50 protein-coding genes, 2 tRNA genes and 3 rRNA genes (2 of these 55 only partly in view) are annotated in these 56795 nt (G+C 62.3%); 33 read left to right on the top strand and 22 right to left on the bottom strand.

All coding sequences use genetic code 11. The annotated features are described in order from the left end of the window. The 9 genes from DSC91_RS08690 to rrf form a co-directional block, all read left to right on the top strand. Positions 1-219 carry the final stretch of a phosphonate utilization associated transcriptional regulator gene (locus tag DSC91_RS08690; RefSeq protein WP_115779754.1) on the top strand. It extends 516 nt beyond the left edge of the window, so only the last 219 of its 735 coding nucleotides appear in the window; its start codon lies off the left edge, out of view; it ends in the stop codon at positions 217-219. A 57-nt stretch (positions 220-276) separates the two neighbouring features. Continuing rightward, on the top strand, positions 277-1542 hold the full coding sequence (phnA, locus tag DSC91_RS08685) for a phosphonoacetate hydrolase (RefSeq protein ID WP_115777747.1): 1266 nt from the start codon (positions 277-279) through the stop codon (positions 1540-1542). Beyond that, the gene (phnY, locus tag DSC91_RS08680; protein ID WP_115777746.1) at positions 1539-2990 is read left to right on the top strand and encodes a phosphonoacetaldehyde dehydrogenase; all 1452 of its coding nucleotides are present in this window, start codon (positions 1539-1541) and stop codon (positions 2988-2990) included. Before phnA ends, phnY begins: the two co-directional genes overlap by 4 nt. A gap of 4 nt (positions 2991-2994) precedes the next feature. Continuing rightward, on the top strand, positions 2995-3555 hold the full coding sequence (locus DSC91_RS08675; RefSeq protein WP_115777745.1) for a phosphonate degradation HD-domain oxygenase: 561 nt from the start codon (positions 2995-2997) through the stop codon (positions 3553-3555). Positions 3556-4117: 562 nt separating this feature from the next. Then, a 16S ribosomal RNA gene (locus tag DSC91_RS08670) occupies positions 4118-5648 on the top strand. Positions 5649-5725: 77 nt separating this feature from the next. Beyond that, positions 5726-5802, top strand: a tRNA-Ile gene (locus DSC91_RS08665). A 67-nt stretch (positions 5803-5869) separates the two neighbouring features. Then, positions 5870-5945 (top strand) — tRNA-Ala (locus DSC91_RS08660). Between the two features lie 325 nt (positions 5946-6270). Then, positions 6271-9149 (top strand): 23S ribosomal RNA (locus tag DSC91_RS08655). Positions 9150-9356: 207 nt separating this feature from the next. After that, a 5S ribosomal RNA gene (gene rrf, locus DSC91_RS08650) occupies positions 9357-9469 on the top strand. The 16S, 23S and 5S rRNA genes sit together here with 2 tRNA genes alongside, the layout of an rRNA operon. Positions 9470-9688: 219 nt before the next feature. Here rrf and DSC91_RS08645 read toward each other — a convergent pair. After that, positions 9689-10690 (bottom strand): LysR family transcriptional regulator, encoded by a 1002-nt coding sequence (locus DSC91_RS08645; protein WP_115777744.1) that lies wholly within the window; start codon positions 10688-10690, stop codon positions 9689-9691. Positions 10691-10889: 199 nt separating this feature from the next. On the opposite strand from DSC91_RS08645, the gene DSC91_RS08640 reads away from it, so the two are divergent. The 3 genes from DSC91_RS08640 (at position 10890) to DSC91_RS08630 (ending at position 15152) form a co-directional block, all read left to right on the top strand. Further along, complete coding sequence (locus tag DSC91_RS08640) at positions 10890-13055, top strand: FUSC family protein (protein WP_115777743.1); 2166 nt, start codon at positions 10890-10892, stop codon at positions 13053-13055. 183 nt (positions 13056-13238) lie between these two features. After that, positions 13239-13454 (top strand): hypothetical protein, encoded by a 216-nt coding sequence (locus tag DSC91_RS37380; protein WP_162831346.1) that lies wholly within the window; start codon positions 13239-13241, stop codon positions 13452-13454. Positions 13455-13646: 192 nt separating this feature from the next. Next, positions 13647-15152 carry an acetyl-CoA hydrolase/transferase family protein gene (locus DSC91_RS08630; RefSeq protein WP_115777741.1) on the top strand — a complete coding sequence of 502 codons (1506 nt, stop codon included), beginning with the start codon at positions 13647-13649 and terminating at the stop codon, positions 15150-15152. 74 nt (positions 15153-15226) lie between these two features. Here the strand turns inward: DSC91_RS08630 and DSC91_RS08625 are convergent, their stop codons facing one another. Both DSC91_RS08625 and DSC91_RS08620 read right to left on the bottom strand, forming a co-directional pair. Continuing rightward, the gene (locus tag DSC91_RS08625) at positions 15227-15481 is read right to left on the bottom strand and encodes a GlsB/YeaQ/YmgE family stress response membrane protein (protein WP_115777740.1); all 255 of its coding nucleotides are present in this window, start codon (positions 15479-15481) and stop codon (positions 15227-15229) included. 162 nt (positions 15482-15643) lie between these two features. Then, complete coding sequence (locus DSC91_RS08620) at positions 15644-16351, bottom strand: MgtC/SapB family protein (RefSeq protein WP_115777739.1); 708 nt, start codon at positions 16349-16351, stop codon at positions 15644-15646. A 659-nt stretch (positions 16352-17010) separates the two neighbouring features. On the opposite strand from DSC91_RS08620, the gene DSC91_RS08615 reads away from it, so the two are divergent. Next, complete coding sequence (locus tag DSC91_RS08615; RefSeq protein ID WP_115777738.1) at positions 17011-17535, top strand: hypothetical protein; 525 nt, start codon at positions 17011-17013, stop codon at positions 17533-17535. Positions 17536-17657: 122 nt separating this feature from the next. On the opposite strand, the gene DSC91_RS08610 is transcribed toward DSC91_RS08615, so the two are convergent. Then, a complete protein-coding gene (locus tag DSC91_RS08610; protein WP_115777737.1) occupies positions 17658-18821 on the bottom strand; it encodes a metallophosphoesterase in 1164 nt (387 codons plus the stop codon). 367 nt (positions 18822-19188) lie between these two features. Between DSC91_RS08610 and DSC91_RS08605 the strand changes: the two genes are divergently transcribed. Beyond that, on the top strand, positions 19189-19518 hold the full coding sequence (locus DSC91_RS08605) for a hypothetical protein (protein WP_115777736.1): 330 nt from the start codon (positions 19189-19191) through the stop codon (positions 19516-19518). Positions 19519-19541: 23 nt separating this feature from the next. Here the strand turns inward: DSC91_RS08605 and DSC91_RS08600 are convergent, their stop codons facing one another. Continuing rightward, positions 19542-20126 carry a malonic semialdehyde reductase gene (locus DSC91_RS08600; RefSeq protein ID WP_115777735.1) on the bottom strand — a complete coding sequence of 195 codons (585 nt, stop codon included), beginning with the start codon at positions 20124-20126 and terminating at the stop codon, positions 19542-19544. Positions 20127-20270: 144 nt separating this feature from the next. Between DSC91_RS08600 and DSC91_RS08595 the strand changes: the two genes are divergently transcribed. The 5 genes from DSC91_RS08595 to yjfF all read left to right on the top strand — a co-directional run bounded on the left by DSC91_RS08595 (position 20271) and on the right by yjfF (position 26255). Beyond that, positions 20271-20870, top strand: coding sequence for an alpha-ketoglutarate-dependent dioxygenase AlkB family protein (locus DSC91_RS08595; RefSeq protein ID WP_115777734.1), 600 nt, complete (start codon positions 20271-20273; stop codon positions 20868-20870). Positions 20871-21323: 453 nt separating this feature from the next. Then, a complete protein-coding gene (locus DSC91_RS08585; RefSeq protein ID WP_097396964.1) occupies positions 21324-22310 on the top strand; it encodes an ABC transporter substrate-binding protein in 987 nt (328 codons plus the stop codon). 209 nt (positions 22311-22519) lie between these two features. Next, positions 22520-24130, top strand: coding sequence for a sugar ABC transporter ATP-binding protein (locus DSC91_RS08580; protein WP_115777732.1), 1611 nt, complete (start codon positions 22520-22522; stop codon positions 24128-24130). Next, positions 24127-25158: an ABC transporter permease gene (locus DSC91_RS08575; protein WP_115777731.1), complete on the top strand. Its 1032-nt coding sequence runs from the start codon at positions 24127-24129 to the stop codon at positions 25156-25158. The genes DSC91_RS08580 and DSC91_RS08575 overlap by 4 nt, the downstream gene beginning before the upstream one ends. After that, on the top strand, positions 25155-26255 hold the full coding sequence (yjfF, locus tag DSC91_RS08570) for a galactofuranose ABC transporter, permease protein YjfF (RefSeq protein WP_115777730.1): 1101 nt from the start codon (positions 25155-25157) through the stop codon (positions 26253-26255). Before DSC91_RS08575 ends, yjfF begins: the two co-directional genes overlap by 4 nt. A gap of 22 nt (positions 26256-26277) precedes the next feature. Here yjfF and DSC91_RS08565 read toward each other — a convergent pair whose 3' ends face one another. After that, the gene (locus tag DSC91_RS08565; RefSeq protein ID WP_175171987.1) at positions 26278-27579 is read right to left on the bottom strand and encodes an MFS transporter; all 1302 of its coding nucleotides are present in this window, start codon (positions 27577-27579) and stop codon (positions 26278-26280) included. A 76-nt stretch (positions 27580-27655) separates the two neighbouring features. Beyond that, positions 27656-28435, bottom strand: a complete 780-nt coding sequence (locus DSC91_RS08560; protein WP_115777729.1) for a putative hydro-lyase — start codon at positions 28433-28435, stop codon at positions 27656-27658. Between the two features lie 174 nt (positions 28436-28609). Here DSC91_RS08560 and DSC91_RS08555 point away from each other — a divergent pair, with 174 nt between their 5' ends. The 3 genes from DSC91_RS08555 to DSC91_RS08545 all read left to right on the top strand — a co-directional run bounded on the left by DSC91_RS08555 (position 28610) and on the right by DSC91_RS08545 (position 30236). After that, the gene (locus tag DSC91_RS08555) at positions 28610-29548 is read left to right on the top strand and encodes a LysR family transcriptional regulator (protein ID WP_115777728.1); all 939 of its coding nucleotides are present in this window, start codon (positions 28610-28612) and stop codon (positions 29546-29548) included. Positions 29549-29673: 125 nt separating this feature from the next. Then, on the top strand, positions 29674-29922 hold the full coding sequence (locus DSC91_RS08550; RefSeq protein WP_115777727.1) for an AbrB/MazE/SpoVT family DNA-binding domain-containing protein: 249 nt from the start codon (positions 29674-29676) through the stop codon (positions 29920-29922). Then, positions 29916-30236 carry a type II toxin-antitoxin system PemK/MazF family toxin gene (locus DSC91_RS08545; RefSeq protein WP_115777726.1) on the top strand — a complete coding sequence of 107 codons (321 nt, stop codon included), beginning with the start codon at positions 29916-29918 and terminating at the stop codon, positions 30234-30236. Before DSC91_RS08550 ends, DSC91_RS08545 begins: the two co-directional genes overlap by 7 nt. A 43-nt stretch (positions 30237-30279) precedes the next feature. On the opposite strand, the gene mdcH is transcribed toward DSC91_RS08545, so the two are convergent. From mdcH to DSC91_RS08505, 8 genes are read right to left on the bottom strand one after another with little or no spacing between them, the layout of a single operon-like run. Continuing rightward, the gene (mdcH, locus tag DSC91_RS08540) at positions 30280-31218 is read right to left on the bottom strand and encodes a malonate decarboxylase subunit epsilon (protein WP_115777725.1); all 939 of its coding nucleotides are present in this window, start codon (positions 31216-31218) and stop codon (positions 30280-30282) included. Further along, the gene (locus DSC91_RS08535; RefSeq protein ID WP_115777724.1) at positions 31218-31910 is read right to left on the bottom strand and encodes a malonate decarboxylase holo-ACP synthase; all 693 of its coding nucleotides are present in this window, start codon (positions 31908-31910) and stop codon (positions 31218-31220) included. The genes mdcH and DSC91_RS08535 overlap by 1 nt, the downstream gene beginning before the upstream one ends. Further along, positions 31910-32725, bottom strand: coding sequence for a biotin-independent malonate decarboxylase subunit gamma (gene mdcE, locus DSC91_RS08530; RefSeq protein WP_115777723.1), 816 nt, complete (start codon positions 32723-32725; stop codon positions 31910-31912). Before mdcE ends, DSC91_RS08535 begins: the two co-directional genes overlap by 1 nt. Continuing rightward, positions 32722-33606, bottom strand: a complete 885-nt coding sequence (locus DSC91_RS08525; protein ID WP_115777722.1) for a biotin-independent malonate decarboxylase subunit beta — start codon at positions 33604-33606, stop codon at positions 32722-32724. Before DSC91_RS08525 ends, mdcE begins: the two co-directional genes overlap by 4 nt. Next, entirely contained in the window at positions 33603-33917 is a 315-nt protein-coding gene (locus tag DSC91_RS08520) for a malonate decarboxylase subunit delta (RefSeq protein ID WP_115777721.1), read from the bottom strand. The genes DSC91_RS08525 and DSC91_RS08520 overlap by 4 nt, the downstream gene beginning before the upstream one ends. Further along, on the bottom strand, positions 33905-35002 hold the full coding sequence (locus DSC91_RS08515; protein ID WP_229758306.1) for a triphosphoribosyl-dephospho-CoA synthase: 1098 nt from the start codon (positions 35000-35002) through the stop codon (positions 33905-33907). The genes DSC91_RS08520 and DSC91_RS08515 overlap by 13 nt, the downstream gene beginning before the upstream one ends. A gap of 2 nt (positions 35003-35004) precedes the next feature. Then, positions 35005-36675, bottom strand: a complete 1671-nt coding sequence (mdcA, locus tag DSC91_RS08510) for a malonate decarboxylase subunit alpha (protein ID WP_115777720.1) — start codon at positions 36673-36675, stop codon at positions 35005-35007. A gap of 8 nt (positions 36676-36683) precedes the next feature. After that, positions 36684-37457 (bottom strand): GntR family transcriptional regulator, encoded by a 774-nt coding sequence (locus DSC91_RS08505; RefSeq protein ID WP_115777719.1) that lies wholly within the window; start codon positions 37455-37457, stop codon positions 36684-36686. A gap of 196 nt (positions 37458-37653) precedes the next feature. Between DSC91_RS08505 and DSC91_RS08500 the strand changes: the two genes are divergently transcribed. The 3 genes from DSC91_RS08500 to DSC91_RS08490 all read left to right on the top strand — a co-directional run bounded on the left by DSC91_RS08500 (position 37654) and on the right by DSC91_RS08490 (position 39780). Continuing rightward, entirely contained in the window at positions 37654-38952 is a 1299-nt protein-coding gene (locus DSC91_RS08500; protein WP_175171994.1) for an MFS transporter, read from the top strand. Positions 38953-39224: 272 nt separating this feature from the next. Further along, positions 39225-39521 carry a type II toxin-antitoxin system Phd/YefM family antitoxin gene (locus DSC91_RS08495; RefSeq protein WP_115777717.1) on the top strand — a complete coding sequence of 99 codons (297 nt, stop codon included), beginning with the start codon at positions 39225-39227 and terminating at the stop codon, positions 39519-39521. A gap of 7 nt (positions 39522-39528) precedes the next feature. After that, positions 39529-39780 (top strand): Txe/YoeB family addiction module toxin, encoded by a 252-nt coding sequence (locus DSC91_RS08490; RefSeq protein ID WP_115777716.1) that lies wholly within the window; start codon positions 39529-39531, stop codon positions 39778-39780. A 28-nt stretch (positions 39781-39808) separates the two neighbouring features. Here the strand turns inward: DSC91_RS08490 and DSC91_RS08485 are convergent, their stop codons facing one another. After that, positions 39809-40729, bottom strand: a complete 921-nt coding sequence (locus DSC91_RS08485) for a DMT family transporter (RefSeq protein ID WP_115777715.1) — start codon at positions 40727-40729, stop codon at positions 39809-39811. 114 nt (positions 40730-40843) lie between these two features. On the opposite strand from DSC91_RS08485, the gene DSC91_RS08480 reads away from it, so the two are divergent. Further along, positions 40844-41719 (top strand): LysR substrate-binding domain-containing protein, encoded by an 876-nt coding sequence (locus tag DSC91_RS08480; RefSeq protein WP_115777714.1) that lies wholly within the window; start codon positions 40844-40846, stop codon positions 41717-41719. Between the two features lie 9 nt (positions 41720-41728). Here DSC91_RS08480 and DSC91_RS08475 read toward each other — a convergent pair whose 3' ends face one another. From DSC91_RS08475 to DSC91_RS08450, 6 genes are all read right to left on the bottom strand, one after another. Beyond that, positions 41729-42787, bottom strand: a complete 1059-nt coding sequence (locus DSC91_RS08475; RefSeq protein WP_115777713.1) for an ABC transporter ATP-binding protein — start codon at positions 42785-42787, stop codon at positions 41729-41731. A gap of 37 nt (positions 42788-42824) precedes the next feature. Further along, entirely contained in the window at positions 42825-44429 is a 1605-nt protein-coding gene (locus DSC91_RS08470; protein WP_115777712.1) for an ABC transporter permease, read from the bottom strand. Beyond that, on the bottom strand, positions 44430-45461 hold the full coding sequence (locus DSC91_RS08465) for an iron ABC transporter substrate-binding protein (RefSeq protein ID WP_115777711.1): 1032 nt from the start codon (positions 45459-45461) through the stop codon (positions 44430-44432). It abuts the gene before it with no gap. Between the two features lie 103 nt (positions 45462-45564). Next, positions 45565-46953, bottom strand: a complete 1389-nt coding sequence (locus DSC91_RS08460; RefSeq protein WP_115777710.1) for a Dyp-type peroxidase — start codon at positions 46951-46953, stop codon at positions 45565-45567. 84 nt (positions 46954-47037) lie between these two features. Beyond that, positions 47038-48189, bottom strand: coding sequence for an NHL repeat-containing protein (locus DSC91_RS08455; RefSeq protein WP_115777709.1), 1152 nt, complete (start codon positions 48187-48189; stop codon positions 47038-47040). Positions 48190-48289: 100 nt separating this feature from the next. Further along, positions 48290-49813 (bottom strand): carbohydrate porin, encoded by a 1524-nt coding sequence (locus DSC91_RS08450; protein WP_115777708.1) that lies wholly within the window; start codon positions 49811-49813, stop codon positions 48290-48292. 414 nt (positions 49814-50227) lie between these two features. Between DSC91_RS08450 and DSC91_RS08445 the strand changes: the two genes are divergently transcribed. The 7 genes from DSC91_RS08445 to DSC91_RS08415 all read left to right on the top strand — a co-directional run. Further along, positions 50228-51067, top strand: coding sequence for an arylamine N-acetyltransferase family protein (locus DSC91_RS08445; protein WP_115777707.1), 840 nt, complete (start codon positions 50228-50230; stop codon positions 51065-51067). A gap of 51 nt (positions 51068-51118) precedes the next feature. Continuing rightward, a complete protein-coding gene (locus DSC91_RS08440; protein WP_115777706.1) occupies positions 51119-51799 on the top strand; it encodes a methyltransferase family protein in 681 nt (226 codons plus the stop codon). A 323-nt stretch (positions 51800-52122) separates the two neighbouring features. After that, positions 52123-52947: a transporter substrate-binding domain-containing protein gene (locus tag DSC91_RS08435; RefSeq protein WP_373291922.1), complete on the top strand. Its 825-nt coding sequence runs from the start codon at positions 52123-52125 to the stop codon at positions 52945-52947. 93 nt (positions 52948-53040) lie between these two features. Continuing rightward, positions 53041-53763, top strand: a complete 723-nt coding sequence (locus DSC91_RS08430; RefSeq protein WP_115777704.1) for an ABC transporter permease — start codon at positions 53041-53043, stop codon at positions 53761-53763. A 15-nt stretch (positions 53764-53778) separates the two neighbouring features. Beyond that, complete coding sequence (locus tag DSC91_RS08425) at positions 53779-54534, top strand: ABC transporter permease (RefSeq protein WP_115777703.1); 756 nt, start codon at positions 53779-53781, stop codon at positions 54532-54534. A 34-nt stretch (positions 54535-54568) separates the two neighbouring features. Beyond that, positions 54569-55360: an ABC transporter ATP-binding protein gene (locus tag DSC91_RS08420; protein WP_115777702.1), complete on the top strand. Its 792-nt coding sequence runs from the start codon at positions 54569-54571 to the stop codon at positions 55358-55360. A 54-nt stretch (positions 55361-55414) separates the two neighbouring features. After that, a protein-coding gene (locus DSC91_RS08415; RefSeq protein ID WP_115777701.1) for an HAL/PAL/TAL family ammonia-lyase crosses the window boundary here: on the top strand, positions 55415-56795 show its 5' portion. It continues 260 nt past the right edge of the window; 1381 of the gene's 1641 nt are visible here — the first part of the coding sequence; its start codon is at positions 55415-55417; its stop codon lies beyond the right edge, outside the window.

The following is a 56795-nucleotide window of genomic DNA, read 5'->3' as shown; positions in this document are numbered from 1 at the left end:
CTGTTTCGCCGCGCCGCGCTGGTGGTGCGTGCCGACGCGATGGAACGCTCGCTCGCCGAACATCGTGCGATTCTGACGGCGCTGGCCTCGCGCGACGCCGAACATGCCGCGGCGCTGATGCATGCGCATGTGAACGGCGGCCTGCAGCGCGCACGTGAGGCGTGCGAACCGGCGGGGTCGTTGGGCGCGGTGCAGAGGTCGGCGGAATCGGACGATTGAGATGGGCGGCAACGGATCGACCAGGGCACGCGTGTCCTCAACGGATGGAAGGTAACGATGGCAAACGCAAGCGAACGTACGATCGAAGTCAACGGCCGCAGCTACCGGCTGCCTGCGCAACCGACGGTCGTGGTGTGCGTCGACGGCTGTGAATACGATTACCTCGAAGCCGCGGTCGCGGCGGGTGTCGCGCCTTTCATCGGCAAGATGCTCAAAGGCGGCGCGGCCTTCAAGGGCGACTGTGTGATTCCGTCGTTCACCAACCCGAATAATCTCTCGATCGTGTGCGGTGTGCCGCCCTCGGTGCACGGCATTTGCGGCAACTACTTCTGGGACCCCGACGCGAACGGCGGCGAAGGCGCGGAAGTGATGATGAACGATCCGGCCTATCTGCGCGCGGGGACCTTGCTGGCTGCCGCAGCGGAAGCCGGCGCGGGCGTCGCCGTGGTCACCGCGAAAGACAAGCTGCGCCGTCTGCTCGGCTGGCAATTGAAGGGCATCTGCTTTTCGGCGGAAAAAGCCGACAAGGTGACGCGCGAAGAAAACGGCATCGACGAAGTGCTCGATCTGGTCGGCTTGCCGGTGCCTGATGTGTATAGCGCGGGGTTGTCCGAGTTCGTGTTCGCCGCCGGCGTGCGGCTCGCCGAAACCCGCAAGCTCGACCTGATGTATCTGTCGACCACCGACTACATCCAGCACAAATGGGCGCCGGGCAGCGAAGGCGCGAATGCGTTTTACGCGATGATGGACGGCTATCTCGCGAAGCTCGATGCGCTCGGCTGGGTGATCGGCTTGACCGCCGACCACGGCATGAACGCCAAGCACGACCCGAAGACCGGCGAGCCGAATGTGATCTATCTGCAGGACGTATTGGACGATTGGCTTGGGCACGGGAAAGTGCGTGTGATTCTGCCGATTACCGATCCGTATGTCGTGCATCACGGCGCGCTCGGTTCGTTCGCGACGATTTACCTGCCGCACGATGTGAGTGTCGCGAAGGTGATCGAACGACTCGGCGGTTTGCCCGGCATCGAGGTCGTGCTCGACAATCGCGCGGCGTGCGAGCGCTTCGAACTGCCGAACGACCGCGTCGGCGATATCGTTGTGGTCAGTACCCGGCATGTGGTGCTTGGCACGCGTCGCGACGAGCACGATCTGTCCGGATTGACCGTGCCGTTGCGCTCGCACGGCGGCATCTCCGAGCAGGAAGTGCCGCTGCTGTTCAATCGCCGCGTCGAGGGACTGCCTGCCGCCAATGTTGGTAAGCGGCTGCGCAACTTCGATATCTTCGACGTCGCGTTGAATCGTGTGTCGGCATCATGAACGCCATGCTGCGGGACCATCCGGCGTTTCGCGCGGAAGCACTGCGGCTCAAGGGCGAGCATGCGACGCGCTCGCGCACGCTCGACGTGTTCGATCCGTTTAGCGGGACGCGGGTGGGCACGGTCCCGCTGGCGAGCATCGACGACGTGCGCGCCGCATTCGAATACGCCGCCGCTTATCAGGCGAAACTCACGCGCTACGAGCGCTCGCAGATTCTCGAACGCGCTGCGGCGTTGCTGCGGGAGCGGGCCGAGGAGGCCTCTGATCTGATTTCGCTCGAGTCGGGTTTGTCGAAGCAGGACTCGCGCTATGAGATCGGCCGCGTCGCCGATGTGTTCAAGTTCGCCTCGATCGAAGCCTTGCGCGACGACGGGCAGAGCTTCTCATGCGATCTGACGCCGCATGGCAAGAAGCGCCGGGTGTTTTCGCAGCGCGAGCCGCTGGCGGGTGTGATCGTCGCGATTACGCCGTTCAACCACCCGATGAACCAGGTTGCGCACAAAATCGCGCCGGCTATCGCAACCAATAATCGCGTGGTGCTCAAGCCGTCCGAGAAGGTGCCGTTGTCGGCGTTGTATCTGGCGGACATTCTTTATGAAGCGGGTTTGCCGACACCGATGCTGCAGGTGTTGACCGGCGATCCGCGTGAAATCGCCGATGAACTGATTACGCACCCTTTGGCCGATCTCATCACTTTCACGGGCGGCGTGGCGATCGGTAAATATATTGCGGCGAAGGCGGCTTACCGGCGTGTCGTGCTGGAACTGGGCGGTAACGATCCGCTGATCGTGCTCGAAGACGCCGATCTCGAACGTGCGGCGACGCTTGCCGTGCAGGGTTCGTATAAGAACTCCGGGCAGCGGTGTACCGCGGTCAAGCGGATGCTGGTGCAGAAGAGCATCGCGGCGGACTTCACCGATCTGGTCGTGGAGAAAACGCGCGCATGGACCTACGGCGATCCGTTCGACGCGTCGAATCAGATGGGCACGGTGATCGACGTCGCCGCGGCGCAACTATTCGAGGCACGTGTGAATGAGGCCGTCGCGAGTGGTGCGCGCTTGCGCATCGGTAACCAGCGCGACGGCGCGCTTTATTCGCCTACGGTGCTGGATGGCGTCGACCCGTCAATGACACTGGTGCGCGAGGAAACGTTTGGACCGGTGTCGCCGGTCATTACCTTCGATACGCTCGATGACGCCATTCGTATCAGTAACGGGACGCCGTTCGGATTGTCGTCCGGCGTATGCACGAACCGGCAGGACGCGATAACACGCTTCATCAATGAATTGCGCGTGGGGACGGTCAACGTGTGGGAAGTGCCAGGATACCGGATCGAGCTGACGCCGTTCGGCGGCATCAAGGATTCCGGGCTTGGCTATAAGGAAGGTGTTCAGGAAGCGATGAAGAGCTTCACCAACCTGAAGACCTTTTCATTACCGTGGGAGTAAGAGCGTGGCACTGAGTCTGAACGACATTCGTTCGTTATTCGAGCAGTACGGCAGTCTTGCCTATAGCGGCGAGCCGGTGACGCAGCTTGAACATGCGCTGCAAAGCGGCGCACTGGCGCAAGAGGCAGGTGCCGGCGATGAACTCGTCGCCGCCGCGTTTCTGCACGACCTCGGCCATCTGCTGAATCTGCAAGGCGAAACGCCGACGGAGCGGGGCATCGACGATCTGCATCAGTATTTCGCGTTGCCGTTCTTGCGGCCGGTGTTGCCGGACGCGGTGCTGGAGCCGATCCGGCTGCACGTCGACGCCAAACGCTGCCTATGTGCCATCGACGATGCGTATTTTGGCCAGCTTTCCGCCGATTCGGTGCGGAGCCTGGAACTGCAAGGCGGCATCTTCAGCAAGGAAGAGGCTGAAGCGTTCCTGCAGAAGCCCTACGCGGAAGACGCATTGCGTCTGCGCAAGTGGGACGATCGCGCAAAAGAAAAGAACCGCGCGACGCCGGAGCTGGATCATTATTTGAGCGTAGTCGAGCGCGTGATGCAGAAGCGCGCGGCTGCCTGAACGAGGTGGTTGTCAGATGATCTTCGGGTGAGCTTGTTGTGCCACTCGTTTTCAATTCTCGCGCCATTTCCAGCGCAATCCATGCGTATCAAAATAGTGCTTGCAAGGGGCCGTGCGGCTCGCTAGAATCTCGCTCTTTCGTGCTCCGGACAGCGGGGTGCGGGAAGCGGGAGAGCCAGCAGTGGCAAGGCTTTGCGCGAAGTGAGCGGGTTGGGAAAGTTGGAAAAACCTGTTGACGGCGTAGTGAAAGTTCTCCATAATCTCGTTTCTCTGCTGCTGATGCAGCGACGCAGAACGAAGCGGTGCCGGGAGGTGAAGGATGCGACCCGGTGCGGTTTTGGTGGTGGATGCGTAATTGATCTTTAAAAACTAACAGCCGATAAGTGTGGGCGCTTGATGCGCGACGCGAGCCGGGCCCTTCGGGGTCTGGCGCAAAGCGAAAGTATCAAGTCTCACACAGTAATGAAAGGAAGGTTTTTCTGTCGAGAGACAGATTAATCATTCGTCAGTACGTTGAGTGAGCGACCGGTCTCGGAAGAGACCGAAAAACAGTAACAGGTTTGAACTGAAGAGTTTGATCCTGGCTCAGATTGAACGCTGGCGGCATGCCTTACACATGCAAGTCGAACGGCAGCACGGACTTCGGTCTGGTGGCGAGTGGCGAACGGGTGAGTAATACATCGGAACGTGTCCTGTAGTGGGGGATAGCCCGGCGAAAGCCGGATTAATACCGCATACGCTCTACGGAGGAAAGGGGGGGATCTTAGGACCTCCCGCTACAGGGGCGGCCGATGGCAGATTAGCTAGTTGGTGGGGTAAAGGCCTACCAAGGCGACGATCTGTAGCTGGTCTGAGAGGACGACCAGCCACACTGGGACTGAGACACGGCCCAGACTCCTACGGGAGGCAGCAGTGGGGAATTTTGGACAATGGGGGCAACCCTGATCCAGCAATGCCGCGTGTGTGAAGAAGGCCTTCGGGTTGTAAAGCACTTTTGTCCGGAAAGAAAACCTCCGCCCTAATATGGTGGGGGGATGACGGTACCGGAAGAATAAGCACCGGCTAACTACGTGCCAGCAGCCGCGGTAATACGTAGGGTGCAAGCGTTAATCGGAATTACTGGGCGTAAAGCGTGCGCAGGCGGTCCGCTAAGACAGATGTGAAATCCCCGGGCTTAACCTGGGAACTGCATTTGTGACTGGCGGGCTAGAGTATGGCAGAGGGGGGTAGAATTCCACGTGTAGCAGTGAAATGCGTAGAGATGTGGAGGAATACCGATGGCGAAGGCAGCCCCCTGGGCCAATACTGACGCTCATGCACGAAAGCGTGGGGAGCAAACAGGATTAGATACCCTGGTAGTCCACGCCCTAAACGATGTCAACTAGTTGTCGGGCCTTCATTGGCTTGGTAACGTAGCTAACGCGTGAAGTTGACCGCCTGGGGAGTACGGTCGCAAGATTAAAACTCAAAGGAATTGACGGGGACCCGCACAAGCGGTGGATGATGTGGATTAATTCGATGCAACGCGAAAAACCTTACCTACCCTTGACATGTATGGAATCCTGCTGAGAGGTGGGAGTGCCCGAAAGGGAGCCATAACACAGGTGCTGCATGGCTGTCGTCAGCTCGTGTCGTGAGATGTTGGGTTAAGTCCCGCAACGAGCGCAACCCTTGTCCCTAGTTGCTACGCAAGAGCACTCTAGGGAGACTGCCGGTGACAAACCGGAGGAAGGTGGGGATGACGTCAAGTCCTCATGGCCCTTATGGGTAGGGCTTCACACGTCATACAATGGTCGGAACAGAGGGTCGCCAAGCCGCGAGGTGGAGCCAATCCCAGAAAACCGATCGTAGTCCGGATCGCACTCTGCAACTCGGGTGCGTGAAGCTGGAATCGCTAGTAATCGCGGATCAGCATGCCGCGGTGAATACGTTCCCGGGTCTTGTACACACCGCCCGTCACACCATGGGAGTGGGTTTTACCAGAAGTGGCTAGTCTAACCGCAAGGAGGACGGTCACCACGGTAGGATTCATGACTGGGGTGAAGTCGTAACAAGGTAGCCGTATCGGAAGGTGCGGCTGGATCACCTCCTTTCTCGAGCTAACGTGTCAATGCGTTGAGCGCTCACGCTTATCGGCTGTGAAATCAGACAGTAAGTCAGACAGACTGAGGGGTCTGTAGCTCAGTCGGTTAGAGCACCGTCTTGATAAGGCGGGGGTCGATGGTTCGAATCCATCCAGACCCACCATTGTCTTGTCTGCGATGGCTGCGCTGGTCGATGAACCCCGAAGTGTGATGATGGTCTGTGCATGACTGGGGGATTAGCTCAGCTGGGAGAGCACCTGCTTTGCAAGCAGGGGGTCGTCGGTTCGATCCCGTCATCCTCCACCAATCTTCAATGCGCAGCGTTCTGCTGAAGTAAAAAAGCAGAGGGTTTTGCATTGGCGATTGAGCCAGTCAGAGTGATACGCGGTTATAGCAACTGCGATATCGGCTGTCGTTCTTTAACAATCAGGAAGAAGTAGTAAAGAGATTCACGAAAGGATACTTAGAGATGGGTATTCGAGTAGGTGAATCAGGGTTGTGATTGTATCAATGTATGAAAAGGTGATCGAAAGATTGCTTTGGAATACGGCGCAACACGAATACTCAACCTGTAGCGGTGGTGGCGAACGCATCATTCCCAGAGAATGATGCAGAGACACACCCGTTATAGGGTCAAGCGAACAAGTGCATGTGGTGGATGCCTTGGCGATCACAGGCGATGAAGGACGCGGTAGCCTGCGAAAAGCGGTGGGGAGCTGGCAAACGAGCTTTGATCCACCGATATCCGAATGGGGAAACCCGGCCCGTATGGGTCATCCGTAGCTGAATACATAGGCTACGTGAAGCGAACGCGGTGAACTGAAACATCTAAGTAACCGCAGGAAAAGAAATCAACCGAGATTCCCAGAGTAGTGGCGAGCGAAATGGGACCAGCCTGTACTCTTTATTTGTAGTGTTAGCCGAACGCTCTGGAAAGTGCGGCCATAGCAGGTGATAGCCCTGTAGGCGAAAACATTATGAAAGAACTGGGTGTACGACAAGTAGGGCGGGACACGTGAAATCCTGTCTGAAGATGGGGGGACCATCCTCCAAGGCTAAATACTCGTGATCGACCGATAGTGAACCAGTACCGTGAGGGAAAGGCGAAAAGAACCCCGGGAGGGGAGTGAAACAGATCCTGAAACCGCATGCATACAAACAGTCGGAGCCTCGCAAGGGGTGACGGCGTACCTTTTGTATAATGGGTCAGCGACTTACATTCAGTGGCAAGCTTAACCGATTAGGGCAGGCGTAGCGAAAGCGAGTCCGAACAGGGCGTTCAGTCGCTGGGTGTAGACCCGAAACCAGGTGATCTATCCATGGCCAGGATGAAGGTGCGGTAACACGTACTGGAGGTCCGAACCCACTAACGTTGAAAAGTTAGGGGATGAGCTGTGGATAGGGGTGAAAGGCTAAACAAACCTGGAAATAGCTGGTTCTCTCCGAAAACTATTTAGGTAGTGCCTCGTGTATCACCTTCGGGGGTAGAGCACTGTCATGGTTGTGGGGTCCATTGCGGATTACTACGCCATAGCAAACTCCGAATACCGAAGAGTGCAATCACGGGAGACAGACATCGGGTGCTAACGTCCGGTGTCAAGAGGGAAACAACCCAGACCGCCAGCTAAGGTCCCCAAATATGGCTAAGTGGGAAACGAAGTGGGAAGGCTAAAACAGTCAGGAGGTTGGCTTAGAAGCAGCCATCCTTTAAAGAAAGCGTAATAGCTCACTGATCGAGTCGTCCTGCGCGGAAGATGTAACGGGGCTAAGCCATATACCGAAGCTGCGGATGCACAGTAATGTGCATGGTAGGAGAGCGTTCCGTAAGCCTGCGAAGGTGCACTGGAAAGTGTGCTGGAGGTATCGGAAGTGCGAATGCTGACATGAGTAGCGATAAAGGGGGTGAAAGGCCCCCTCGCCGTAAGCCCAAGGTTTCCTACGCAACGTTCATCGGCGTAGGGTGAGTCGGCCCCTAAGGCGAGGCAGAAATGCGTAGCTGATGGGAAGCAGGTTAATATTCCTGCACCATTGTTAAATGCGATGGGGGGACGGATCGCGGAAGGTTGTCCGGGTGTTGGAAGTCCCGGTCCTTGCATTGGAGAAGGCGCTCAGGCAAATCCGGGCGCGGAATTCAAGGGTGCGAGGCCAGTCGCTTAGGCGACGAAGCAATCGGAAGTGGTTCCAAGAAAAGCCTCTAAGCTTCAGTTTAACAGGACCGTACCGCAAACCGACACAGGTGGGCGAGATGAGTATTCTAAGGCGCTTGAGAGAACTCGGGAGAAGGAACTCGGCAAATTGGTACCGTAACTTCGGGATAAGGTACGCCCCTGTAGCCTGACTGGCCTGCGCCAGGAGGGTGAAGGGGTTGCAATAAACTGGTGGCTGCGACTGTTTAATAAAAACACAGCACTCTGCAAACACGAAAGTGGACGTATAGGGTGTGACGCCTGCCCGGTGCCGGAAGATTAAATGATGGGGTGCAAGCTCTTGATTGAAGTCCCGGTAAACGGCGGCCGTAACTATAACGGTCCTAAGGTAGCGAAATTCCTTGTCGGGTAAGTTCCGACCTGCACGAATGGCGTAACGATGGCCACACTGTCTCCTCCCGAGACTCAGCGAAGTTGAAGTGTTTGTGATGATGCAATCTCCCCGCGGCTAGACGGAAAGACCCCATGAACCTTTACTGTAGCTTTGCATTGGACTTTGAACCGATCTGTGTAGGATAGGTGGGAGGCTATGAAGCGTGGACGCCAGTCTGCGTGGAGCCGTCCTTGAAATACCACCCTGGTTTGTTTGAGGTTCTAACCTTGGCCCGTGATCCGGGTCGGGGACAGTGCATGGTAGGCAGTTTGACTGGGGCGGTCTCCTCCCAAAGTGTAACGGAGGAGTACGAAGGTACGCTAGGTACGGTCGGAAATCGTGCTGATAGTGCAATGGCATAAGCGTGCTTAACTGCGAGACCGACAAGTCGAGCAGGTGCGAAAGCAGGTCATAGTGATCCGGTGGTTCTGTATGGAAGGGCCATCGCTCAACGGATAAAAGGTACTCTGGGGATAACAGGCTGATACCGCCCAAGAGTTCATATCGACGGCGGTGTTTGGCACCTCGATGTCGGCTCATCTCATCCTGGGGCTGTAGCCGGTCCCAAGGGTATGGCTGTTCGCCATTTAAAGAGGTACGTGAGCTGGGTTTAAAACGTCGTGAGACAGTTTGGTCCCTATCTGCCGTGGGCGCTGGATATTTGAAGGGGGCTGCTCCTAGTACGAGAGGACCGGAGTGGACGAACCTCTGGTGTACCGGTTGTCACGCCAGTGGCATCGCCGGGTAGCTATGTTCGGAAGAGATAACCGCTGAAAGCATCTAAGCGGGAAACTCGCCTTAAGATGAGATATCCCCGGGGCTTCGAGCCCCTTGAAGGGTCGTTCAAGACCAGGACGTTGATAGGTCAGGTGTGGAAGCGCAGTAATGCGTTAAGCTAACTGATACTAATTGCCCGTAAGGCTTGATCCTATAACAGGTGTGTGTCGGCAGCCGTTAGTGCTTCAGCACTTATGGATGCCCCACCCTGCGCCACGCGCAGGGTCTTATGCAGACCACACACGGTTGAGAGATCGATGTTGTGCCTCGAACAACACAACTCCCTCTGGTGAGCATCACCAGAAACTACTTCTTCCAGATTGGCTGTATTGCCCAAAGGCAGTACGGCAACAAGTCATGCCTGATGACCATAGCGAGTCGGTCCCACCCCTTCCCATCCCGAACAGGACCGTGAAACGACTCCACGCCGATGATAGTGCGGATTCCCGTGTGAAAGTAGGTAATCGTCAGGCTCCCCAGCAGCAGCAGAAACCCCACCCCGAAACGGTGGGGTTTCTGCGTTTACGCGGCAGAAACAGTGCGGTAAACACATAGTGCGGCAGAAACAGCCCGGCAGAAACACGGCGCGGCGAAACAGCGGGTCATAGATGTCACGCAAATGGCCCGCCATTTCGATATCCACGTCCCTGCCTTGCGCAGACGCGATCCGCTCTTCGACTTCAAATTCTGCGTCAGCGTGCCGCGGCGTCTCCGTCCCCAACGCTGGCCGCTCTCACAGGTGCCACGCCATCCGCTGCATACATCTGGTCGACTTCCGCAAGTAACGCCTCGTCGCGCGCAATTACCTTCGGCAGATGCGTACGTAAGAATTCGACCCACGTCCGTGTCTTCGCATCGATGAACTTGCGTGACGGATACAACGCATAAACAGTCGTCTTCTGCAGCGTATATTCGGGCAACACGCGGATTAACGTCCCGTCGCGCAACCCGGCGATCGCCGCATAAAGCGGCACCATACCAATGCCCATTCCCTCACGAATCGCGACGATCAGCGATTCCGCGATATTCACTTGCACGGGACCGTTCACTTCCATCATCTCGCTGCCGTTAGGACCGTCGAGCACCCATTCATGGGTCGGGAATGCCGGTGTGTGCAAGATCAAACACTCGTGATGTGCCAGATCGCCGGGCTGCTGCGGTGCGCCGTGAGCGCGCACGTAAGCAGGCGATGCGCACAGGATGCTGAAAGTTGTACCAAGCGGGAGCGACACGAGGTCGGAATTCGGCAGGGTCGAGGCGCCGATCACCGCAACGTCGGCGCTGCCTTCGAACAGATCGGGCATGCGCTGCGATAACGTCAACTCGACGCTCACTTCGGGATAAAGCGCGCGATACCGGGAAATGGCCGGCAGCACGTAATGCTGGCCGATGCTGGCAAAGCTGTGCATCCGCAAAGCACCGGCCGGGCGCTCGTGAGCGCAGCTTGCTTCTTCTTCAGCGGTGTCGACATCTGCAAGTATCTGCTGAGCCCGCTTCAGATAACGCTCGCCAGCAGTGGTGAGTGCGAGCCGCCGCGTCGACCGGTTCAGCAAGCGCGTACGCAAATGAGCTTCGAGTTCCGAGACCGCGCGGGACATTGCACCAGTCGTCGAATTGAGCGACTGCGCGGCGGCGGTAAAACTCCCGGCTTCAACCACGCGCACGAGCACTCGCATATTTTGTAGCGTATCCATCGATCCTTCTATTTCACGGCAGAGGCCGTATTGTCCGCCTGTCCCGCAAACCCATTGTTGTTCATTCTGGAAGGGACGTTTCGCGCCGGTCCTATTAATGCGCGTAGCGCATGCTCCTACAATCGGCGCCTTGCCCGCCGGTGTGCGCAGTGTTCATCGGGGCTTCTTTCAGCGACAAACCGGAACGCGTTGCTTTCTGATGAAACGCCAACATGCGATCAAACCGACGGAGGGTTCTCGCCAGCAGTGGCGCGTCATATTGCCAACGCTCGGTCCGACCGTTGGCGACTGGGCGAATAGCGATGGTCAGATCTGGCTGCATCTGCTGAAAACGGTCACTGCGGGTTTGCTGGCACTGGGCATTGCCATGTTGCTGGATCTCCAGCAGCCGCGAATCGCGATGACCACAGTGTTCGTGCTGATGCAGCCGTTCAGCGGCATGGTGCTTGCCAAGAGTTTCTACCGGATTCTCGGCACCGCGGTGGGGACGCTCGCGGCCCTGGTGCTTGGCGCGCTGTTCGTCCAGCAGCCCGAGTTGTATATGCTCGGCATGATCGGCTGGGTGAGCGCCTGTATTGCGGCAGCGGTCCGGTATCGGCATTTCAGATGGTACGGCTTTGTGCTCGCAGGTTACACCGCCGCTCTGATTGGCATCCCCAATGTCACGACGCCACACGACCTGTTTCTGGCAGCGCTTACGCGTGCGGCCGAGGTGGCAGTCGGTATCGTGTGCTCGAGTGCAGTGAGCGCGCTGATCGTGCCGCAGCGTTCCAGTCTTGCATTGCGACACGCGCTGCATGTTCGCTACGTGAATTTTACTGCGTTCGCCGCCGACGTGCTGGGTCGTGGGATCCACCGTGGCCAGTTTGAACGGCGCTTTGCGGACCTCGTCGACGAGATCGTCGGCTTTGAAACGACGCGAACATTTGCTGCCTTCGAAGATCCGGCCATGCGTTCACGCAGTCAACATCTCGGCCGTCTGAACGGCGAATTCATGGACGCATGTGCGCGGCTGCATGCGCTGCACCAGTTGTTCAAGCGTCTGCGCGCAGGCGGCCCGAGTTGGACGGTCGACGCCATCACGCCGTACTTCGGCGAGCTGTCGGCATTGCTGGCATCCATCGGCCACGCGAATGCCGATGCAGCGCGCGCAGCCGCCGGTTTACGGCTCTTTCAGGCGAGCTTGCCTGGACGCGTGCGCGAGACGAGACGGCCACTGGAAACCGCGCCCGCTGAATCGCTAGCGGACTTCGATACGGCCGCGGAACTGCTCTATCGATTTGTCGACGAATGGATCCTTTACTCCGAAACTTACGCGTCTTTGGCGCGGCGCAAGCCGGGAGCAGGGCCGCGCACCGTCGGTCGCTACGTGAGCAAGACGAACGGCTTTATGGTCGCGTTTACCTTTGCCAGGTCGGCGGCGGTCATGGCGATTGCCGGCTGGTTCTGGATCGAGACCGACTGGTCGAGCGGTGGTCTGGCGGTGATCGGTGCGGCATTGGCATGTGCGTTGACGTCGACCACGCCGAACGCATCGAAAACGGCGGTGCAGATGGCGCTCGGTGCGGCGGTGGCGACCATGACCGGCTACCTTTTCACGTGCTACGTGTATCCGAACATCGACGGTTTTCCGCTGCTCTGTGCGCTGCTTGCCCCGGTGCTTGCGCTCGGCGCCTTCATCGCATCGCGCAATCCCACGGCAGGCTATGGCATCGGCTTTTCGGTGTTCTTCTGCCTGCTCGCCGGACCGGACAACGTCGTCACGTACTCGCCCGATCTGCTGATCAACAATGGCATGGCGATCACGGCGTCGCTCCTGTTCGCGGCGATTACCTTCGCGGTGATGTTTCCCGCGGACATGCCGTGGCTCACCGAGAGAATCAAGGGCGATTTGCGCGCCCAAGTCGTGTCTGCGTGCAAGGAAGAACTGCCTGGGCTCAATCGGCGTTTCCAGTCGCGCACACACGATCTGGCCTCGCAGTTGCGCATGCTGCTGACGCGGCGCTCGCGCCGCCGCCGCGACGCGTTGCGCTGGATGCTCGTCACCCTCGAAGTAGGGCACGCCGTGATCGATCTGCGCAATGAAGCAGCGCGTGCCGCGTACGCGCAAGCCCTGCATTCAGGCTGGAAGAGTGGCCTCACGCGGACTTGCGACGACCTCGCGCGGCTCTTTGCGCGACCGGACGCGCCTGCACTCGAGCGCGCGCTCGTATCCGTGCGTTCGGCCACCTGGATCGCGCAAGACGTACTCGAAACCGTTCATGCCGACCGCCACAAGCGACACGATCTGCAACGCATCCTGAGTTGCCTGCACTTCATCCGCACGGCGCTGCTCGACAAAGGCGCGCCTTTCAATGCGTCTTGACCCATGCGCGTGGATCCGTCGTGTGGATCGGATGTGCGCCCCCGATCCTTCTGCCAGATGGAAAGATCACTTCCGTTCAGCCCCGTTAATCTGCGCAGGTAGTGGTCATATAGTTTCGTCACCGCCGCGCAGTTCTCAAAAAGGACTTCCCGCGGGACGGAACCGTAAGTATTGGAGAACGAAATGAATGTGTTGAAGATTGCCCTGATTGCCTGCTCTTTATCTGTTGCTGTCGCGCATGCACAGACGGCGCCGGCCGCTCCGGAACAACAGGTTGCGCAGGCGAATGCACCGCGCGCGAATCGCGCCGCCGAGCCAAGCCGTGTTGCCATACCGAAGCCCAAAGTTGAAGAGTGCGTCGGGCCTGTGAGCTTCTGCAATCTCTTCTTCGGCAGCTAGACGGCGCCACGCGCAACACCAGCAGTGCCTGCAGGAACTGTCGCGGGAATGTTGCACGCGACGGAACGCCGGGCCGCGACGCCGTCCCATCGAGACGCCGCGGCTGGCGCGACAAGCTGGCTACTGAGCTAAGCACACCGCAGACGTGTGGACCGGTAGCCTGGATGGGTGACTATGGAGAGACTCAATTTCATGTACGAAGACCGGATTCGTTGCTCCGCGTTGCGCGGGAAAATCACTTCAGCCGCCGAGGCGGCGCTGTTGATTCGGGACGGCATGCGCGTCGGCGCCAGCGGCTTTACGCGTGCGGGCGACGCCAAGGCGGTCCCCGTCGCGCTCGCCGAGCGCGTCCGGCAGGAAGGCAAGCCGCTGCAGATTACGCTGATGACTGGTGCATCGCTCGGTCATGACGTGGATCGCATGCTCACCGAGGCGCACGTCCTGGCTCGCCGCTTGCCGTTTCAGGTCGACAAGACGCTGCGCGATGCGATCAACCGTGGCGAAGTCATGTTCGTCGATCAGCATCTGTCCGAAACCGTCGAGATGCTGCGCGCAAATCAGCTCGGCAAACTCGACATCGCCATTATCGAAGCGGCCGCGATCACCGAAACCGGTGGCATCGTGCCGACCACGTCGGTCGGCAACTCGGCCAGCTTCGCGATCCTTGCCGACAAGGTCATCGTCGAGATCAATCTTGCTCAACCGCTTGCCCTCGAAGGGCTGCACGACATCTGGATTCCGGGACGCAGGCCGAATCGCGAACCGCTGCCGATCGTGCGTCCGCAAGACCGTGTCGGCACGCAGGCCATCGAGATCCCGCCCGGCAAGATCGCAGCGATCGTGATCACGGATAAGGCGGACAGCCCGTCCACGGTGCTGCCCGCGGATGCTGAGACCGAACTGATCGCCGGACATCTGATCGAGTTTTTCCAGCACGAAGTGTCGAGCGGACGTATGTCCCGCCAGCTTCCGCCGTTGCAGGCCGGCATCGGCACGATTGCGAACGCGGTGCTGGCCGGTTTTGTCGATTCGCCCTTCGATGCCTTCGAAATTTACTCAGAAGTCCTGCAGGATTCGACCTTCGAATTGATGGACGCCGGTAAGGTGACGTTCGCCTCGGGTGCCTCGATCACGCTGTCGGCTGGACGTCAGGCGCAGGTGTTCGGCGAACTCGAGCGCTATCGCGATCGCCTGGTGTTGCGTCCACAGGAGGTCAGCAATCATCCTGAAGTGATTCGCCGGCTCGGTCTGATCGCGCTGAATACCGCATTGGAGTTCGACATTTACGGTAATGTGAATTCCACGCACGTGGGCGGCACGCACATGATGAACGGCATTGGCGGCTCGGGCGATTTCGCGCGCAATGCGTCATGCGCGATCTTTGCGACGAAATCGATGGCGAAGGGGGGCCGCATTTCGAGTGTCGTGCCGATGGTGCCGCACTGCGATCACAATGAACACGATGTGGACGTGGTCGTGACGGAACAGGGCTTGGCCGATCTGCGCGGACTGGCGCCGCGGGAACGCGCGACGCTGATCATCGAGAACTGCGTGCATCCGCTCTATCGCGATCTGCTTCGCGACTACTATCGGGACGCCTTGCAATGGGGTGGGCAAACACCGCATCGGTTGGACCAGGCTTTCGCCTGGCATACGCGGCTGCGTGACACCGGCTCGATGTTGCCGGCAATGGACTGATCACGCTGAACGTTACGTAAAGCCGGCGTCAGGTGGCATTCGCCCCTGACGCCGTAAGACATCAGCTGCTACGCTCAGGTGCCGCGCCGGACAAGCCGGATAACGAACAGCAGAATGACGGCGCCGATCACAGCGGTAATGATCGAACCGATCCAGCCGCCGCCGAGCGAAATGTGCAATATACCGGCAAGCCAGCCGCCGATGAACGCGCCGACAATCCCGACGATGATGTCGACGATCAGGCCGAAGCCGCCGCCCTTGACGAGCACGCCAGCCAGCCAGCCGGCGATTGCGCCGATGATGAGCCATGCAATGATGCCGTGTTCCATAATCGAGACTCCATGGTTGAGTGTGAAAAATTCACGGTGACAGAGCTTAGTCGAAGGTTATGGGACAGTCCATATTCAGGACGCGGAATTAACATTGTCTAAATCTATTGCAAGCTAAGTGTAGACGATGCGCGCGAAGATGGGGAGCTTACGCGCCGTGACTCACTCTGGCGTCGGCTCAGCTTCTTTGGCCGTCCAGCTGACGCTCGATACGCTCTTTTCCATGCTGATGCGGCTTGCCATCTGTTCGAGTTTCGGCTGGTCTTTCGGATGCAGCTTTAATGTTGCCGTAACGCGAATGCGTCCCGTCTCGTCATCGAGATCCTCGCTTGTCAGGCTCTGGAACGATAGCGGCGTCGAATACATCGAGTTGGACACTGCGGTACGAATGTGAATCTCGTCGGCCTCCCGGCATACGATCGTCAGCACGTACTCACGCACCAGGTCAGCGTTCGAAACAGGCGTCGCGTTGATCATCCGGCTTACTTCACGCAGCGCCGTATTGGTCAGCAGCACGACCGCGGTGCCGGCGAGCGCCGGGCCGTAGTGGCCCGCACCGCACAATACGCCGACCGCAGCCGAGCACCATAAGGTCGCGGCGGTGTTGATCCCCTGAATAGAACCCTTGTCGCGCATGATCACGCCGCCACCGAGAAAACCGACGCCGGAGACGACGTACGCGGCAATCTGCGTGATGCCCGCGGTGCCGTTGCCGGTCAGCACGCCGAGCGTGACGAACAGGCACGCACCGCTGGCCACCAGCGTGATGGTGCGCAGGCCGGCGTTGCGCTGCCGCATCTGCCGTTCAAGGCCGATCGCGACGCCGCAGCTGAAGGCGGCAAAAAGCCGCCAGACGAATTCAATTGTCATCGGTAAGAAAGGTTGATGCGCGTGTTCGCACAGCGTGAACCTCAAGCATGACAGCCGTACGTTTCCACACCGGGAACGTGGCCGCGCTCAGGCGCGACGAGGCAAACGAGCCCAAGGCTCGCGCGCTAAAAGTCATGGAGCAACGGCCTGGCATCGAGCCGTGCGCGGCTTCACTGGCAGTACGAGGGAATAAACGACGTGCACCGTCGGCCCGAAGGCAAGACGGCGACAGGCAAAGGCTGACGCGGAAATCTTGCCGATCAGGCGATCGGGCGAATCGAAGCTCGACCGGTATTACTGCTACTGTCCAAGATCGTGATTCCGGTTAAGTAAACTGGGCGAATTTTAGGCAGCTCTGCAAAGTTAAGTCAAGCCGAGATGAAGCAGGGTGGCGGAATGCCTCGTAGGATGCTCACGGAATTTTTCGCGGCAAGCTCAGAACTTTCCTTGCATAAATACGGACTCCGAATGTTGACGGTCTGCATCCTGGAAAACACACTGTTGGACACTTCAAAACATATCGTGCGGTTTGGGTGCTCAATCCGCGCTTCATTTCTTACAGATTCGCCCGGAAATTTTCGGTTGTTCTTGCGCTATGCCAGGCGCATCCGATCCGCCTCCAGTCGTCTCTTGTCGTTGTTGATCCAATTGAGGAAAGTATGAAAGAAAAGGCCCTTGGCATCATTGCAGGTGTATTGATTGCCGCTGCTCCGCTCACGTCGTTCGCCGCCGGTTTGCCCGCGCCGTTTGAAGGCAGCAGCACGCTGCAGGCAGAGGGTGTCGTGAAGTCAGTCGACCAGGCTAAACATTCAGTGACCTTGCTCGATGCACAGGGCGGTGAAGCTTCATTCACCGTGACCGATGCAAGCAACCTGGCGCAGATCAAGCAGGGTGGCAAGGTCCATATCCGGATGATGCGCAACGCCATGGTCAGCGTGACGCGTGGTGCGGGCGGCCGCGGCGCGGCTGCTCAACCGGCACAGCAGAACACCGTACAGAACGTCACCGCCGAAGTTCAGGACATCGATCACGCGTCCGGCATCATGGCCTTGAAGGGCTCGAATGGGGCGGTGTTTCATATCCAGGGCCGCGAGCCGGCAAAGGTCGCGGGCGTGACGCCCGGGATGCAGGTCTTGGTGGCGTACGCACCGCAGGTCAGCGTGGCGGTGGCGCCCGCGCAGTAATTCAAACTGGCTGAAGCGGCGCGTCAGCGCCGGAGCGCCGACGTTCCTGGCGGACGTCCGCGCTTTTTCGCGCAATCCCTTTGACGTCGGTGAGCCGATACCTCGCGCCTGGTTCGACGACCTTAGTCGGGCTCGCCGGGCACGAGGCGCAATCGTGTGATCTCCGAGGGCGCCCCCAGGCGCTTCGGCGGCCCCCAATAGCCGGTGCCGCGACTCGTGTAGACCCACAGGCCGTTCAACCGTGCGAGACCGGCCGTGAACGGCTGCTGCAAGCGCACAAAGAAATTCCACGGGAAGAATTGGCCGCCGTGAGTATGTCCGGAGAGCTGCAGCGTGAAACCTGCTGCTGCGGCTGCTTCGGCAGAGCGCGGCTGGTGCGCGAGCAGTACTTTGATCAGCACGTCGCCAGGCGCGCCGGCGAGGGCTGCCGCTGGGTCGCTCCGATGCAACGGATCATGATGGCCCGCCGAGTAATCAGTCACCCCGGCAATCACCGCGCGCGCGCCGTCGTGTTCCACGATCACATGTTCGTTGAGCAGAACGTTCAAACCCAGGCGCCGGAATTCGTCGATCCAGGCGTTAGCGCCGGCGTAGTACTCGTGGTTGCCGGTCACGAGGAACGCGCCGTGACGCGCACTGAGTCGCGACAGGGGCTGCGTGTGTCGGGTCAATTGCGGCACGCTGCCGTCCACCACATCGCCGGTGACGGCAATCAGATCCGGTTTCAGACGATTCACCGCGTCGACGATTGCATCCACGTACCGACCTTTGATGGTCGGGCCAACGTGGATATCGCTGATCTGGACGATCGTGAAGCCGTCGAGCGCTGCCGGCAAATCGTCGATCGGCACCTCGATCGTCACCACCTTGGCGCGGCGCCGTGCGTTGAACAGGCCGACGAGCGTCGAGAGCAGTGCAAGCAGCGGGACCGCGGCCGCCGAGCCGGTGCGCCAGTGCGCGATTGCAATGGTGTTTGGCCAGATTGCATCGACTGTGAGCAGCGAGGCGAGCGCCAGGTCACGTGCGAAAGTCAGAACCAGCAGCGACGAGAAGAAGCCCATCGCCAGCAACCCGACCCACGCGAGGCGGTCGCTGAGCGGCTGCTGTTTGATGGTGCGCGCCAGCATGCCGAGCGGTATCAGAAAGATCGACAGCACCAGCCACAACGCGCACAGCCACCGAACGGTGGCGCCGACCGGCATGTCGGGAATCAGACGAAAGCCGACGTAGATATGCAGCAGGATGCCAATCAGGATGAAGCGAACAAGAAACGATAAGCGGCGCATAGAGAGAATAGGGACGGGAAGGGGACGGCACGAGCGCGGCAACGGCGGCGGTTCGCCAACCGCAACTGTGCGAAAGCAGGCGAGCCGGATCATTCTACCGAGATGTGCAACCCCTTGCCGACGGCCCCGGATTTGCTCCCAAGGGACGGCCGAACACGTCCCTGCTTAGGGCCGCCGGCGGGTATCGCATTGCAGCATTTCCCCTGCCGCAGGCCGCTCGCCAGACCTGTTGTGGGGCCTTATTAAATGGGCTTTGAATGGTGTTCTACGTGGAGTATTCTCGAATAGAACCGGTTCGCCTTTGGGCCATCGCGGCCCACGGGCGGTTCGTTTGCTCGTCGGTAGATGGCGAGGCAGGAGACGTATCATGAAACTGCTTGGATCAGGCAATCACGTACGCCACGTACTTCATGGGCATCACGTCGGACGGGAGGGCAGCCATGTCATGCTGCCGCTGGTGGGCATATCGCTGATGGCGCTCGCCTTGTACTTCGGCGTGCGCGACATCGACTTCTCCGAGCTGGGCAAAAGCGCGTTATTCGACGTGGTGATGGTATGCGTCGCGCTCGGCATCGCGGGTTTGTTCGGCGTCGTCGGCGCGTGGTTGCGTTCTAATGGCGACGACGCCGACGAAGGCTTCTGCTTTATCGGTGCGGTGATCGGCACAGTGGTGTTCTACGTAGCGCTGCTCAGATAAACGCATCGGCCACTCAGGGCCCGTCAGACGATCCGGGCGGCTTCGTCGAAGGAGAAGCGTGGGCTGCGTGGGAAAAGCTTCGACGGATCGCCGTGGCCGAGATTGATCAGGAAGTTCGACCTCACGGTCGTGCCGGCGAAGAAAGCCGCGTCGACCTTGGCAGCGTCGAAGCCTGACATCGGCCCCGTGTCGAGGCCAAGCGCTCGGGCGGCGAGAATCAGATAGCCGCCTTGCAGCGTCGAATTGCGAAACGCCGTATCCGCGATCATCTTGTCGTTGCCGGCGAACCAGCTGCGCGCGTCGGCATGCGGAAACAGTTTCGGCAGATGCTCGTAAAACGCCATATCCATTCCGACGATCACCGTGACCGGCGCCGCCATCGTCTTCTCGAGATTGCCCGCCGACAAGGCCGGACGCAGCTTCTCCTTGCCTTCCGGCGTTTTCACATAGACGAAGCGCCCAGGGCTCGAATTGGCCGAGGTCGGACCGAGCAGCGCGAGTTCGGTGAGTTGCTTGAGCACGGCATCGTCCACGGGCTTGGCCTGCCAGCCGTTATGCGTGCGCGCTTCGCGAAAGAGCTGGTCGAGAGCCTGATCGGAAAGAGTCATGGTGGTAGTCCGTTGAAGTTGCAGAGTGAGAAATCCGGATGACAGCGCAAACCAAAGGTGTGAGCGTCGTCGTCGTTGCCGCCATAATAGCCAACGTTCTTACTCGCGCACGTATCGCACGCGCAATCGCATTCAGGCAATTCCATGGCGGACCTATTCGATGACCTTCCCGCGCCCGATGTGGACTGGTATCCCGAGTGGCTCGCGCCTGACGCCGCGGCGCACGCTTTAACGCAACTCATCGGCGAAGTGGCATGGCGTCAGGACATAATGGGCACGCCTGCCGGCCGTGTGCCGCTGCCGCGGCTGACGGCCTGGCAGGGCGAACCGGATGCGGTCTACGTCTACTCCGGCATTCGCAACGTGCCGCAACCGTGGACCCCGACCGTCGCCGAACTGCGAGCGGCCGCGGAAGCAGCCTGCCACGCGCGCTTTAACAGTGTGCTGATCAACCGCTACCGCAGCGGCACCGACAGCATGGGGTGGCACGCGGACCGCGAGCCTGAGCTTGGCGCACAGCCGGTGATTGCGTCGATCAGCCTGGGCGTCGCGCGCACGTTCGACTTGCGGCACAACAGAACCGGCGTCGTGCAGTCGTTTTCGCTGAAAGGCGGCAGCTTGCTGGTGATGAAAGGCAACACGCAGGCCGAGTGGCGGCATCGCGTGCCGAAGGAGCCGCGTGTGGCCGGAGAGCGGATCAATCTGACGTTTCGCTGGGTGACGCCGCATGGGGGCGCCCGCTAGCTTGCGGGCTAGCCGTTGGCCGCGCCGCCCCTGGTCCCAAAACCCCAAAGCCCCAAAGCCCCAAAGCCCCAAAGCCCCAAAGCCCCAAAGCCCCAAGGCCCCAGAGCCCCAAAGCCCCAAAGCCCCAAAGCCCCAAAGCCCCAAAGCCCCAAAGCCCGGCACCCATTCGTGGTTTGCCCGAAGCCACGTCGAGCACTTAAGCGCATAAAAAAGCATCTTCTACGCCATGCTCCATCGCCGCCGGTACTCGAGCGAGCCACTCAGCATTGCCCACGTCCACGGCTACAGCCGATATCGCGCGTTATACCAAAATTGGTATCGCCTGCGCGAATCATATGATTGGACGGTTAACGCCCCAGACACTACGCTACATCACGATCCACGCACCGTGAGGGCCGCAAATGCCGGGCGGGTTCGATGGATCGCCTACACAACAACGATCAGGAGACAGTCATGGCGAATACACGACGCGCCGCATGCCGTGCGTTGGGCGCGCTCGCGCTTTGCTCGAGCATCGGTGCACTGACGCTGGCAACGCCGGGCGCCTATGCACAGGACAAACAGATCACCCTCGGTTTCGCGCAAGTTGGCGCCGAAAGCGCATGGCGAACGGCCAACACCGAGTCGGTGAAGTCAGCGGCCGCGGACGCCAAAATCAAGCTCAAATTCTCCGACGCCCAGCAAAAGCAGGAAAACCAGATCAAGGCGATCCGCTCCTACATTGCGCAGAAAGTCGATGTGATCGCGTTCTCGCCGGTCGTCGAATCCGGCTGGGAGCCGGTACTGCGCGAAGCTAAAGCCGCAAAGATTCCGGTGATCCTGACTGACCGCAACATCGACGTGAAAGACACGTCTCTGTACGTGACGATGATCGGCTCGGACTTCATGGAAGAGGGCCGGCGCGGCGGTCATTGGCTCGCCGATCACTATAAAAATGATCCAGGTCCCATCAACATTGCCGAACTTCAGGGCACGGTCGGCTCGGCGCCCGCCAACGACCGGCACTCCGGCCTGATCGAAGTGATCAAGAGCGATCCCAAATTCAAGATCATTGCATCGCAAAGCGGCGACTTCACGCTTGCCGGTGGCAAGCAGGTGATGGAAGCATTCATAAAAACCTATGGGAATAAAATAAATGTAGTTTATGCGCATAACGACGATATGGCGCTCGGCGCCATCCAGGCAATGGAAGAGGCCGGCATGCATCCGGGCAAGGACATCACCGTCGTCTCGTTCGATGCGACCAAAGGCGGCTTCCAGGCAATGGCCGCAGGCAAGATGAACGTCGACGTGGAGTGCAGTCCGCTGCTGGGGCCGCAACTGATGTCGGCGGTCAAGGATGTGGTGGCCGGCAAGCCGTTGCCCAAGCGCATCCTGACGGAAGAGACCGTCTTCCCGATGAGCGTCGCGGCGCAGACTTTGCCGACGCGCAAGTACTGAGGCGGAGTGTGCCGGGTAACTGATTAGCGATCCGTACGATAGGTGCAGGAAAAAAGCGAAGTACGAACAGGTCGCAGGGGTTTCTCCAGTGGTGCCTGACCGTCTGACTGCTTCGGCAGCGGGCGGTCTCTTTTCAGCTGAACCAGATTGGACATAACGGGGCCAACCTGAGCCCACCCGACCCATGCACCGCCGATCGAGCGAGGTCTATGACGCATCCCGCATCGGAACCCAATCCGCCGGCCGCGAAGGCTGTCACAGGCGACGCACGCACCGGCGCCGCCTCGAATGCACTTGAGCCTATCCTGGCCACTACCGGTGTCAGCAAGACGTTCCCAGGCGTGAAAGCGCTGCAGCGGGTCGATTTTCGCCTGTTCCCCGGCGAGATTCACACGCTGATGGGGCAGAACGGCGCCGGCAAATCCACCCTGATCAACGTCCTGACCGGCGTAGTCGCGCCCGACGCGGGCACGATCCGCCTCGGTGGCGAGATCGTCGCGTTTGCTTCGCCGCAGGAGGCGGAAGCGGCCGGCGTGCGCACGTTGTATCAGGAAGTGAACCTGTGCCCGAATCTGTCGGTGGCGGAAAACATCTTTGCGGGTCGGCAGCCAAAGCGCTTTGGCGCGATCGACTGGCCGGACATCAAGCGGCGCGCGCAGGCCGCGCTGGCCCGTCTCGACGTGGCGCTCGACGTCACCCGGTCGCTCGACGCCTATCCGATCGCCGTGCAGCAGATGGTGGCGATCGCGAGAGCGCTGTCAGTCGATGCGCGCGTGCTGATTCTCGACGAGCCGACCTCCAGCCTGGACGACGGTGAAGTCGCGCAGCTTTTCAAAATACTTCGACATCTTAAGCAATCAGGTATCGCTATTCTGTTCGTCACGCATTTTATCGAGCAGACGTATGCGATTTCCGATCGCATCACGGTGATGCGCAACGGCGAGCGTGAGGGCGAATATCTCGCACGGGATCTGCCGGCCGATCAACTGGTTGCGAAGATGGTCGGCCACGAGCGCATGAGCGCGCGCTTGCGCGAAGCGGTACATGACGGCCACGCCGCTCATGAAGGGCCTCAGAGCAAGGGCACTGCGCAGCCGTTTGTCGAACTGCGCGGCGTTGGCAGGCGCGGCACGTTGCAGCCAATCGACCTGGACGTGCAGCCGGGCCAGATTCTGGGCCTGGCCGGACTGCTAGGCTCAGGCCGCACGGAGGCAGCCCGGCTATTGTTCGGGGCCGATCGCGCCGACAGCGGCACAATCCTGATCGAAGGCCGGCCTGTGCGGTTGCGTTCGCCCCGGGACGCGGTGCGCCACGGCATCGGCTACTGCGCGGAGGACCGCAAGAAAGAGGGCATCGTCGCCGAATTGTCGATCCGCGAGAACATTCTGCTGGCGTTGCAGGCACGGCGCGGCTGGTTGCGCAAGATCAAACGGAATCGCGCGCGCGAAATCGCGGACATGTGGATCGAGCGTCTCGGCATCAAGGCAACGGATGCCGAACAGCCGATCGGGCTGCTCTCCGGCGGCAACCAGCAGAAAGCGCTGCTCGCGCGCTGGCTTGCGACGAACCCCAAACTCCTGATTCTCGACGAGCCCACCCGCGGCATCGACGTCGCCGCCAAGTTCGACATCATGGACCGCTTGCTGACCCTGTGCGCGAACGGGCTGAGCATCCTGTTCATTTCGTCGGAAATCAGCGAGGTGCTGCGCGTGAGTCATCGCGTGGCGGTGCTGCGCGACCGCCGCAAGATCGCCGAAGTGGCCGGCAAAGCGTCGAACGAGGACAACATTTATCGACTCATCGCGGGGAGCGGCGAATGAAGCTATCGAACTGGTTCGCGCGCGATGGTGCGGAGCGCCCGTTGATCTGGCCGTGCGTCACGCTGGTGCTGTTGTGCGTCCTGAACCTGTGGGTGAATCCGCATTTTCTTTCTTTAAGGATGCTCGACGGCCATCTGTTCGGCGCGCCGATCGACGTGTTGAATCGCGCGGCGCCGCTGGTGCTGGTCGCGACCGGTATGACGCTGGTGATCGCCACGCGCGGCATCGATATTTCGGTTGGCGCGGTGGTCGCGATTGCCGGCGCCGCCGCGGCCACGATACTCGCGACGCAACCCGCGCCGAGCGCCGGATTGATCGCCCAGGCCCTGTTCGCGGCGTTGATCGTCGGTGTGTTGAGCGGCATGTGGAACGGGCTGCTGGTGTCGTTCGTCGGCATGCAGCCGATCATCGCCACGTTGATCCTGATGGTCGCCGGCCGTGGCATTGCGCAACTGTTGACAGCGGGGCAGATCATTCCGATCGGCGCACCGGGTTATCTGTTCGTCGGCGGCGGCTATTGGCTTGGCCTGCCGTGTTCCGTGTGGATCGCGAGCGTTGCCGTGCTGGCCACCGCGGCACTCGTCGAAGGCACCGCGCTCGGGCTCTTCATTCGCGCGATCGGCGTCAATCCGGTGGCAACGCGCCTCGTCGGCTTGCGCTCGAAAGCGCTGGTATTCGCGGTGTACGGATTCTCGGGATTGACCGCCGCGACGGCGGGCATCCTCATCAGCTCGAACGTGCGCAGCGCCGACGGCAATAACGCAGGCCTGCTGCTCGAACTCGATGCGATTCTGGCGGTGACGCTCGGCGGCACGTCGCTGCTCGGCGGCCGCTTCAGTCTTACGGGCACCGTACTGGGTGCGCTGATCATCCAGACGCTCACCTATACGACCTATTCGATCGGCGTGCCGCCGGAAGCGACGCTCGTCGTCAAGGCGGCCGTGGTGCTGGCGGTGAGCGTGATCCAGTCGCCCTCGGCGCGCGCGCTTGCCATGTCGCTCTTCACGCAGCGCGGGGTGGCGCGATGAGACGACTCCTCGAAGCCTGGGCTCATATCGTTGATCCGCGCACGTTGCCGATCGCCGTCACCATCCTGCTGTTTTGCGCGTTGTTCGGTTTCGGCTCGGTGATGTACACCGGATTCTTCTCGTGGCAAGTGCTGCTCGATCTGCTGGTCGATAACGCCTTCCTGCTGATCGTCGCAATCGGCATGACGTTCGTGATCGTGTCCGGTGGGATCGATCTGTCGGTGGGCTCGGTGGTGGCGCTGACTACCATCGTCGAAGCGGTGCTGTCCGAGCACATGCATCTGTCGGTCTGGTTGATCTTGCCGATCGTGTTGCTGATGGGCACGGTGTTCGGCGCGGTACAGGGTGCGCTGATTCACTTTTTCCGCTTGCAGGCGTTCATTGTCACGCTGGCCGGCATGTTCTTCGCGCGTGGCCTGTGTTTTCTGATCACGACGCAGTCGATCACGATCAACGATCCGACGTTCCAGAAGATTTCCGCGTTCCGGCTCAACATCGGCGTCGGTTCAGTGACGGCCAATGTGTTGATCGCCCTCGTCACGCTTGCCGCTGCGATCTATGTGGCGCATTTCACGCGTTTTGGCCGCAACGTGTATGCAGTGGGCGGCAATCCGCGCTCGGCGTTGCTGATGGGCCTGCCGGTCGCGCATACGCGGATCGGCGTGTATGCGCTGAGCGGCTTCTGCTCGGCCCTCGGCGGCGCGGTGTTCACGTTCTATGTGCTGTCGGGTTATGGGCTGCAAGGGCAGGGCATGGAGCTCGACGCGATCGCGGCGACGGTGATCGGCGGAACCTTGCTGACGGGCGGCGTCGGCTATGTGATCGGCTCGCTGTTCGGCGTCGGCATTCTGGGCACGATCCAGGCGCTGATTACCTTCGACGGCACGCTCAGTTCGTGGTGGACCCGCATCGTGATCGGCGCCTTGCTGTGCGCGTTCTGTCTGCTGCAACGGCTGATCGAGCGGCATGCGAAATCGGTGGGGCGTCCGGGCGGCACCGGTGCTGTTGTGACGCCAGGCCGCGAGCGCGGTCGAGGCGACGCGGCAGCGGCGTCCGATTCACATGCGATCGGACGCGCGCCGAAGCAGGCGTTATAGCGCGACGGCGCGATAGCGCGGCTTAGGCGTTGAGCTCACGACCTCGGGTTTCAGGCAACGTCAGCGCGGCGAGGATCACGATACCGTACGCCGCGGCGGCGAATACGCCGATCGCGTGACCGAGGGTCATGGTCTGCGAGACGTAGCCGATCAGGAACGGAAACGTCGCGCCGACTGCCCGCCCGACGTTGTAGCAGAACCCCTGGCCGGAACCGCGAATGCGTGTGGGAAACAGCTCGGTGAGAAACGCGCCCATTCCCGAGAAAATGCCGGACGCGCAGAAGCCGAGCGGAAAACCGAGCACGAGCATCGCGACGTTGTCGAGCGGCAGTTGCGTGTAGATCAACGCAATCGCACACGAGGCCAGCGCGAACGCGATGAACGCACGCTTACGGCCGATCTTGTCGCTGGCATAAGCGCCCGTCAGATAGCCGCAGTACGAACCGACGATCACCACGCCCAGATAGCTGCCGGTACCGATCACGCTTAGATGCCGCTCGGTCTTCAGATACGTCGGCAGCCAGGTGGTCACGGCGTAGTAGCCGCCTTGCACGCCGGTCGCGAGAATGGAAGCGCGCAGCGTCGTCCAGACGATATCGCCGCGGAAGATGTCGAGCAGCGAAAAATGCGTTTGCGCCGCGGCTTGCGCTTCCTTCTGCTGCCGATGCACCTCAGGCTCTTCGACGAAGCGGCGGATCCAGATCACGAACGGCGCCGGTGCAATACCGATCGCGAACAGCACGCGCCACGCGTAATCGGCCGGTATGAATGAAAACACGGCCATGAACAGCAGCGTCGACACGCCCCAGCCGATCGCCCAGCCTGCCTGCACGAGGCCCACCGCTTTGCCGCGGTCACGCGCACGGATGACTTCGCCGATCAGTACCGCGCCCGCCGTCCATTCGCCGCCGAAGCCGAGTCCCATCAGTCCACGCGCCCATAGCAGTTGCGAAAAATTCTGCGCCAGCGCGCAAGCCAGCGTGAAAACCGCGAACCAGAGAATCGTGATCTGCAGGGTCTTCACCCGGCCGATGCGATCCGACAGCACGCCGGCCGCCCAGCCGCCAAGCGCCGAACTCAGCAGCGTGACCGTGCCGATGAGACCGGCGTCGCCGCGCGTGATGCCCCATGTCGCGATCAGCGTCGGAATCACGAAGCTCAGGAATTGCGTGTCCATGGCGTCGAGCACGTAGCCGATCTTGCAGCTCCAGAACGCGCGCTTCTCGCTGGTGGAAATCTGCCGATACCACGCAAACGGGTTTTTGCCTGTGCCGGGCGGGCTATAGCGTTCGGTGTCTGCGGTCAACTGCGCTTCGGTTTTCATGCCTGCACTCCGGTCGTGGTCAGTGGTCGCGTCTTGGCGCGCGGCTTGTGGTGGGACAGCTCAAATAACGCCACGGCTAGAGCATCGCCAGCGTGGTGTTGGGAATGTCGGTGACGAGCATGTGCCCCGGTTTGTGCGCGATGGCAAACGGCAAACGCGCGCTTTCTATCGCGGCTTGCGGTGTGACGCCACAGGCCCAGAACACCGGTAGCTCGTCGCTGCGCACCTCGACTGGATCGCCGAAATCGGGCCGCGAGAGGTCGCGAATGCCGATCAGCGAGGGGTCGCCGATGTGAACCGGTGCGCCATGCACCGCGGGAAAACGGCTGGTGATCTGGATGGCGCGGATCGCGTCGGCGGCCTTCATCGGCCGCATCGAGACCACGCGGTTGCCGCCGAACACGCCTGCGGCCACATTGCGTTCCCGGGTGCGATACATCGGCACGTTGACCTGCTGTTCGATGTGGCGCAGCGGAATGCCTTCGCGCCGCAACATTTCTTCGAACGAAAACGAGCAGCCGATCGCGAACACCACCAGATCGTCGCGCCACAGTTCGTCGAGGCTGCGCACCTCCTCGGCACGTTCGCCGTGGCGGTACACGTAAAACGCGGGGACGTCGTTGCGGATGTCGAGATCAGCGCCGAGCGACGGAACGCGCCATTCGCCAGGCTCGCCGATTCCGAGCAATGGGCAAGCTTTCGGATTGAGCGCGCAGAAGCGCAGGAAATCGTCGGCGTATTGTTTGGGCAGGATGGCGAGGTTGGCTTGCGCATAGTCGCCACAGTAGCCCGCAGTCGGCCCGGACAAACGGCGGCTGCGAATCTGCTGACGAAACTCGGAGGGCGTGTAGGACATGAACGGCTTGACTCCTGCTAGGTCCAGGTAACTGATGGAAGCCAGATTAGTAACGCCAAAAATATCCATCCAGCGAGTTATTCTTGTGTTTCGTTAAATTAAACTTAACAGCACCGTCAGCGGTTTTGCGGCGATGATCGAGTCTTTCGGAACCCTGTTGAGGGAACTCATGCAATGAACACCCGCTTTGTCGAAACGTTTCTGACGCTCGCACGTCTAGGCAGTTTTCGCGCGACCGCCGCTGCAATGCACGCCACGCCCGCCGCGATTTCGCTACGCATCAAAACGCTCGAGGCTGAGTTAGGCGTCGAGCTGATCGAGCGCGACGCCGCCGAGTTCCAGCTCACGGCGAATGGCGAACGGCTGCTCGCGCACGCGCGCTCGGTGGTGCAGGCCACGCGCTCGCTGCAACTGGCCGCGCAGGACGAAACCCAGGTGACGAAGCGGCTGCGGCTCGGCGTCATCGAGACAGTGGTGCATAGCTGGCTGCCGGACTACATCCGGATGCTGAACGTCGAGTACAACCGCATCGTCGTAGACCTGACCGTCGACTCGAGCGCTGTGCTTGGACCTCGCTTGCGCGCCGGCGAGCTGGATCTCGTCATTCAGGTGGAAGACACCGGCGAGCAGGAAGCGTCGATCGTTTCGACCTTGCTGGCGAGCTATCCGGTGCGCTGGATCGCGCGCAGCGATCTGATTCCGGCGAGCCGCGCGCAACATGTGCGGACCGTATTGCAGAAACCCGTGCTGACGTTCGGCCGTGGCACCGCGCCGCAAATTGCCGTGCAAGCGATCGTGGAGACGCTTGCGAAACGCGCCGGCGTGCCGTTTGCGGATACTCAGGTGACCTGCATGCCGTCGGTGGCGGTGATTGTGAAACTGTTGCGCGATGGCTATGGGATCGCGGCGGTGCCGGCGCTGTTCGTCGAGCCTTTTCTGAGCAGCGGCGAACTGGGGCAATTGCAGGTGCGTCCGCTGCCGCCGCCGATCGACGTTGCAATGATCTACCGCGACGACGCCGACGTCGGCGTGCTGGCGGCATCACGCGTTGCACGCAGCGCGTGTGATCAGTATGCGAAGGCGATGGGGCGGCAGTTGATCGAGAGACGGTGAAGCAGGCGGCCAACGAGTACGCCAAAACATGTCATTCGTCTTATGCCATTTGCCGTGCTACACTGTACTAACATTGTGTTTACTTTTAAAGCCCAACCGCTTACGATTCCAGTTCAGGTGCAGCCATGAAAACGACCATCCGCAGAATGGGTAATTCCCATGGCGTACTGATTCCGAAACCGATTTTGACCCAGCTGGGGCTGGAGGACGAAGTGGATATGCAAGTGGAAGGCAACGCGCTGGTGATACGGCGACCGCAGAAAAAAGCGCGTACGGGGTGGGCGGAGGCTAGCCGTTCGTTGGCGGCGTCCAAAGACGATGGTCTCGTGATGGGCGAGTTTCCCAACGCCGATGACGCGGGGCTCGAGTGGTAGCGCGCGGCGACGTCTGGCTGGTCGCGTTGGATCCCACCGTCGGCAGCGAGATACAGAAAACGCGTCCTTGCGTGGTGGTGTCGCCGGCAGAGTTGCACGATCACCTGCGGACCGTGATTGTCGCGCCCATGACCACGGCCGGTCGCGCGGCACCTTTTCGTGTTCCGCTCACCTTCTTGCGCAAGAAAGGGTTGATCCTGCTCGACCAGATTCGTACGGTAGACAAGACGCGGCTCGTGAAGCGAGCCGGCGCGGTGTCGGATACGGCGCTATCGAATGCCTTGTCTACGCTGCAGGAAATCTTTGTGGAATGAGTGGAGTGAGCAATAGTGCGTGCGTTGGTCGTATGGCCGTGCTCTAAAGCCCATCCATCCCGAGGCGCCGGCGCGCGGTAGCGACCAGCTTGTCGAACGAAAAGTTACTGGCGGCAAGCGCTGTGGTCTCCGGAAAGTTCTCGCGGGCAATGTCCGTCAACACCTGGCCCGGTGGCGCTTCAATCAGCACGTGGGCACCCATTTCCTGCATGACGGTGAGCGCGTCGAACCAGCGTACGGTGTGGCGCATATTAGTCGCGAGATCGTTGCGAATGGCCTCTGCTGTGTACAAGGGGCGGCCGCCGCGATTGCCGATATAGGCGCTGTGCGGCGTGTGGAACGGGACGTCCTTTGCGTAAGCAATCAACTCGTCCGTGGCATGCGCGAGTAGTTCGCAATGTGACGGCACGCTTACCGCAAGACGAATGGCTTTGCGTGCGCCTGCCGCCAAAGCGCGTTCGATGAACGTGTCCAGTGCGCCATTCGCCCCCGCCATGACGATCTGACGCGGCGCGTTGACATTGCCAATATAGACACGTTCATAGCCCGCATCCGCGTGTTGCACGGCGAGTGTTTCCAGTTGGTGTTCGGTCAAACCCGACACGGCCGCGAGGCCGTAGCCGGACGGGTACGCCGTCTCCATCAACTCGGCGCGCTTGCGAACCATCATTAGCGCGTCGCCAAAGTGAACCGCGCCGCAACTAACCGCCGCCGCATACGCGCCCACCGACAAACCCGCGCTGATTTCCGGATTGAACTGTTCATCGGTCAGTGCGCGCGCGATTGCCACGCCCGCGACGGTCAAACCCATCTGAACGGCGACGGTCGAGCGCAGTGCGTCGGGCGTGTCGAAGGTGAGTACATCGATGTCGAGCACCTGCGAGGCTTCTTCGAGCGTGTGGGTCACGGCGCGGTGCTGCGGCAGACGGTGCAGGAATCCGTCCGACTGCGCGCCCTGGCCCGGGAACTGAAGGGCGAGCATCAGGTACTGTCGCGGGCGGGTGCCCACGGATCGGCAACAAGCAGTGGGCCGCGGGCATGGCGTGCCATCACGCGTGCTTTGTCCGCTGCCCACTCGGCCAGTGCAACGCCGCCAGCGGGTGTTTCCAGTTGTGCATCCACACGACTGCCGGTGCGTTGCGCGGTCGCTTGAAGATAGTCCAGCAACTGAATGGCTGCATGACGCGAGAGTTTTTCCGGCGCACGGATTAGTAGATCGAGATCGCTTGAGAATGTGGCCGTGGGAATTTGAGTGGCCAGTTCGAATCCCGTGCTGCCGGTTGGTCCCCAAACGAATCCCGTCAATGCGCCGGCCGTGTCGCGTTGCAATGCGGCGAGGGTCGCAAAAGCAGGCAACGCATTGCGCTCCGCAAGCGGGCTGCTTCGGGCCAACGCTTCCGGTGGCACGGCGATTTCAATATCGTCCCGATGCACCCACGTGCCGTAACGCTGCGACCGCTCCGCGCCGCGCAAGCCGATCGCCACGAAGCCGTTAGCGGCCAGTGCGCGCCGCACGACCGCATACGGCGCGCGCGCGAAAGACCCGCGGACCCACGCCGGTTCGCCGTCGAGCTGTGGCAATCGGGTCAGGCGTAGCAGATCATGCGGCCGCCAGCGCGCATCGCACGACAATGCGTGATTGGCTGCAAACGGCGGCGCGGCGCAGACCTGCATTACACGGCATCCCATTGTTCTGCGAGACGCCGCCGCACCTCGATCGACGCTGCGCGATTCTTTTGCGCCGCAGCCGATTCCAGACGATGCGACAGATCGCGGCTGCCAGCGCGCGCGCTGCGGATCTGTTCGGTCAATACCTGACGCACGCGCTCGATCTGCGCGGCATCGGGGGCATCGGCGTCGACGCCTTCGATCAACTGATCGAGCAGGCCGAGTTTGGCAAACGACGTCATCGAGTACGACATCGGCACGATGGTTTCGCCAAGCGTGTCGAGCGCTTCGACCGTGCGCCGCGTGACGCGTGCGGCCGCTTCCTTGCCCATGGCATGGACCATCGTGCCGGGTGCGTCGAGCGCAACGATCCGGTTGGCCTGATAGCCGTGCGCGAGGAACGCGCCCGACATGGCGGGCCCGACGATCAGCGCGATCACTGGGTGCCCGGCGTCGCGCGCCGATGCATAGGCATCGACCGCAGCGGCGCAGGCGAGGTGAATGCCGAGCATCTCTTCGCGGTAGCCGTACGCCTGGCTTTTTACGTCGACGATCGCGACGATCGGTCGGCGCGTTTCGCTCGCTTCGTCCCGTGCGACGGCCTCGCGTACGGCGCGCGCGAGCAGCCAGCCTTGTTCGAGGCCGACAACATTATCGGTCGCGCGTGGAAAGCGGTTGTCGGGATCGGGAACGACCGCGACGAAGCGCGCGGCTTCGTCGCCGAGCGACGCATCGCCGCTCCACACGGGCGCTTTACCGGACGGTTCGCCAGCCAGTGCATGGAACCAGCGCGCACCGCGGCTGAGGGTGGTGTCGCTCATGCCTGCTCCTTGCGTGCGTTGTTCTGAGCATGTGGGTTGTAAATCTCACGCATCGTTTCCGGCGTGACGCTGGCCGGGTCGATCCGCGCAAGGCGGTCAAGGAACATGTCGACCTGTTCGCTGCGATGCGCAGCCGGCAGCCCTTGAGTGAATGCGGACCGCACGGCGGCGCGCACCGCGTCCGCATCGTCCTCGACGAGGTGATCGGCGAGCGCGGTCGCGGCCCGTTGTTCGCCGCCGATCAACTGCCACACGCGGCGCCGATCGCTTGCATCGAGTTCCTCGATACCGGCCTCCTGTTCGATCACTTCGGGGCCGTTCATGCCGAGCCGCCCCTGCTTCGTCACGACGAGATACGAGCACAAGGCCGCCGCCAGCGACATGCCGCCGAAGCAGCCCACCATCCCCGCGATCACGCCGACCACCGGCACATGCCGGCGCAACGCGACGATCGCTGCCTGAATCTCGGCGATTACCGCGAGACCGAGGTTGGCTTCCTGAAGCCTGACGCCACCGGTTTCGAACAACACGACAGGGCGGACGATCTTGCCGCGTTCGCAGTCGCGCAAGGCCATCTCGAGCGCGGCGGCGATCTTGCTGCCTGACACTTCGCCGATGCTGCCGCCCTGGAATGCGGACTCGATCGCGGCGACCACGGCCGGCTCGCCGTCGAGGGTGCCGCGCGCGATCACGCAGCCGTCATCCGCCTGGCAGACGACGCCTTGCAGCGGCAGCCACGGCGACTCGATTCTGTCGAACGGTCCGAGCAGTTCGCGGAACGTGCCGGCGTCGAGCAGCGAGCGGGCGCGCTCGCGCGCGGGCAGTTCAATGAAACTTTCGTGCAGCATCGGCGCGGGGCGTGCAGTAGCGACGGTCGTCATGCGGCATCTCCCTGTTCCGCCGCTTCGATGGCCTCCGCGAGCCGCAGCGCCACGACGCCGGGTGTCGCGCCGAAATCGTTGATTTCGATGTGCGCCGCGCCGTCGTAGCGCGTGAAGAAGCGGTCGAGCACGCTCTTCCAGATGTGGCTGTAGCCGTCGACGCTGGTCCGCACGACCACGTGCGCGCTCAGAGCCGCGCTGTTTTCAGCCGGCGACAGCAGGACTTCCAGGTCGCCCGAACCGACCACGCCGACATGCGCGCGGGTCGTGACGGCGCGTTGCGCCGGATAGTCGAAGGTCAGATGTTCCATGAGGCTGAGCTCCCGCCGGCGGCATGCTGCGCCAGCATATCGAGAAAGAGGGTGGCGGCGAGCAGATCGGCTGCGCCACCAGGCGATGCGTTGAGCGACAGCAAGTCACGGTCGAGCGCAACGAGGGCAGTATGCCCATCCGGCGTCGAGCTCCCGCCGGCTTGCAACACGCGGCGCGCGCCGTGTTGCGCCGCGTGCAAGCCCGGCAGACCCGCGCGATGGAGCAGGCAGGTGTCGTCGAGCGACACCATGATCGAGAGCAGGGCGTCGATACGCGCCGCGTTTTCGCCGACGCCCCGGGCTCGTGCCGTGAGTAAGGCGGGCAGGCCGATCTCGACGACATGCGGGAAGCCGTCTTGCGCTTCACGGCGCGCTCCGCCCACCTGATAGCGCTGCCGCACGCGCTCGCCGTGACTGTCGGCGGGGGCGGCGAAGCGATCCGGAAAGCAGGCAGTCTGCGCGGCGAGTGTGCAGACCTGCGACGCGTTCAGACGCGTGGCGCCGCTCGACATCGAGGCACCCGCCACCAGCAGGCCGACGATCCAGATCGCGCCGCGATGCGCGTTACTGCCACCGGTGGCATGCAGCATGGCCTGCTCGCCGGCGCGGCCGATTTGCGCGAGTTCGGCACGCAACAGCGCGGATGGTTTGCCACGGCGGCGCGCGGCGCGTGCGAGCGCCGCGAAGGTCGGTTCGAGCGCGTGTGCCGAGCGCAGCATGGTGGCGAGATCGAGGTCGTGATGCGCGCCGCTGCCGCGCCGGTCGACCAGCGCGGGCTTCGGCGTGAGTTGCGCTTCGTCGATCAGCGCGGACACCGCGAAGCGCGCGAGCTGCGCATCGGACGGTGCTGTCCGTACGCCAGGCGCCTGCCTTTCTACCGTGCCTGCCACGTGCAAGAACGTGGCGCGCTGGCGTGCCGGCGCGATGCGCCAGAGCACGTCGACCTCAGTCACTGGTTCGGCATACGCCATGGACCTGACCGCGCCCGTTTCTCTCCCAGTCAGCGCGGCAGCACGGGACGCGAGTTCCGCCTTTACGTCCGGCATGGCGTCGGCCTCGCACTCGAGCAAAACAGCGGGCGCCATCGTCACCAGCTCCTGAAGCGTGCCGGTGGCGCGTACAGGCCGCCTGACCACGTCACCAGATCGTCGATGCTGCGTGCGGCCAGCAACGAACGCTTCGCTTCGCCACGACGAATGCCGAGATCTTCCGGATACGCGACGATGCCGCGCCGGCGCAGTTCGGCCGTTTTCTCCGGCTTCGCGCGCAACCCGATCGGCGTGACACCGGCTACTGCTGCCAGCGCCGCGCGCCGCTCGTCGACCCCTTCGGCTTTGTGCAGATGCGCGATGCCTTCCTCGGTGACGACATGGCTTACGTCGTCGCCGTAGATCATCACGGGCGCGATCGGCATGCCGCTCTTCGCGCCGACGGCCACCGCGTCGAGTTCATCGACGAAGGTCGGCTCGCCGCCTTTCTTGTACGTTTCGGCCATCTGCACGACCAGCTTCTGTCCACGCGACACCGGACCCTGGTCCTTCAGCAGCTTGAGCCATGCTTCGCTCGAATGACGCCGGCCGCGCGGATCGTGGCCCATGTTCGGCGCACCGCCGAAACCGGCGAGGCGGCCGCGCGTGACCGTCGACGAATTGGCGTCCGCGTCGATCTGCAAGGTCGAGCCGATAAACAGATCGACGCCGTATTGACCGGCCAGTTGGCACAACACCCGGTTCGAGCGCAGGCTGCCGTCGTTGCCGGTGAAAAAGACGTCGGGCCGCGCTTCGATGTACGCCTCCATGCCGACCTCGCTGCCGAAGCAATGGATGCTGTCGACCCAGCCCGATTCGATCGCGGGAATCATGGTGGGGTGCGGATTGAGCGTCCAGTTGCGGCAGATCTTGCCTTTCAGCCCGAGCGATTCGCCGTAGGTGGGCAGCAGCAATTCGATCGCCGCCGTATCGAAGCCGATGCCGTGATTCAGCGAGCTCACACCATACGGTTCGTAGATGCCGCGAATCACCATCATCGCGGTGAGCACCTGCAGGTCGCCTATATGCCGGGGGTCGCGCGTGAAGAGCGGCTCGACGGCGAAGGGCCGATCCGCCTGCACGACCACGTCGACCCACGAACCGGGAATATCGACACGCGGCAGTTCGTCGACGATCTCGTTGACCTGCACGATCACGATGCCATGCCGGAACGCGGCGGCTTCGGCGATGGTCGGCGTGTCCTCGGTGTTCGGTCCGGTGTACAGATTGCCGTGACGGTCGGCCTTCTCCGCGCACAGCAACGCGACGTGCGGCGTGAGGTCGACGAACATCCGCGCGTACAACTCGACGTAGGTGTAGATCGAGCCGATTTCCAGTTGCCCGTCTTCGAGCAGCTGCGCGACGCGCAAACTCTGCGGCCCGGCAAACGAGAAGTCGACCTTGTGCGCGATACCGCGCTCGAACAGCGTCAGATGTTCCGGCCGGCCGATGCTCGATATCAGCAGATGCACGTCGTGGATCTTGTGCGGATCCACCTTGGCGAGCGAGCGCGACAGGAAGTCGGCCTGTTTCTGGTTGTCCCCTTCGAGGGCGACGCGGTCGCCCGGCTTAATCAGCGCTTCGAGTGCGTCGACGATGCGGTTGGTCGGCAGGACGCCGTCTTCCAGCCAGGGGGAAATCGCCGCGAGACGACGGTTCTTTTCGTCGCGGCGCGTGGTCCAGGAGCGTGCGGTGGTGGAAGCGTCGGTGGCTTCGGCGGATCGGTTCATCGGCGGATTCAGCTCCCGGTGGTGGCGCGCGTGCGTCTGGCACGCGGCCTGGGTTGGTTCGCGAGCGCGGCTTCCGCCTGCGCGCGTTCGGTCAGGAAACGGTAGAGCAGGTCGCCGGTGCCGAGCAGATGCGCGGCGACCAGGGATTGTGCAGCGGGAATATCACGACGTTGTACGGCGTCGAGCAAGGCGGCGTGTTCATTGTCCGACTCGCCCTTGTACGACGGCAAGCCGAACTTCAGGCGCAGATACCGCTCGCCGCGCCGATGCAGCGTGCCGATCATGTCCTCGAGTTGCGAACGGGCAGCGGGCGCATACAGGCTCATATGAAACGCGACGTTGCGCGCGACGTACAACGACGGGTCCGGCTCGCGCTCGGCGGCGCGGCAGAGCGCGGCGGATTCGCGCAGCGTGGCCTCGGTGTGATTCGGAATCGCGAGGCCGATGGCAAGGCTCTCCAGCGCGGCGCGAATCTCATAGATTTCGCGCGCTTCATCCGCCGACAAGGGCGCGACGGTTGCGCCTTTATGCACGGCGGCTCTCGCCCAGCCTTCGCTTTCGAGCTGACGCAAAGCTTCGCGCACGGGAATTGCACTCACCGAGAAATGCCGCGCGATTGCGTCCTGCCGCAACGGTGCGCCAGGCGCCAGGGTGCCGTCGACAATCGCCGCGCGCAGCGCCTCCGCGATGACATGGGACATGCTCTCACGCGGCGCCGCCGCGGGTAGAAGCGGGCTGCGCGCCGGGGCGTCCAGGGGAAAACCATCTGTTGCGTTGCTCATGGTATCAAATATTATATATGAAAATGTGCCAATTACAGACGGGCAAACCCGCAAAGCTTTTTACCACCGGCGGCCCGCGATGCCCTCTCAACCTTATACGAGGCGCATCGATTCGCGAGCAGGCACGCCATCCCGTCGTTCCCTTTATGTCAGTCACGTACGCCACGTACGTCAACCGCAGGGCCGGAGGAGCATGATGAATTCACTAACCGACCGCACGTCGGTCGTGCGGCGCCGCACGCCGCTCAATCGTTCGCAGATCGCAGGTTTTTGGGGAGCGTGGGCCGGCTGGACGCTCGACGGAATGGACTCGTTCATCTACGCGCTCGTGCTGACGCCGGCGTTGACCGAGCTGCTGCCGCGCTCGGGGTACGCCGCGACGCCGGCCAATGTCGGGCTCGCCGGTTCGATTCTGTTCGCGCTGTTTCTGGTCGGCTGGGGGCTGTCGTTCATCTGGGGGCCGCTGGCCGACCGCTTCGGCCGCACCAAGGTGCTGGCGGGCACCATTTTCACGTTCGCCATTTTCACGGGACTTGCAGCGACCTCGCACAACGTGTGGGAACTCGGCGTCTACCGCTTCATTGCCGGGGTCGGCATTGGCGGCGAGTGGGCGTTGGCGGGGACCTATGTGGCAGAGTCATGGCCTGAAGATCGCCGTAAGATGGGCGCGGGTTATCTGCAGACGGGGTACTACGCCGGGTTTTTTCTCGCTGCGGCGCTCAACTACACGATCGGCGTGCATTACGGCTGGCGCGCGATGTTCCTGACCGGCGCGGTGCCGGTGGTGGTGGCGATTCTGGTGCTGCTGCGCGTGAAGGAGTCGGAAAAGTGGCAGAAGGCGGAAGCGCGCACCGAGCAAGTCAAGCCGCTGCGTGAAATCTTCGGGCCGACGTATCGGCGTCGCACGTGGGTCGCTTGCATTCTGTTGACCATCGCGATCGTCGGTTTGTGGGCGGGCGCGGTGTACGAGCCGTCGGCTGTGATTCAACTGGCGACCAAGGCCGGCATGGCGAAGAACGATGCGATCAGGACGGCGTCGCTGGCAACCGGCTTGCTGTCGATTGCGACGATTCTCGGTTGTCTCGCGTTGCCGCCGCTCGCCGAGCGAATCGGCCGCAAGAAGACGCTGGCGGTTTACTTCACCGGCATGGCGGTGGCGATTGCCGGCAGTTTCGGCTGGGCGTTCTATTTGCCGAACGGGCTCGCGCCGTTTATCGCGTGGCTCTTCGTGCTGGGCTTTTTTGGCGGCAATTTCGCGCTGTTCAGCTTGTGGCTGCCGGAACAGTTCGAAACCCGGGTGCGGGCCACGGCGTTCGCGTTCTGCACGTCGTTCGGGCGGTTTGTCGGGGCCGGTGTCAACTTTCTGCTCGGCGCGGCGGTGCTGCATATGCATACGCTGGGCGTGCCGGTGGCGTTGACGGCGCTGGCGTTTATCGTCGGCTTGTTCGTGATCCCGTTTGCGCCGGAGACGAAAGGAGAGGTGTTGCCGCAGTGAGATTGGCCGTTTGGCTGAGTAGCGGGCGTGGGCGGCAGCGGGCATGCTTCCTGTCGGTTGGACGACGTTTCCTTTGCTCATTTGGGTTTGCCGATATGTACAGAAACCTGTACAATGAATCTCCGGCTCGGGATGGTTTTGTCCCCGGGTTGTCGACGCATATGGCAGCCGATATGGCAGCCGCCGTGGCATGAGAAATCCGCTTGGCGGTGGAATCGTCTCTAACTTTTGACAGGAGCGACTGGAGGGCAACCTGCCAGATCGAGAAACCAATGAACGTCCTTACTTACAGCGAGGCGCGTGCCGGCTTCAAGCAAGCGATGGACGACGTCTGCCGCGATCACACGCCCATGCTGATAACCAGACAGAGTGGCGAAAATGTGGTGATGGTTTCGCTCGAGGATTTCAATGCGATGCAAGAAACCTTGTATCTTCTGAGTTCTTCGAAGAATGCCCAGCGGCTCGCCAGGTCTATCGCCCAGTTGAATGCCGGCAGTGCGTTGCCGCGCGAACTGCTGACCGATGAACAAACAGAGAAGCCGCAACGAGGAGGCCGCAAAGGCGGATAGTGTTTTTATGTTCACCGATGAAGCATGGGACGACTATCGGTATTGGCAGGAAACCGATCGCAAAGTCTTACGCAAGATCAATACGCTGCTTGAGGAGTGCCGGCGCGATCCTTATCGCGGCACTGGAAAACCGGAGGCGCTGGTCGGCAGCTTGAGCGGGTTCTGGTCGCGCCGTATCACGCACGCTGATCGCCTGGTCTATTTGCCGCGAGACGGAAAGATTTACGTGATCGCCTGCCGTTTCCACTACGACGACTGAAACAAGACCTGCCGCAGCGCCCTAACGCTCAATCGGCGTGATGCCGCGCGCGTGCGCCGGGACGCAACATCGACAATAACGGCCAGCCGAGATTTACGCCGAGACTCGCGGCCACGATCAGGGCCATGCCCGCGAGTTGCGGCAGCGACAGTGCCCGCCCATACACGACGGCATCGACTACGATCGCCGTCAGCGGATAGACGAACAGCAGCACGGCGATGATCGGCGTGGTCAGTTTCGGTAGTGCGCCGTAGATCAACACATACGATAGCCCGGTGTGCAGGACACCCATGCCGATCAGCCAGAACCACTGCATCGGCCCGATATGCACGGTGGTAAGCGGCGCAATGAAGGGCAGACACACCACGCCAACCGCGCATTGCGCGAGTGTCAGCAGGTGCGGCCGCAAATTGCCGAGCCCTTTGGCGATCAGCGTGACGCTCGCATACAGCACCGAGCCGGCCAATGCTTCGCCGATGCCGATCAGATAGCTCGCATGCCCTTGCAGATCCGCGGTAGCCGCGACGCCCGAGGCCAGAACAAGTCCGACGAATGCGGTCGCGATCCAGCCCAGCCGGTCGACGCCGAGGCGCTCGTTGAACAGCGCCGCGCCCATCAGCACGACCCAGAACGGCTGCACATGAAACACCACGGTCGCCACCGCAATGCTGGTGCGATGAATCGCGTCGAAGAAACCGACCCACTGCGTGACCATCAACACGCCGGAGATCAGCGCCAGCGCGACGGTGCGGCGCGTGAAATGCGCGCGTGTGAAGAAACCTTTCCATGCGCAGTACGCCGCGAGCGAGAGGAAACCGAACAGGCAGCGAAAGAACACCAGTGTCAGCGCGCCGAGCCGCGCTTCCTCGACGAAGATGCCGAGCGTGCCCATCAGGAGTCCGCCACCGGCCAGCGTAATGGCGCCTTGTTGACGTTGGGTGAGGGGCATGCGAAGCGGCTCCGGAAGTGAGTCACATAAGGTTGAGTCACCAGTATTGCGCGGCTTGCACGGCATCGACAAACGAATTAAATTGAGAAATTCCATAAGCTGGATTGATAAATCATGCACCCCGAATTCGACGTCGATTTGCTGCGCACCTTCGTCGCGGTGGTGGAAACGGGTAGCTTCACGAAGGCTTCGACTACCGTGCACCGCTCGCAGGCGGCGGTCAGCATGCAGATCAAGCGGCTCGAAACCATGCTCGGCACCACGTTGTTCGTCCGCGATACGCGCAATCTCTCGCTGACGCGGCCCGGCAATACGCTGCTCGAGTACGCGCGGCGCGTGCTGGCGCTGCATGAAGAGGCGTGGTCGGCGATCGTGCGGCCGGAAGTGACCGGGCGCGTGGTGCTGGGCGCGCCGGACGATTACGTGTCGTCGCTGCTGTCCCCGGTGTTGCGGCGGTTTTCGAATCTGTATCCGCATGTGGAGATCGAGATCGTCTGCGCGCAGAGCACGTCGCTCGCGCCGATGCTGGCGGACAACAAGATCGATCTCGCTTTCGTCACGCGCGATCGCAAATTGCGCGGCGAGTTCGTGCGCAGCGAGCCGATGGTATGGGTGGGGGCATCGGAGGATACGCCGGTGCTGGCGGCGTCGCCTTTGCCCGTGGGGCTTTACGAGCCGGGTTGTGTCGCGCGTCAGCACACGCTGGCCGCGCTGGATGGCGCGCATATCCGCTATCGGGCGGCATTTAGCAGTGCCAGTCTGATGGGTTTGGTGGCGACCGTGGACGCGGGGCTTTCGGTGATCGCGCTCACGCGTTGCAGCGTGCCGTCGCGGCTGGCGATTCTCGGCGAAGCGCAGGGCTTGCCGAAGATCGCGCCGCTGGAAATCGTGGTGGCGCGCAGCGCCAAATCGGATCGGCCCACGTGCGATTATCTGGCCGCGCAGATGGTGCAGGACTTGTCGCTGCGCCCGCAGGGGCGCGGGGCTTAGTTGCGCCGCTCAACCCCGAGGATAAGCCGTCACCTCGCCATCCACCGCAAGCCGTACATGTTCGCCCGGCCGCGGCGACAGATAACCCGGCACTCTGGCGCGCACCACCGTCCGCGCGCCGGACTGCAGTTGCAGCGCGACGCCTGCGTCCTGCCCCTGAAAGATCACTTCCTGCACGATAGCGTCATGAGATGCCACGCCATTCGGCATGGTCTCTTCAGCACGCAGCAGACGGATCTGCTCAGGCCGCACCATCACATCGACCGCGCCGTTGCCCATCGGCGCGCACAGCGGCAAGTCGCCGAGCTCGCAGTCGACGCGATCCTGCGTGACCACGCCCGGCAACAACACCGCTTCGCCGACGAACGACGCGAGTTCGCGCGTCACCGGCCTGCGGTACAGCGTCTCCGGCGTGGCGGTCTGGATCAGCCGGCCGTCCCACAGCACCGCGACCTCATGGCCGAGCGACAGCGCTTCCGATTGATCGTGCGTGACAAGAACCGCCGTAGCGCCCGCAGCGGCGAGGGCGCTGGCCACCGCTTGCCGCGTTTCGAGCCGCAAGGCGGCGTCGAGCGAGGAGAAGGGCTCGTCGAGCATCACCAGCGTCGGCGACGGCGCGAGTGCGCGAGCCAACGCCACACGTTGCTGCTGACCGCCCGACAACTGCTGCGGCGCACGCGTGCCGAAGTTCGCCGGCAGGCCGACCAGTTCGAGCAATTCCGCCACCCGATGGCGTGCGCGCCGCTGCGGGCGCGGCAAGCCGAACACGATGTTGTCCGCCACCGACAGATGCGGAAACAGCGCGCCTTCCTGCGGCACGTAACCGATGCGCCGCTGCTCTGAAGGCACATGCAGGTTGTCGCCGGCCACGCGGCGTCCGTCGATTTCGACGCTGCCGCTATCCGCGCGTTCGAAGCCGCACAACAGCCGCAGCAAGGTGGTCTTGCCGCTGCCGGACGGTCCAAGCAGCGCGAGCAGCGTGCCGCGCTCGACGGAGAGATCGATGCCGTGCAGCACGGGGTGGCCGTCGAACGATTTTTGCAGTCCGCGGATACGAAGTTCGCTCATGAAAATCCGATTGAAAAAGCGGGCGAGGGCGCGACGTTCAGCTGCGTTCGCCGAGCAATGCCGATCTGCCGAGCAACGCGAACAGGAGGCCGGAGGCGAACAGCGAAATGCCGGTAAGCAGCGCCGCATAGGGCGCGGCGGCGGCGAACGCCATGGTCGACGTGTCGGCCCAGACCTGGGTCGCGAGTGTTTGCGTGTCGATGGGGGAGAGCAGCAGCGTCGCGTTCAGTTCGGTGACGACCGAGATGAACACCATGGCCGCTGCCGCGCCGAGCCCAGGACCCGCGAGCGGCAGCACCACGCGGAACAGGGTTTGCGACCAGCTCAGGCCGAGTGCGCGCGCAGTCTCCTCGAGGCGCGGCTGCGCCTGCATGAAGGCGGCGCGCACGCTCACCAGCGCCAACGGCATGAACAGCATCGCGTAAGCGATCACCAGCAGCGTCGCGCTTTGATAAAGCGGCTGCAGTGCGTGCACCGCGAGCGACACGATGGCCAGCGCGATCACCAGTCCGGGGATCCCTTGCGCCAGAAACACGGTGCGTTCGAACAGCGTCGCGCAGCGCGTCGGATAACGCACCAGCAGGAACGCAAGCGGCACGACCAGCAGCGTGGTCAGCAGTGCGGCGGCGAGCCCGAAACCGAGCGATGAGATCGTTGCGTTGAACAGCAGTTCGGGCGACACGTCGGCCGGCGTGACGGCGGCCGCGCCCGGTTGCGTGAGCCAGTAGCCGATCATGCCGAGCGGCACACCGAGCGTCGCGATCGCCAGTGCGGCAAATCCAGCCACGACGATCCAGCGCCATGCACCGAGGTCGTAGCGCAACACTGCGCGACGCGTGCCGCGGTCGACGCGTTCATAACGCGCCGCGCCGCGTACCCGAAACTCGAACGCCAGCACGACGAGGCAGATCACGATCAGCAGACACGCGAGCAGCGAAGCGCCGCCGCCATCGAAACTGGTACGGTATTCCGCATAGATTTGCGTGGTGAAGGTGCGAAAGCGCAGCAGCGTAAACGCGCCGAATTCGGACAGCACGCCCAGCGCCACCAGCAGCATGCCGCCGAGCAGCGCCGGGCGCAGTTGCGGCAGCACGACGCGAATGAAGGTGGTCCAGCGATTGCAGCCGAGCGCGCGCGCGCTTTCTTCGAGCGCCGGGTCCATGCTGCGCAACGCCGCGGCCACCGGCAGATAGACGAGCGGGAAATACGCGGAGCTCAGCACCAGCAACGCACCGTTGAAGTCTTGCAAATCCAGACTCAGCGACACCCACGCATAGCTCGAAATGAAGGCGGGCATCGCGAGCGGCGCGGCGGTGAGCACGGCCCAGATGCGACGCCCCGGCAAATGCGTGCGTTCGACGAACCAGGCAGCCGCCGTGCCGACGACCGCGCAGACGAGCGTGGTCGATATGGTGATCAGCAGCGTGTTGACCAGCAGTTCGCCGACGAGCGGCCGGAAGATCAGATCGACCGCCTCGCCGATACCGAAGCTCGCCGCGCGCCAGAAGGTAAACGCAATCGGCAGCAACACCAGCAAAGCGCTGAGTGCTGCTGCCGCAAACAAACCGCGCGGCGCGCGCGAATGGACGCGCGCCGCGGCGGGGGTTACAGCCGGAGGGCCGGCTGACACGGCATCGCTCATTTATAGCAAGCCTGCCTGGCGCAGCAGTTTGCCGGCCTGGCTGTCGTCGCCGAGTTGCTGGATCGTCAGCGCCGGCGGGTTCAGTTCAGCGAAGGGCTTGAGGATCGGATCCGGTGCGACGCCTGCGTGCAGCGGATATTCGAACATGACGTGGCTCTTCGCCATCAACTCCTGCGCGCGCTCGCTGACCAGATAGGCGAGAAACTTCTGCGCGCCGTCCGTGTTGTGGGCCGACTTCAGCACTGCTGCGCCCGACACGTTGACCATTGCGCCGGCGTCGCCGTTGCCGAAGTGATAGATCGCGCTGCGGGTTTTCGCATCGCCGAGTTCAGCGTGCAGACGCGCCCAGTAGTAGTTATTGATGATGCCGGTCGCGACGCCGCCGCGGTTGACGGCCGCCACCACGCCTTCGTCGTCGTCGAAAATCTGTGCGTTGGCTTTCAGGCCCTTCAGCCACGCGACGGTTTGCGCTTCACCCTTGAGCGCGAGCACGGCGCTCACCAGCGGCAGGAAGTCGCTGTCGCTCGGTGCAATGCCGACCTTGCCTTTCCATTCCGGCTTGGCGAGGTCGAACAGCGATTGCGGCAGTTGCGATGCCTGCAGCTTGGTCGTGTTGTAGGCCAGCACGGTTTCGCGCGCGGTCACGCCCACCCATGCGCCGGTCGGCGAGTTGAAGCGCGCCGGCACGGTGGCGAGCGTCGCGCCGTCCACCTTGCTCAGCAGGCCTTTCTCTTCGAGCAGCATCAGCTCGGGCGAATTTTCCGTGAAATACACATCGGCGGGCGTCGCTGCGCCTTCCGCGACGATTTGCGCGGCCATTGCCGGGCCTTCACCGTTGCGGATCTTCACCGAAATGCCCGACTGCTTTTCGAAGTCTTTGGCGAGCACATTGACGACCTGCTCGTGCTGCGCGTTGTACAGCGTGATCGACGCCGCGTGAGCCGTCGACGGCTCCGTCGCGAAGGCGGCCAGCGTGAGGGCGGCGGCGCTGCTGACGAGGCGCAGGCGGGTGCCAAACCAGGAATGAGCCATGATCCTAAAATCCGTTAGAGATGTCGTTGTTGATCTTTGATGTGCCGCTTGTCACCGGCCTCGCGGCCGGCGGTTTGCTTTGCGACTTACTTCGTGGCCTGCATTACGTCTCGAACAGCCCGGCGCCGATATACGAACCCGGCCTGGCGCCCGGCGGCACCGCGAATACCGCGCTGCCTACGTGCGTCGTGAACTGGTTCATCATGTCGAACTTCGCGAGCTTGTCGTTGATCGGAATGAAGCCGGTACGCGGGTCGCTCTGGTGAGCCACGAAAATCAGCCCCGCGTCGTATTCGGTTTCCTGACGCCATGGCGGCCAGCGCTCGATGTAGAAATTCGTGCCGTCGTTGTACGAATAGGAGCGGCGCAGAATCTGCGCGCCGTTGTTGCTCGCCTGATTCGACAGGCGCACATGCGAGTTCTCCGGGATCACCGGATTGCCGTCCTTGTCTTCTTCCTTCAGGTCCACTGCGTCGAACTCGTTTTTCTTGCCGATTGGCGCGCCGCTGTATTTGTGGCGGCCGAACACCTGCTCCTGGAAACCGACCTCGGTGTTGTCCCAGTGCTCCAGCGTGATGCGGATGCGCCGTACCACGGTGTAGGTGCCGCCTTCCATCCACGGTGCGTCGGCGGTGGCGCGGGCCCAGACGAATTCGTTCATCAACTGCGGCTTGGCCGTCGACGGATTGTTGGTGCCGTCCTTGAAACCCATCAGATTGCGCGGCGTCTGACCGCGCGGACCCGACACGAAACCGGCCTGGCCCCAGCGCATCGTCGCGACGCCGTTAGCGAGGCGCGACAGTTGGCGCACCGCGTGAAACGCGACTTGCTGATCGTTCGCGCAGGCCTGGATGTACAGGTCGCCGCCGGTTTTTTCGGCGATGAGCTGGTCGCCGTTGAAGCGCGGCAGATCGACGAGCGCGGCCGGGCGGCGCGAGGCGAGGCCGTAGCGGTCCTTGCCGTCCTTCGTGAACAGACCCGGGCCGAAACCGAACGTGATTGTCAGGCCGCATGGGCCCAGGCCGAGCACGTCGCCGGAATCGGGCGCGGCTTGGGTGTTGGCCTGGCTGTAGGCCGTGTTATCGGTCCTGGCATCGGCTTTCGTGCCGACCTGTGTCTCAATCCGGGTGTCGGCCAGTTCTGCTTTGGCCGCGGCGCCGGTCGGCAGCGGCGCGGCCGTGCTGCCTTGCGTCATGCGGGCCGCGGCGTCGGTCCAGGCACGCAGCAGGGCGATGACGTCGTCGCGTTTCTCGGTCGTCAGATCGAGTGCGGCGACGTACGTGTGACTTTGCTGCGGTGTGACGATGCCGCCTTGATGCAAGCCGTAGAACGGCTCGACCGCCATCTGCGGATCGGCACTGTGCGCGGACGTCTTGCCGAGCGCAGCCTGGGCGGCGGCGCTCGCACCGAGGCTTGCGCCCGCTGCGACCGCCGCGCTGCCGGCCTTCAGAAAACCGCGCCGGGAGGGCCGCGGGGGTTGATCGTTTGCCATGGTTCCTTCACCTTCTTCTGGCCGTGGGGTAGGCCGGGGTTGCGTCCGGCCTGGTGGCCGGATCTGCGTCCGTCTTTGCTGCGGTTACTTCGCGAGCACCAGGGTGTTCACGTCGTCCTGCACGTAATAGAAACCGTCGCCTTCAGGCGTCATCGCGAGACCGAACAGGTCGCCGTTGCCCGGCGGCGATTGCGCCTTGTCGGTGTCGATCCAGCGTGCGTAGATCTGCTTGCCGTCGGCAGGATCGATTTCGACGATCTGGCCGTTCAGCGCGTTGGTGACGAGCAGGTGGCCGTTCGGCGCGGTGACCATGGCGAGCGGGCGATGCAGCAGGCCGTCCGCGGTCAGTTGGCGGCCCACGCCCGCGCTGGTGTCGCGCGTCATCGGTTCGTCGATTTCGGTGATGCGGTTGCCGATGGCATCGGACACGTACAACAGCTTCTGATCGCCCGAGAGCGCGAGTCCGGTCGGGCCGACGAGGAACACGCCCTTATCGGCCTGCGCGCCGAAGCCGCTGCCCACCACGGTTTCCTTCTTCACGACGGGCGGCTTGGCCGTAGGCACGTCGAGGTCCAGACGCAGCACGGTAGCCTGCTTGAACACCGGCGGATTGCCGTTCGCACCGCCCACGCCGAAGCCGGCGTTGCTGACGAACAGCGTCGCGCTGGTGCCGTTGTCGACGACCGCCATGTTGCCCCACGGATCGTTGATATTCGGGCTGGTGATAGTCGACGCCACCTTGCCGTTCGGATCGATCACGATCAGGCAGCCAGCGCCCTTGGTGCCGGTGGTGCCGTCATTGCTCGGCGTGCTGCCGACGATCACGTAACCCGACTTCAGCATCGTCATCGCGGTCGACAGGCCGATGCCGCCCGGGCACTCCTTCAGATCGCGCGGCACCGTGGCGAACACCGTCATCGCCCTGGTGTCCGGGTGATAGTTGATGATCGTGCTGCCGGTGCCCTGCAGATTGGTCGAGTTGTTGAAGTTGCCGACCAGGACATCGCCTCGCTTGACGGTGCCTGCCGTGACCGGCGCGACCACTACCGCGTACGGATTCTGATCGCCGTTCTCCGGCACGGTGTTGATCAGCGTGGTGTGATGCTTGACGGTTTCGAGGAAACCTTGCGGCTCGGCGTGCGCGACGCCAGCCGCCGCGAATGCGGCCGTGCCGAGCGCGGCGGCGATCAGGGCGCGCGCGGCGCGCGGCGAAAACTTGCGCGTGGGATTGTTCATGAATGGGCCTCGGTGCCTGTGCACAAAGCGGTAGTTGCGGTCATGATCGAAAGCATGGGATTCGATGGGTCTTGAGCGTGTGTGACGATGACGAACTGCATCAGAACGTAATGTTGGTTCGCACGCCGATGACGAACGTGTTGCGCAGCGGCTGCGTCGGATCGCTCGGGTTCTGGCCGGCGCCGGCATTGAACGTGTATTGCGCGTCGGCCTGCAGTTGCCACCACGGGTTGACCTGATACTGGTAAGTCGCTTCGAGCGTGGTTTCGCTGGTGCGCACGCCATAGGGGCCGCCGCTGAATGCCAGGTTATCCTGATCAAGACCGTGCGCGTGGCTGCCGATCTTGATGTACGTGAGCGCGATGCCGGCGCTGTCGTTGTCGCGGCCGGCGAACGGCGCCTTCAGCACGACGCCGAGATTGGCGGCGAGGCTCACGAGGTTGCGGTCGCCCGGTGCGCCCATCACGCGCGCGAAGACGTTGAGGCTGCGCGCCTCGTCCGGATCCGGGCGCCAGATCATCTGGTCGGCGACCGCGTAGACGCTATAGTCGCCGTGATGATTCTGCGCAACGCCGGTAGACGCCGGGTTGGCAAGCGAGAGACCGGTGTTGTCGTAGCGCTGATCGGCGAAGCTGCCGTTGTTGTACCAGAGGCCGACCTTGTAGGTGCCCGGCAAACCGCCGCCGCCCGCACTGACCATTTGGCCGTCAGCCGGCTGATTGATCGCGTACTGCAACTCGCCGATGAACAGCGTGCCGTTGTGCAGATTGAAGTTGGTGCCGCTCTTGTTGTTCGGGTTGTTGCCGAGCGGATCGCCGTCGAATACGCCGGCGAGCGCCGTCAACGAAGGCGTGATCTGTCCGCGCACGCGCACGCCGAGGTCGGCCAGCGGATAAGCGGGACCGCCGGAGGGCATGTCGTAGGACGGCAGGGCAGGCCAGCCGAACATCGTGTTCACGAACAGTGCCGAGTTCGTGCTGGTGATGAATTCCTGGTCGATACTTTGCTGACCGACCTTGACGTCGATGCGCTTGTTCAGGAACGACTGCTGGTACCACAGTTCCCACAGGCGCGTGGTGTCGTCGGCCTCGATACCGCTCGCCGTATTCAGCGTGCCGAGCTTGTTGGCGCTGAGGTTGGCGCCGTGGATCTGCAGGGCGCTGACGTTGAACAGGCCGCCCGGCAAACCGAAGGCCTTTTGCGTATCCATCTGCACGGTCGCCGTGGTCAGGCCATCGTAGTCCGCGCCGCGTGCGAGACCGCCGCGGACATTGGCGAGCACTTCGCTGGTTTCAGTGAGCGCGAACGTCACGCCGTATTTGCCGAGCCAGGGGCGCAGGCCGCCGATGTCGCCGAGCATCGTCGGGCGATTCCAGAAGCCGGTCCACTGATTCGTCTGGGTTGCCTTGATGTTCAGGTCCGCTTCGGGCGCTTCCGGCGCGGCATCGGGATTGGCTTCCGCCATGGCTGCGCCGGCGGTCAGCGAGGCCCACGCGAAAGCAGTGCAGAGCGCGGCGCGGCGCAACGAAGGCAAACGCGAACGGCGCGCGGTGCCGCCGCGCAAGGCGGCATCGTGAAGCGAGCGCGCCTGAACGGCGGGCTCGACGGAGCGGGCGAACTTCATCGAAATCCTTATTTGTGTTGTATCGACTGATCTAACCATCGCGGCGTTACGTCACTACGTGTGCCGGCGATTTGCCGCATCGGTTCGCGACGCCGGATGCAGCAGATGGCGAGATCGTACGCATGCGAAATGGGTGCGTCAATACAAATGAGAACGATTCGTATCAATATTGCCGAGATGTAATTCTGAGCTTTACGTACTGCTACTAAAGGTCCTTTGTGTGTAAATTAAATGAAATAAAAACGTAATGATTTAGTATGGATATGGCCATATTGAAGCGGTGACGGAGAGCGGCGGAAGGAAGGCTGGCGTCCTGGGCCGGCCGCAAAAGAAGCTATGATCATCTTCCGAAGCCGGGCGGTCGCGCGGAGCCCTTGAGTGCGCAGCGCCCCAAACCATACCGGGACGACACCGATGTCACACACAGTGAATCTGGAAAACTACTTTACCCGCATAGGCTACAACGGGCCTCGCGCGGCGACGCTGGAAGTGCTCCAGGAACTCCACGCGCTGCACCCGAGAGCGATCCCCTTCGAAAACCTGAACCCACTCACGCGCCGCGCGGTAAAACTGGATCTCGAATCAGTCGAACACAAGCTGATCACGCAAAAACGTGGCGGCTATTGCTTCGAGCAGAACGCACTCTTCGCGAACGTCCTGACGCAGCTAGGCTTCAACATAACGCCCCTGCTGGGCCGGGTCCTGTGGGGCCGCGAATCCGACTCGATCCCCCCTCGCACGCACATGGTGTTGCGCGTCGACATCAAGGACGAAGCATGGATCGCCGACGTCGGTTTCGGCAGCGTGACGCTGACGGCGCCGCTGCGCCTGATCGCAGGCACCGCGCAGCCCACGCAGTTGGGCACGTTCCGCCTCGCCGACGCATCGCACGAGGCGCTCTACCTCGAAGTCCAATCCCGCGACGACACATGGGCGCGCGTCTACCGTTTCGACCTGCACCCGGTCGAGTGGATCGATTACGAGACCTCGAACTGGTACACCTCGACCGCGCCGGAATCGGTGTTCCTGAATCATCTGATCGTTTGCCGGGTCCTCGCAGAATCGCGGCTGACCTTGCTCGACGACCAACTCAGCGAACGCGCTGCGGACGGCCGGATCATCGGCGAACGGCAGCTAAGGAGCGCGGATGAACTCGCAACCTGCTTACACGTTCAATTCGGTCTGAACACGGGCGACATCGACATGGCAGACGTATTCGAGCGCGTGCGCTCATCCGCGACGGCCTCGGCCTGAGACCGCCGCGCATAACAGGCATCAACCACCACCCGCGACGACGAACCGACCATGATCACTCGCCTTGTTCTGCAAACCGCGGCCTGGCTGGCATGCATGGGCGCGCTGTTGTTCGGCGCCGCGGGTACGCTCGCGTGGCCCGCCGGCTGGTGGTATCTGATCGAGACCGGCGGGCTGAGTTTGTGGGTCGGTTTCTGGCTGGCGCGCCACGATCCCGGTTTGCTTGCCGAGCGTCTTGCGCCGATCGTGCAGGCGCAACAAAGCCGCTGGGACCGCTTTTTCATGGTGGGCGTGGCGGTGATGTGGAGCGCCTGGCTCGTCCTGATGAGTCTCGATGCGATGCGCTATCGCTGGTCGGCACCGCTGCCGGTCTGGCTGGTGAGTGCCGGCTCGCTCTGCATCTTCGTCTGCATTTTCATGTGCCTGTTCGTCTTCCGGGCCAATAGCTATGCCGCGCCCGTCGTGAAGATCCAGGCAAGCCGGGGTCATAGAGTCATCGACACCGGCCCCTACGCCTATGTCCGTCATCCGATGTACTCGGCAGCGCTGCTGTTGTTCATCGGCACGCCCTTGCTGCTCGGCTCGTGGTGGGGACTTGCCTGCGTGCCGCTACTGGTGATCGGCATCGGCTGGCGCGCGGTGCGCGAAGAGCGCGTGCTGGCGGCAGAGCTCGAGGGCTACACCGCCTACACCACGCGCGTGCGTTATCGCTTCGTGCCGTTCATCTGGTAGGGCGCGCTGCGCGCCAGCTCGAAGCGCGTCAGCGCCTCGCGTCACAACCTGTCTAGACAAAATGCACCACGCTGACGCATGCGCCGGCGACCGGCATATCGTCTTTTCGCTTTCAAAACTCCCTTAAAAGCCTTATTGCACGGTCGCGCATAGGGGCTTACCCGATGATTTCGGCGATTTCGAAAAAATCCTCTTGCAGGGGTTTTTTGACTCATGCAAGCTTGTCTATACAAATTAGACGGCAGTAAAAACAGCTCGACGGTTTCCTCAATCAAAGGAGTTTCGACGTGAAAGTGAAGCGCACGACGTTAGCAAAAGCATTGATGGGCGCCGTACTCGGTGCCGCGACGATTTTCGCGGCACCGGTGCAGGCCAAAGACTGGAAGACGGTGACGATCGCGCTGGAAGGCGGTTACGCACCATGGAACCTGACCTTGCCGGGCGGCAAACTGGGCGGCTTCGAGCCTGAGCTGGTCGCCAATCTGTGCGAGCGCATCAAGCTCCAGTGCAACCTCGTGGCCCAGGACTGGGACGGCATGATCCCCGGTCTGCAAGCCGGCAAGTTCGACGTCCTGATGGATGCGATCTCGATCACGCCCGAGCGCGAAAAAATCATCGCGTTCTCGAAGCCATACGCCGCCACGCCGGCCACGTTCGCCGTGACCGACGCGAAAGTGCTGCCCAAGGCCGTGCCGACCGCGGGCGTCGTCAAGCTGTCGGGTGATCCGAAAACCGATCAACCCACCGTCGACGCCTTGCGCAAGCAATTGAAGGGCAAGACCATCGGCATTCAGTCGGGCACGGTCTACACCAAGTTCATCAACGACGGCTTCAAGGACGTCGCCACGATCCGCGTCTACAAGACCTCGCCTGAGCGCGACCTCGACCTGGCGAACGGCCGCATCGACGCGTCGTTCGACGACGTGACCTACTACGCCGCCAACATCGACAAGAAAGAGACCGCGTCGATCATCATGGCCGGCCCGAAGATCGGCGGCCCGATCTGGGGTCCGGGCGAAGGCCTCGCGTTCCGCAAGCAGGACGCCGACCTGAAAGCGAAGTTCGATACCGCGATCAGCGCCGCGCTCGCCGACGGCACCGTCAAGAAGCTCTCCGCCAAGTGGTTCAAGACCGACGTCACGCCTTGATTTGCCTGAGCGTTCAGAGGTAACGGCCGGCGCGGCGTGAAAAGCCACGCTCGTCGGCTGGTTCGAACCGCCGTAATGGATGAGGGGTAGGGAATGGCTCTGATAGAGATGCTCGGCTTCGGGCCGGAAGGCTGGGGCGGCGTGTTGCTGCTCGCGGCGTTGATGACGGTCGCGCTCACGCTTGCTGCGCTCGCGGTCGGCGCCGTGTTCGGCGCGTTCGTAGCGGCGGCCAAGCTGTCGCGCTTTCGCACGCTGCGTGTGATCGGCGACCTGTACACCACGGTGTTTCGCGGCGTGCCTGAGTTGCTCGTCATCTATCTGTTCTATTTCGGCGGCTCGACGCTCGTGACCACGGTCGGCCAATGGTTCGGCGCGGAAGGCTTTGTCGGCGTACCGCCGTTCGTGGTCGGCGCGCTCGCGGTCGGCATGATTTCCGGCGCGTATCAGGCCGAGGTGTATCGCTCGGCGGTGCTCGCGGTGTCGCGCGGCGAACTGGAGGCGGCGCGTTCGATCGGCATGCCCACCATGACCATGGCGCGCCGCATTCTGATTCCGCAAGTCTTGCGCTTCGCCTTGCCCGGCATCGGCAACGTCTGGCAGTTGAGCCTGAAAGACTCGGCGCTGATTTCCGTCACAGGGTTGGCGGAACTGCTGCGCACCAGCCAGGTGGCGGCGGGTTCGACGCATCAGTACTTCACGTTCTTCGTGGTGGGCGGCGCGCTGTATCTGCTGATGACCAGCGTCTCGAACCGGATCTTCAACCGCGCCGAAGCGCGCGTGGGCCGATCCTTCAAGCGCAACTTCGCGCGCAACTGACGAGGACCGGACATCATGCATTTCGACTTCGATTTTCTGCTCGACACGCTGCGGCAACTGATCGCGGCCGTGCCGACCACGCTCGGGCTGTTCTTCTGCTCGTTGATTCTCGGCGGCTTGCTCTCGCTCGTGATCGTCACGATGCGCGTGTCGCCCCACTGGCTGCCGAATCGCTTCGCGCGTGCTTATATCCTCGTGTTTCGCGGTTCGCCGCTGCTGATCCAGATGTTCCTTGTCTACTACGGCATGGGCCAGTTTGGCGTGATTCGCGAGAGCTTCCTGTGGCCGGTGTTGCGCGAGCCGTACATGTGCGCGGTTTTGTCGTTGGCGCTGTGCACTGCCGGATATACCGCTGAGATTATCCGCGGCGGTTTGATGGCCGTGCCGGTCGGTCAGATCGAGGCGGGCTATTCGATCGGCCTGTCGGGTTTCGCGCTGCTGCGCCGCGTGATCGGGCCGATTGCGTTGCGCCAGTGTTTGCCGGCGTATTCGACGGAGGCCGTGCTGCTCGTCAAATCCACCGCGCTCGCCAGTCTCGTCACCGTGTGGGAAGTGACCGGCGTCGCGCAGCAGATCATTCAGCAAACGTATCGCACCACGGAAGTATTCATCTGTGCCGCGCTGATCTATCTGTTCCTGAATTTCGTCGTCGTGCGTTTGCTCGGCTTCCTTGAGACGCGTCTGTCGCGCCATCTGCGTGCGGCGCCCGCGCAAAGCTCGCCGAGCCGGCCGGTTTCGGGCACGACCGAAGCACGCCGCGCCGCGCCCTGAACGATCGCACATCTTGCAGAATCTGGAGAATCCCATGAACGCTACGGCACCTGTTGCACTGTCGGTCAAGAACATCCATAAGTCGTTCGGCGACCACCACGTGCTCAAAGGCATTTCGCTCGACGCCCATCAGGGCGACGTGATTTCGATTCTCGGCGCGAGCGGCTCCGGCAAGAGCACCTTTCTGCGCTGCCTGAATCTGCTCGAAACACCGGATGACGGCTCGGTGGCTCTTGGCGGCGAAGAGCTGAAAATGAAGCGGCGCGGCGACGGCAAACTGCAACCGAGCGATCGCCGCCAGGTGGACCGGGTCCGCTCGCAGCTCGGGATGGTGTTTCAGAACTTCAATCTGTGGTCGCACATGACCGTGCTGGAGAACCTGATTGAAGGGCCGATGCGCGTGCAAAAGCGCAGCCGCGCCGAATCGGTTGAAGAAGCGGAAGCGCTGCTGGCGAAAGTCGGCCTTGCGGAAAAGCGCGCTCACTATCCGGCCCATCTGTCAGGCGGTCAGCAACAACGTGTGGCGATCGCGCGTGCCTTGGCGATGCATCCCAAGGTGATGCTGTTCGACGAACCGACCTCGGCGCTCGACCCCGAACTGGTCGGCGAAGTGTTGCGCGTGATGCGCTCGCTCGCCGAAGAAGGCCGCACGATGCTGGTCGTCACACACGAGATGGGTTTCGCGCGCCACGTGTCGAATCGCGTGATGTTTCTGCATCAGGGGCAGGTGGAGGCCGACGGTACGCCGGACGAAGTGTTCGTTGAATGCAAGTCGGACCGTTTCCGCCAATTCGTGTCGAGCCATCAGGATCGCACGACTAACTAACCGATCGGCATTGGCTGGTCATCCCCTCGTCACTTCACTGGGCAGAGCACTATCATGGCCGTGATCCGTTCCGATTGTTCTCTTAACTGGCGTCAGGTTGCAGCGGTTGCTGCCGGCGAGCCGCTTGAGCTTTCCGCCGACGCTCGTGCGCGGATCGCTGCGTCGCGCGAGCTGGTCGAGCAGATCGTCGCGCGCGGCATTCGCGCGTATGGCGTGAATACCGGCGTCGGTGCCTTGTGCGACGTGATCGTGTCGCCGTCCGAGCAGCACACGCTGTCGCGCAATATTCTGATGAGTCATGCAGTCGGCGTCGGGGTGCCGCTCGGTGCGGCAGAAACGCGCGCGATCATGGTGGCGGCCGTCAACAATTATGCACACGGCCATTCGGGAATTCGCCTCGAAGTCGCCGACCGGCTTGTCGCGTTGATCAACGCCGATTGCCTGCCCGAAGTGCCGACGTTCGGCTCGGTGGGTTATTTAAGCCATATGGCGCATATTGCGCTGGTCTGTATCGGCGAAGGCCATGTGCGCTATCGCGGCGAACGGCTCAAAGGGCGCGACGCATTGCAGATGCTCGGGCTCGAGCCCCTGGTGCTCGAAGCCAAGGAGGGCCTCAGCCTCGTCAACGGCACACCGTGCGTGACCGGTCTCGCTGCGTTGGCATTGGCGCGCGCCGAGCGCCTGCTCGACTGGTGCGACGTGGTTGCCGCGATGAGCTTCGAGAATCTGCGTGGCCAACTCGCTGCGTTCGATGCCGAATCGCTGGCATTGCGCATCTCGCCCGGCCTGAGCCTCGTCGGCGAACGGATGCGCACGGCGCTCGCAGACAGCGGCATCCTTGCCGCGGTGGTTGGCCAGCGCACGCAAGACCCGTTGAGCTTGCGGACCATTCCGCACGTGCACGGCGCCGCGCGCGACGTGTTGGCCGCAACCGCCGACGTGCTCAACCGCGAGCTCGCATCGATTACCGACAACCCGATCGTCGCCGGCACGCCGGAAGACCCGCGCGTCTATTCGCAGGCGCATGCGGTGGGGGCGTCGATCGCTCTGGCGATGGACAGCCTCGCCACCGCAATCGCGCAGGTCGCTGCGATGGCCGAACGGCGTCTCGACCGTCTCGTCAATCCGCTCGTGAGCGGCTTGCCGGCGTTTCTCGCGGAACCGGGCGGCACCTGCTCGGGTTTCATGATCGCGCAATACACGGCGGCTTCACTGGTCGCCCAGAACCGGCGCCTCGCGATGCCCGCGAGTCTCGACGGCGGCATCACGTCGGGCCTGCAGGAAGACCACCTGTGCCATGCCACGCCCGCTGCGCTGAAGGCGTTGGAAATCGTCGACAACGCCGGGCGTATCATCGCGATCGAATTGCTGGCGGCGGCGCAAGCCTACGATCTGCAAAGCGTCGATGCATCGCGCGCACCGCACACCGACTCGC

This window comes from Paraburkholderia caffeinilytica (assembly GCF_003368325.1).
GTDB classification, from domain to species: Bacteria; Pseudomonadota; Gammaproteobacteria; order Burkholderiales; family Burkholderiaceae; genus Paraburkholderia; species Paraburkholderia caffeinilytica.
The sequence above is the reverse complement of the archived record's forward strand: the minus strand, read 5'-3'. Positions and strand labels throughout refer to the sequence as shown.

Coding starts and splice junctions, on each gene's coding strand:
- DSC91_RS08505 (WP_115777719.1), bottom strand. CDS start 37,457: ATGAGCAACGCAACAGATGGTTTTCCCCTGGACGCCCCGGCGCGCAGC.
- DSC91_RS37380 (WP_162831346.1), top strand. CDS start 13,239: ATGAATGTGTTGAAGATTGCCCTGATTGCCTGCTCTTTATCTGTTGCT.
- DSC91_RS08445 (WP_115777707.1), top strand. CDS start 50,228: ATGTCACACACAGTGAATCTGGAAAACTACTTTACCCGCATAGGCTAC.
- DSC91_RS08460 (WP_115777710.1), bottom strand. CDS start 46,953: ATGGCAAACGATCAACCCCCGCGGCCCTCCCGGCGCGGTTTTCTGAAG.
- DSC91_RS08455 (WP_115777709.1), bottom strand. CDS start 48,189: ATGAACAATCCCACGCGCAAGTTTTCGCCGCGCGCCGCGCGCGCCCTG.
- DSC91_RS08615 (WP_115777738.1), top strand. CDS start 17,011: ATGAAAGAAAAGGCCCTTGGCATCATTGCAGGTGTATTGATTGCCGCT.
- DSC91_RS08420 (WP_115777702.1), top strand. CDS start 54,569: ATGAACGCTACGGCACCTGTTGCACTGTCGGTCAAGAACATCCATAAG.
- DSC91_RS08610 (WP_115777737.1), bottom strand. CDS start 18,821: ATGCGCCGCTTATCGTTTCTTGTTCGCTTCATCCTGATTGGCATCCTG.
- DSC91_RS08595 (WP_115777734.1), top strand. CDS start 20,271: ATGGCGGACCTATTCGATGACCTTCCCGCGCCCGATGTGGACTGGTAT.
- phnA (WP_115777747.1), top strand. CDS start 277: ATGGCAAACGCAAGCGAACGTACGATCGAAGTCAACGGCCGCAGCTAC.
- DSC91_RS08485 (WP_115777715.1), bottom strand. CDS start 40,729: ATGCCCCTCACCCAACGTCAACAAGGCGCCATTACGCTGGCCGGTGGC.
- DSC91_RS08520 (WP_115777721.1), bottom strand. CDS start 33,917: ATGGAACATCTGACCTTCGACTATCCGGCGCAACGCGCCGTCACGACC.
- DSC91_RS08425 (WP_115777703.1), top strand. CDS start 53,779: ATGCATTTCGACTTCGATTTTCTGCTCGACACGCTGCGGCAACTGATC.
- mdcA (WP_115777720.1), bottom strand. CDS start 36,675: ATGAACCGATCCGCCGAAGCCACCGACGCTTCCACCACCGCACGCTCC.
- DSC91_RS08575 (WP_115777731.1), top strand. CDS start 24,127: ATGAAGCTATCGAACTGGTTCGCGCGCGATGGTGCGGAGCGCCCGTTG.
- DSC91_RS08645 (WP_115777744.1), bottom strand. CDS start 10,690: ATGGATACGCTACAAAATATGCGAGTGCTCGTGCGCGTGGTTGAAGCC.
- DSC91_RS08450 (WP_115777708.1), bottom strand. CDS start 49,813: ATGAAGTTCGCCCGCTCCGTCGAGCCCGCCGTTCAGGCGCGCTCGCTT.
- DSC91_RS08605 (WP_115777736.1), top strand. CDS start 19,189: ATGAAACTGCTTGGATCAGGCAATCACGTACGCCACGTACTTCATGGG.
- DSC91_RS08480 (WP_115777714.1), top strand. CDS start 40,844: ATGCACCCCGAATTCGACGTCGATTTGCTGCGCACCTTCGTCGCGGTG.
- DSC91_RS08500 (WP_175171994.1), top strand. CDS start 37,654: ATGAATTCACTAACCGACCGCACGTCGGTCGTGCGGCGCCGCACGCCG.
- DSC91_RS08580 (WP_115777732.1), top strand. CDS start 22,520: ATGACGCATCCCGCATCGGAACCCAATCCGCCGGCCGCGAAGGCTGTC.
- phnY (WP_115777746.1), top strand. CDS start 1,539: ATGAACGCCATGCTGCGGGACCATCCGGCGTTTCGCGCGGAAGCACTG.
- DSC91_RS08430 (WP_115777704.1), top strand. CDS start 53,041: ATGGCTCTGATAGAGATGCTCGGCTTCGGGCCGGAAGGCTGGGGCGGC.
- DSC91_RS08495 (WP_115777717.1), top strand. CDS start 39,225: ATGAACGTCCTTACTTACAGCGAGGCGCGTGCCGGCTTCAAGCAAGCG.
- mdcE (WP_115777723.1), bottom strand. CDS start 32,725: ATGAGCGACACCACCCTCAGCCGCGGTGCGCGCTGGTTCCATGCACTG.
- DSC91_RS08475 (WP_115777713.1), bottom strand. CDS start 42,787: ATGAGCGAACTTCGTATCCGCGGACTGCAAAAATCGTTCGACGGCCAC.
- DSC91_RS08525 (WP_115777722.1), bottom strand. CDS start 33,606: ATGACGACCGTCGCTACTGCACGCCCCGCGCCGATGCTGCACGAAAGT.
- DSC91_RS08600 (WP_115777735.1), bottom strand. CDS start 20,126: ATGACTCTTTCCGATCAGGCTCTCGACCAGCTCTTTCGCGAAGCGCGC.
- DSC91_RS08550 (WP_115777727.1), top strand. CDS start 29,674: ATGAAAACGACCATCCGCAGAATGGGTAATTCCCATGGCGTACTGATT.
- DSC91_RS08490 (WP_115777716.1), top strand. CDS start 39,529: ATGTTCACCGATGAAGCATGGGACGACTATCGGTATTGGCAGGAAACC.
- DSC91_RS08465 (WP_115777711.1), bottom strand. CDS start 45,461: ATGGCTCATTCCTGGTTTGGCACCCGCCTGCGCCTCGTCAGCAGCGCC.
- DSC91_RS08440 (WP_115777706.1), top strand. CDS start 51,119: ATGATCACTCGCCTTGTTCTGCAAACCGCGGCCTGGCTGGCATGCATG.
- DSC91_RS08630 (WP_115777741.1), top strand. CDS start 13,647: ATGTACGAAGACCGGATTCGTTGCTCCGCGTTGCGCGGGAAAATCACT.
- yjfF (WP_115777730.1), top strand. CDS start 25,155: ATGAGACGACTCCTCGAAGCCTGGGCTCATATCGTTGATCCGCGCACG.
- DSC91_RS08535 (WP_115777724.1), bottom strand. CDS start 31,910: ATGCAGGTCTGCGCCGCGCCGCCGTTTGCAGCCAATCACGCATTGTCG.
- DSC91_RS08620 (WP_115777739.1), bottom strand. CDS start 16,351: ATGACAATTGAATTCGTCTGGCGGCTTTTTGCCGCCTTCAGCTGCGGC.
- DSC91_RS08640 (WP_115777743.1), top strand. CDS start 10,890: ATGAAACGCCAACATGCGATCAAACCGACGGAGGGTTCTCGCCAGCAG.
- DSC91_RS08560 (WP_115777729.1), bottom strand. CDS start 28,435: ATGTCCTACACGCCCTCCGAGTTTCGTCAGCAGATTCGCAGCCGCCGT.
- DSC91_RS08435 (WP_373291922.1), top strand. CDS start 52,123: ATGGGCGCCGTACTCGGTGCCGCGACGATTTTCGCGGCACCGGTGCAG.
- DSC91_RS08625 (WP_115777740.1), bottom strand. CDS start 15,481: ATGGAACACGGCATCATTGCATGGCTCATCATCGGCGCAATCGCCGGC.
- DSC91_RS08565 (WP_175171987.1), bottom strand. CDS start 27,579: ATGAAAACCGAAGCGCAGTTGACCGCAGACACCGAACGCTATAGCCCG.
- DSC91_RS08470 (WP_115777712.1), bottom strand. CDS start 44,429: ATGAGCGATGCCGTGTCAGCCGGCCCTCCGGCTGTAACCCCCGCCGCG.
- DSC91_RS08555 (WP_115777728.1), top strand. CDS start 28,610: ATGAACACCCGCTTTGTCGAAACGTTTCTGACGCTCGCACGTCTAGGC.
- DSC91_RS08585 (WP_097396964.1), top strand. CDS start 21,324: ATGGCGAATACACGACGCGCCGCATGCCGTGCGTTGGGCGCGCTCGCG.
- DSC91_RS08515 (WP_229758306.1), bottom strand. CDS start 35,002: ATGGCGCCCGCTGTTTTGCTCGAGTGCGAGGCCGACGCCATGCCGGAC.
- mdcH (WP_115777725.1), bottom strand. CDS start 31,218: ATGCTCGCCCTTCAGTTCCCGGGCCAGGGCGCGCAGTCGGACGGATTC.